We start from the raw sequence: 57,671 nt of genomic DNA on the forward strand, positions 1-57,671 counted from the left end.
TCAGGTGGTCACTTTAAATTGGAATTGGGTGGTCAATATCACCGGAATATGCAGTACTGAGCGATTAAGAATTGATAATAGTGGAAATGTGAATATGACTGGTAAGTTAAACATTGGAGATCCAACAGGGAATGTATCCACGAAACTAGTAGGCCGCGTTACTGCCGGAACTTTTTTAACCTTCGATAATTTGAAATTTTCTGTTACAACATCAGGCCAAAGAGGACTTTCGATAGCAACGGTCTCTGGGACAGTAAATCTTTTTGTTGAGGGAAAATACAATAATACTAGCAATACGATTTATGGCAGTAGAACAGATACCGCAATAACTTATTCAACCAGTCCTAGCGGTTCTCTTTTTGGTTGGGGCTTTAATTCAGCGGGTGATACAATTATATATCATTTAACCGATCCAGATAATAGTAGAATGTACCGAGTTACTTTAATTATAATGCCTTCGTATATTGATAACTTCATTGCAATAGAACGACTTTTATAATAAAAACATTATCTAACCGCAATAGCTGAAATTTCGACATTTACATTTTTTGGTAAACCTGCCACTTGAACGGTTTCTCTTGCAGGTGCAGTTGCTTCATTAAAATAAGCACCATAAATAGTATTTATTTTTGAAAAGTTATTCATGTCGCTAATAAAAATAGACACTTTTATTACGTTTTCAAAAGTCATTTCTGCAGCTTCTAAAACCGTTTTTAAGTTTTCCATAACTTGTTTGGTTTCGGTTTCTATGTCTTCTAAAACCAGTTCGTTTGTTAATGGGTTAATGGCAATTTGTCCTGAAGTATATAACATATTACCTACCAAAACAGCTTGATTATATGGCCCAATTGGTGCTGGCGCTTTTTCTGTAAATATTATTTTTTTCATTTTTTCTACTTTCTACTTTTTACTTTCTACTTTTTACTTGAATTTACTTATCTCAATCTTGGATCAGGTAAATTTCGTTTATCCCATTTGATATCACTTAACATTGAAGATTTAATTCCAATAAAGAAATTCCACGATTGATATACACCAATTGGCACAATGCTAAAACTCATTCGCCAGCTTTCTAAATCTCTTTCAAATCGAAGTTGAGTAAAAGAAATTCCTTTTTGTGCAAAATCATAACCTGATGAGAATCCCATTTTCCATTTTACAGCCATATCAATATTACCAGAAACCATTACAGAATTTGTAGTTATTTCACGTTGACTTGCATTATTACTATACGTTAAAGAATAGGCTATTTGTAAATCCCAAGGAAATTTATAATTAAACAATTCTGATTGTTCATTTTTTGCATCATCCTTTTTAAACAAACTTTCATCTTGATTACTTAAATCTGAAGCGGCTCCAAATAAATCATCTTTACGACCTCCATTTTGAACTGTTTGTTTAGATTCTTTTTTGCCACCAAGTTCATTGCTACTAACAGTATAATTTAAGGTAATGTTAGAACTAGTCATTCTAGCTAAACCATTTCCATTGTTTATACTAAATTCATTTATTCTTTGGTTATTACTGTCTAAATCATAGGGGTCAAAACGCGCTCCGAAATTTACGCCTAATTTATTATCCAATAAAGTAGTTCCTCCAATAAAGTTAATGGGCTCTAATTTAAATTCTTCAGCGGTTAAATTATAACTTGTTGAAAAATTAAACTGATTAAATAAGGATATTTTCTTAGTTTCTCCTTTTTTACTCGCCGCATCTAATACTTTTGCTTCTAATGAATTGGAAATACCAATACCAATTGAATTTGAAATACCTAATCCGGGTGCACCCAACAAAGTATTTTCAAATCTACTATAACTTATATAATTTCCTAAATTATCCTGATATTGGTCGTAGTAGCGCTCAAAGCTTGGCGTGTAACCATAAGAAATACTTGGTCGAATTAAATGTCTTATGGCTTGAATTTTATTTGTTTCTTTAAACGTATACGTTCCATAAATAGTAGTCCCTATACTTGTAGAAAAATTGTATGTTCGATACGAATCAAAACCATTTTTTCTAACTATTTCTACTTTATTAGTGGTAGTATTAAATATTTTTTCATTGGTATTAAATACCCAATTTTCAGCAAATGCAGTACCTGCTGAAACACTAAAATGCTTAAAAATTTTAAAATTTGTAGTAATTGGAATAGTATGTGCTATTCCAGCTAATGCAGTATCAAACATTTGAGATTTAAACAGAAATTCTTCTTTAGTTGAAATTCTATTATCACCTCTTAATCCATATTGAAAATTAATATTCTGAAAAATTCCTTTTTTTATTCCATCTTGAGTGGCAAATGGAAAAATTCTATCTAAACTAGCATTAAATGATGGTAACGTTAAATTTACAATTTCCGTATTGGTGTTTTGATTGTGCGTTACGGCTACAGAAAAATTTACTAATGGCACAATTGGCACTGTTTTAGAATAACTTATGGAAGAACTTAACGTGTTATTCAAATTAGAACCTACATTTACTAAATTAATAGATTGCCGAAAATATTTACTACTTCCGAAATTTACGGAAGACGAAAATCTAGAATTTGCAGAAGCTTTTGCATCTTGACTATGCGACCATTGTATATTATATTGATTGGTTCTAGCATATCCTGGAAATCCTTTTTCGCCCAATACCTGATTTTCATACCTTACTTGAAAGTTCCCGTTAAATTTGTATTTTTTGGCATAGGTTGTTTCAGAACGAAGCGCATAACTTCCGTTAGTGTAATAATCTCCTAAAAGGGCCAAATCATAATAATCGCTTAATGCAAAATAATAGCCTCCGTTTTGTAAAAAATATCCACGATCATTATTTTGTCCAGGTGTAGGCATAATTACTCCCGAGGTATTTTTATCAGTCATTGGAAAAAAGGAAAAAGGAACACCAATAGGAGTTGGCACATCTGCTATGTACATATGCGTTAAACCGGTTACAAATTTCTTTTTTGGTACCAATTTAGCTTTGTAAGCTAAAAAATAAAATTCTGGTTTTTCAACGTTTGTTGAAGTGGTAAATCGTGCTTTTTTAAAAAAGATAACGGAATCATTTTCTCTTTTTGAAACTTCAGATTTCAGAAACATTTCTCCTTGTTTGCTTCGAGTATTCCAAATTTGTGCTTTTCCAGTTTTTGTATTAAATCGTATCGAATCGGGTTCGATTATGTTTTCACCTTGTTTGAAATATGGAAATTGAGAATAAACACCAGCACTATCTTTTAATCTTCCAGCATACACTTCGTTTTTTTCGTAGTCTAAAACAATAATTCCAGATTTTAAAATGAAATCTTGGTAATGAAGTTCTGCTTCGTTATATAATGTTAGTCTTTTTTTTCTTTGGTCTAATCGTTCATAATCTTTAGCTTTACGATTTACAATACCTTCTAATAATGGTTTTTTTGTTGTGTCTTTTTTAATAGCTGTTTTTGTTGCAACTAATTCATTTACATTGAGTTGCACGCTATCTTTTGGAAAGGTGGTTTGACTATAAATTTCTAAATTACTAACAATTAGAAAAAAAAATAAAAAAACGATATGATTAATCTTTGTACTCAAATCTATAAATACTATTTTTGTAAAAAATGGTTCGGTTTTTGAACGGTCAAACTTACGTATATTTTTTGTTAAAATTTAGTATTTAATAAAATTATAACGTATTTGAAACAACTGAAAATAATTTATCAAATATGAAGAAAATACTCGTAATTATATTTATCTGCATCTCTTTCTTTTCTATAGCACAAGAAAAGAAATTTAAAGTAGTTTTAGACGCTGGCCATGGTGGCAAAGACCCTGGTGCAGCAAAAAATGGGTGTATTGAAAAACTGATTGCTTTGGATGTGGTTTTAAGAATTGGCAAAATCTTAGAAGCTTATCCAGATTTTAATATAAAATATACCCGATCTACAGATGTTTTTATTCCTTTAAAAGATAGAGCAAAAATTGCTAATGATTTTGAGGCAGACTTATTTGTTTCAGTACACTGTAATTCATCTGTATCACCAAAACCATATGGTGCGATGACTTTAGTTATGGGATTGTCTCGTGCTGGTATGAATTTTGAAATTGCAAAAGCTGAAAATGCTGTAATTTCTTTAGAAGATAATTTTAAAGAAAAATATGAAGGTTTTGATCCGAATAATCCAAATACACAAATTGGCTTGCGTATTATGCAAGAAGAAACGTTAATGCAAAGTATCAATTTTGCAAGTGGAGTTCAAAGTTATTTTAAAAATTCATTAAACAGAAAAGATTTGGGTATGCACCAGCAGCCACTTTGGGTGCTAGATGCCACTGTAATGCCCGGTGTTTTAATAGAGTTAGGATTTTTAAGTAATCTACAAGAATCCAAATATATGAAATCAGAAGAAGGTAAATCAAATTACTCTCAAATTATTGCACGCTCAATTATTGAATATAAAAATAATCTTAAAGGATCAAATACAATTCCTAACGTATTGCAAATTAAAGAACCAGTATTTGTTGAAGAATTGCCTGTTGTGGAAACTGTTGTGGATTCATTAAAAGTTGATGATTTAGCTCCAGAACCATTTATACCTGCTGAGTCAGCATATAAAGTACAAATTAGTTTTAGTACTAAAAAATTAGATTTAACACCTGAAAACTTTAATGGGTTAACCAATGTTACTGTCGCAGAAGTTAATGGAGGATTTAAATATTATTATGGACAAGGAAGCTTAGAATCTTGTAAAAAATTATTAGCAGAAGCCAAGTTAAAAGGATATAAATCAGCTTTTATTGTTGCACCAAATTAACAAAATGAAAAAAAACATACAAATATTATTTTTACTTTTATTCACAATTTCATTTCAAGCACAAACTAAAAAATTCAAAGTAGTTTTAGATGCAGGACATGGAGGTAAAGATTACGGCGCCACCTATCATGGAAATATAGAAAAGAAAATTTCGCTTAATATAGTTCTTAAAGTAGGAGATATTTTAGCTAAAGAATCAAATATAGAAGTAGTTTATACCAGAAAAACCGATGTTTTTATCGAATTAAACGAACGAGCCAATATTGCTAATCGATCAAAAGGACATTTATTTGTTTCTATGCATTGTAATGCAAATGACAATCAAGAAGCATCAGGAAATGAAACCTATGTAATGGGGGTTACCCGAAATGCCGCCAATTTAGAAGTTGCCAAAAAGGAAAATGCCGTAGTAACATTAGAAAGCGATTATAAAATTAAATATGATGGTTTTGATCCAAAATCGCCCGAATCGGTGATGGGAATTTCTATAATGCAAGAAGAAAATATTCAACAAAGTATTGATATTGCAGGGAAAGTTCAACAAGCGTTTACAAAATTTACAACTAGTAAAAATAGAGGCGTAAAACAAGCCGGCTTTTTAGTCTTACGAAAAATAATTATGCCGCGTGTACTTATTGAAATGGGATTTGTATCTAACAAACCTGAAGGTGCTTTTTTAAACTCGGAAGAGGGACAAAATAAATTGGCAGAAGCCATTTCGAAAGCTATTTTAGGATATCGAGATGATTTTTTTAAAACAGAAACAGCAACTACTGTTAAAAAGGAGGAATCTAAAAAGCCAATTGCTAAAAAAGAAGATCCTAAAAAAGCAGACCCGAAGAAATTAGATCCAAAGCAAACAACTGAAAATAAATCGGCTATTGAAGGTGTAACTTTTAAAATTCAAATATCGGCAAGTGCTAAAAATTTAGAAACATTACCTAAAAATTTTAAAGGATTAAGTGCTATTTCCGTTGAAAAAGAAAATACCATTTATAAATATTTTTATGGTAATACAACATCGTATACAAAGGCAAAACAATTGCTAGAAGAAGCAAAAGAAAAAGGCTACTCATCTTCATTTATTGTACCTTTAAGAAATGGTAAAAAAATTAAATTAAGCGAGGCAATCAAATAAATAATGTTATTTTTGTATCATTAAAAAATGTATTTCATTTTTTAAAAAACAGTAGTAAAAAGAAATGTAGCCCTTATGAAAATTACAAAAGAAATTAAAGTTGCCGTATTAGTTATTTTATCTATAGTTCTATTTTACTGGGGTTTTGCGTTTCTAAAAGGTAAAAATTTATTTGATACGAGTACTAAATTATATGCTGTATATGATAATGTGGCAGGTTTAGTTGAAGCGGCACCAGTAACCATAAACGGATTGATTATAGGGAAAGTAAATGCTATTGAAATATTACCAGATGGTAAAATGAAAGTAGAATTAGTAATTACAAACGAACAAATTCAAATTGCAAAATCTAGTGTGGCTCAAATTATGGATTCTGGTTTAATTGGAGGAAGAGAAATAGCCATTATAAATAATTTTTCAGATACAAATTATACGCAATCTGGTAATACGCTTAAAGCATCAAATAAATTAGCATTAACTGACGAATTAGCAAATCAAATCGGACCAGTAAAAGATAAAGTGGTAGTTTTATTAGAAAATGCGAATAAATTAATCGAAAATTTAAATGCCACTTTAGACGCTTCGACGCAACAAAAATTAAAAGCTTCTATTGCTTCTTTAGAATTGACAATGTCGGAATTTAGTCAAATTTCAAAAAATGCGAATGAAATTTTATCAGAAAACAAATCGAAACTAAATACGACTTTATCTAATTTTGAAAAAACATCTGGTAATTTAAAAACTATGACTACTTCCTTAGAAGAAGCCAATTTAGGCGAAACAGTCAAAAAACTAGAAGCTACTTTAACCAATGTTAACGGAATTATGGCTAATTTAGAACAAGGCAAAGGTTCAATGGGAAAATTATTAAACGATGATGCCATGTATACCAATCTAATCAAAACCTCAAAAGAATTGGAATTACTTTTGCAAGATTTACGATTAAATCCTACTCGATATGTAAATGTTAGTGTTTTCGGAAAGAAAAACAAACCATACGTTAAACCTGCATCAGAACCAAATATAGAACAACCTAAAAACTAAATTTATGAGTTTTTTACCTAATGTTATTTTTGCAATTACCCTTTTTGTAGGCGTTGGCTTTTTTGTAAAAAATGTAAAAAAAATAATACGAAATATTAAATTAGGTCAGAATATAAACCGAACTGATAATGTTTCAGCACGTTGGAAAAATATGGCATTGATTGCCTTAGGACAGAAAAAAATGTTCACAAGACCTATTCCTGCTATACTGCATTTTACCTTATATGCGGCATTTATTATCACTCAAATTGAATTATTAGAAATTATTGTTGACGGACTTTTCGGAACACACCGTTTTTTTAAAACAGGTTTAGGTGGATTTTATACGTTTTTAATCAGCTTTATTGAAATTCTTACTTTATTGGCTTTAGTGGCTACTTTAGCTTTTTTATCCAGAAGAAATTTATTAAAGTTACCACGATTCAATAAAGCAGAAATGTTAGGTTGGCCAACCAAAGACGCCAACTTAATATTAATTATGGAAATAGTTTTAGTAACTTGTATTTTCACAATGAATGGAACAGATGAAGTATTATATTCGTTAGGAAAATCTCATTATGAAGGAATTGGTTCATTTAACTTTTCAATTTCGAAATATTTAGGTCCTGCTTTATTTGGTGGGATGAGTGAAAGTGCTTTACATATTTTAGAACGAGTAGGATGGTGGGGTCATTTATTGATGGTACTAGCTTTCTTAAATTATTTATATTTTTCTAAACATTTACATATTTTATTAGCGTTTCCTAATACTTATTTTTCCGATTTAAATGCAAAAGGAAAATTCGATAACTTAGAAAGTGTAACAAACGAAGTAAAATTAATGATGGATCCAAATGCCGATCCGTTTACTGCTCCTGCTAATCCAGATTCGGTTCCAGCAAAATTTGGTGCATCTGATGTTCAAGATTTAAATTGGGTTCAATTATTAAATGCCTATACATGTACAGAATGTGGGCGTTGTACTTCAGCTTGTCCAGCAAATACTACTGGTAAAAAATTATCACCTCGTAAAATCATGATGGATACGCGTGATAGATTAGAAGAAGTTGGAAAAAATATTGATGCCAATAAAGGTATTTTTATTCCAGATAATAAATCGTTATTAAACGACTATATTACAACTGAAGAACTTTGGGCGTGCACATCTTGTAACGCTTGCGTGGAAGAATGTCCAATCAATATTAGTCCATTATCTATTATTATGGATATGAGACGTTATTTAGTTATGGAACAAAGTGCCGCACCAATGGAATTAAATGCCGTAATGACCAACATTGAAAATAACGGCGCACCATGGCAATACAACCAACAAGATAGGGTGAACTGGAGAAACGAAGCGTAAGAATTTCGATAACAATAACAATATCAAATACAAATTGAACAACAACACCAAAGCATGAAAAAAGAAGAAATAGACGGAAAATTACAAGAATTAAAAGTTAATGGGGAACATTTAAGTCCTGTTTTACCTGAAGGAATAAAAAATTACCTTATTGATATCGATGGAACCGTTTGCGATGATATTCCAAATGAAGAACCAGAAAGAATGGCAACGGCAAATGTATATCCTGATGCGTTGGTAACATTAAATAAATGGTATGATGAAGGTCATGTTATATTCTTTTTCACGTCTCGTACCCAATCACATAGAGACGTTACTGAAGCTTGGTTAAAGCAACACGGCTTTAAATATCATGGAATGGTAATGGGTAAGCCTCGTGGCGGAAATTACCACTGGATTGATAATCATTTAGTAAAAGCCACACGATACAATGGAAAGTTTACAGATTTAATTGATAAGGATGTAACCATTCAGGTTTTTGATGATGAATTGAGTAATTAATTTACTTTGTATATAATAATTTTGTTAGAAAATAGCGTAAACCATAAATAATATGTCAGAAAATTTAGTAGTACCTACAATGGCCGAAATGATGGCACAAGGACAAACTCCTGAAGTTTTATTTTGGGTAGGTTGTTCGGGAAGTTTTGATGATAGAGCCAAAAAAATAACAAAAGCGTTTGTTAAAATATTAAATAGAGCCAACGTTCCTTTTGCCGTTTTAGGTACAGAAGAAAGTTGTACAGGTGATCCTGCAAAACGTGCTGGAAATGAATTTTTATTTCAAATGCAAGCCATGATGAATATTGAAGTCATGAATGCGTATGAAGTAAAAAAAATAGTTACCGCTTGTCCACATTGTTTCAATACGATTAAAAATGAGTATCCAGAATTAGGTGGAAAATATGAAGTCGTACATCACACAGAATTTCTAAAATCATTATTAGATTCAGGACGATTAACTATTGAAGGCGGACAATTTAAAGGAAAACGCATTACGTTTCACGACCCTTGTTATTTAGGTCGTGCTAACAATATCTACGAAGCGCCAAGGGATTTAATCCAAAAATTAGATGCGGAATTAGTTGAGATGAAACGTTCTCGAGCCAACGGTTTATGTTGTGGGGCTGGTGGTGCACAAATGTTTAAAGAACCGGAAAAAGGTAATAAAGACATCAATATCGAGAGAACAGAAGATGCTTTAGAAACGCAACCTGAAATTATTGCGGCTGGTTGTCCATTTTGTAACACCATGCTAACTGATGGTATCAAAAATAAAGAAAAAGAAGGCTCCGTTCAGGTAATGGATATTGCAGAATTAATTGCTAATGCTCAGGATTTATAACTTTAATTGAAATGAAAAGAATCCTTTTGCCTTTGATGTTTTTTATTTACACTACATTTTTTTTAGGGCAACAAGTAAATACTAATGTTATTTCTGATTCTATAAATTTTAATTCTAAAAAGGATATGAAATTTAATCCAAAAGCCTTAATTATTCCTGCAATACTAATCAGTTATGGCGTTTTAGCTACAGATAACGGACAACTAAAGTTTTACAATACGGAGTTAAAAGCAGAAGTTAAAGAACATATTAAATTTAAAACCACAATTGATGATTTTTCTCAATACGCACCATTAGCATCAATATTTATTCTAGATATTGTTGGCGTTTCAGGTAAGAATAAGATGAGAGATAAAGCTATTATTGTCTCAACTGCTTCCTTAATAATGGGGATTTCTGTAGCTTCAATAAAAAAAATATCACATATTGAAAGACCCGATGGAAGTAGTTTCCATTCTTTTCCATCAGGGCATACAGCTACTGCTTTTATGGGTGCAGAGTTATTATATCAAGAATACAAAGATGTTTCCTACTGGTATGGAATATCTGGCTATTTTGTAGCCGCTGGAACAGGTGCTTATAGAATGATTAATAACCGTCATTGGTTGTCAGATGTTGCCGCTGGTGCAGGAATAGGAATTTTAAGCGCAAAACTTGCTTATTGGTTATTCCCAAGAATTGATAAAATATTAACAAAAAATAGTGAAACAAGTAATAAAAAAATCTCATTTTTACCCTATTACAATGAGAAAAATGTAGGTTTTGGATTTGTTTCCACTTTTTAAAATCAAATTATGTACACACCATTCGAAAATTTACCAGAAGATTCAAAAATTTGGATTTACCAATCGAACAGAAAATTAACTGACGATGAAGTAACTTCTATAACTACCAAATGTCAAGAATTTGTTGAGAATTGGGCTGCTCACGGCACAAGTTTAGAAGCTTCTTTTCTTTTAAAATATAACCGATTTATTATTTTTGCTGTCAATCAAGAAGTGCAAAACGCCACGGGTTGTTCTATAGATGCTTCAGTACATTTTATTCAACAATTGGAACAAGAATTTCAAATAGAATTACTTGACAAAATGAATGTTACCTACAAAATGGGAGAACACATCGCACATAAAACACTTATCGATTTCAAAAAAATGGCAAAGGAAAAAGCCGTTACTTCAAAAACTATTGTTTTCAATAATTTGATAAATACGAAAGGTGAATTTGAAGAATTTTGGGAAGTTCCTGCTGAAGAAAGTTGGCATAGTAGATTTTTCTAAAAAAATAACTAACTTTGAAAATCATCAGAAAATAGAAATTTTGATGGTTTTTTTATTTATTTACATTTCATGAAGCATTATATATATATCACTTTATTTCTCACTACGTTAGGTTTTGCGCAAAACAAAATAAACACGCAATCCCAACAAGTTTGGGTAGATAGTACATACAATTCTCTTTCTTTTGAAGAAAAAGTTGGGCAATTGTTTATGATTGCAGCCTACTCCAATAAGAATGAAGCACATGCTCAAGATTTAGATAAATTAATTACCAAATATAAAATTGGAGGATTAATATTTTTTCAAGGAGGTCCAAATAGACAAGCTAAATTAACGAATCGTTTTCAAGCAAAATCTAAAATCCTAATGCTTATTGGAATTGATGCAGAATGGGGTTTGAGTATGCGAATAGATTCGACACATACTTATCCGTGGAATATGACTTTAGGTGCTATTAAAGATAATTCTTTACTTGAAAAAATGGGTATGCAAATGGCGGATCAATCCAAACGAATGGGTATTCATTTTACTTTTGGTCCCGTTGTGGATATTAATACCAATCCTAAAAATCCAATTATAGGAAATCGTTCTTTTGGTGAAACTAAAGAAAATGTGACTGCAAAAGCAGTGGCTTATATGCGTGGGTTGCAATCTTATGGTGTTTTTGCTACGGCTAAACATTTTCCTGGTCATGGTGACACTTCAACAGATTCGCATCACGCCTTGCCTACTGTTGATTTTTCCAGAGATAGGATAGAGGAAGTAGAGTTATATCCGTATAAAGAACTTATTAAAAATGGATTAGCGAGTGTGATGGTAGCGCATTTAAACGTGCCAAGTATCGAACCTCGAGAAAACTTTCCTTCTTCGTTATCTGAAAAAGTAGTAACGGATATATTAAAAAATCAATTAAAATTTGAAGGACTAATTTTTACAGATGCCTTAAATATGAAAGGGGCAAGTAATTTTAAACAACCGGGAGACATAGATTTAGCTGCCTTTTTAGCTGGGAATGATGTATTACTATTTGCAGAAAATGTACCTGTAGCCATTGAAAAGTTTAAACAAGCGTTTGCAGATAGTTTATTTACAGAAGCACGATTGGCGTATTCTGTAAAGAAAATATTAAAATACAAATACAAAGCCGGATTAAATAATTATTGTCCAATTGAATTTGAAAATTTATATGCCGATTTAAATAAAAAAGAATATAAAGCATTAAATTTAGAAATGTTTGAAAGTGCAGTAACAGTTCTAAAAAATGAAGATGATATTATTCCAATCAAAAGACTTGATAAAGAGAAAATAGCCTACGTAAAAATTGGTGATGGTGATGCCACAACGTACATAGAAAAACTTAAAGAATACGCCCAAATTGATGTCATTACGACTAAAAATTTAGATTCGCTTTTAGTTGAAATTGATGGGTATTCTAAAGTTATTGTTGGCTACCACAAACCAGAAGGCATTTGGAAGAAAAACGAAATGACGTTTAACGAAATCAATTGGATTGATAAAATTTCGAAACATAGTAAAACCATTGTTACCTTTTTTACCAAACCGTATTCGTTATTAAGAATTCCAACTTTTGAAGAAACGGAAGGCTTAATTGAGGCATATCAAAACAACTCATTTTCTCAACTTGTAGCTGCAGAAATTTTGTTTGGCGCCAATGAAGCAAAAGGTGTTTTACCTGTTTCAATAAAGAAAAATTTTAGTGCTTTAGATGGAATGTCAACCAAAAATCTAAACAGATTAGGCTTTGCATTCCCTGAACAAGTACAAATGAATTCTGAGATTTTGGAAAAAATTGATGAAATGGCCACTTCGGCAATTAAAAATAAAGTAACGCCAGGAATGCAAATATTGGTAGCAAGAAAAGGAAAAGTGGTGTACAGAAAAGCGTTTGGTTCACCTACTTATGAAACCATTCAGAAGGTAAAAAATACCGATTTGTATGATTTGGCCTCACTAACAAAAGTCTTAAGTACACTACCTAATTTAATGAAAGATTACGAAAAAGGGAATTTTTCATTCAACAGTACGTTATCGCAATTACTTCCTGATTTTAAAAATTCTAATAAAGCGGATATTACGGTTTTAGATATGTTAACACATCAAGCTAAATTACCAGCTTGGACGCCTTTTTATTTAAATACGTTAGATTCTTTAAAAAAACCAAGTCAAAAATACTATCAAGCTTCACCTTCTGAAAGTTTTCCGTTAAAAGTAGCTACTAATTTATATTTGCGAAAAGATTATACAGATACGATTATGAATATCATTAAAGAAGCACCTTTATTGCCTACTAAACAATACAAATACAGCGATTATGCTTTTATTTTATTTAAAGAATATTTAGAGAAATTTCATCATAAAACCTTGGATAAACTTTCTGATGATAATTTTTATAAGCTATTAGGAGCAAATTCTACAACCTATAATCCATTAGATAAATTTGAGTTGCCAACCATTATGCCTTCCGAAATTGATTCGTATTATCGATACGATACCATTCAAGGGTATGTGCATGATATGGCTGCGGCTATGCAGGGCGGTGTTGGTGGGCATGCTGGATTGTTTTCTAATTCGTTAGATGTGGCAAAAATTATGCAAATGTATTTACAAAAAGGAACGTACGGAGGGCATACTTATTTTTCAAAAGATACGTTTGATGCATTTAATACTTGTTACTTTTGTTCAACTGGAAATAGGCGAGGTGCTGGTTTTGACAAACCTCAAATTAGTGGCGAAGGTCCTACTTGTGGATGTGCTTCAAAAGCAAGTTTTGGACATACGGGATTTACTGGAACAATGGTTTGGGCAGATCCTGAAAAGGATTTAATTTATATTTTTCTATCAAATAGGAGTTATCCCGATGGAAATATTAATAAATTATCAAAATTAAATATTAGAGAAAATATACAGAAAGTAATTTACGAATCGATAACGGATTAATTATGACTTCAGCTGCAAAAACTGTGGAAGAATATATGAATAATCTTCCAGAAGATAGAAAAAAGCCTATGGAATTGCTTCGAACTACACTGCTTAAAAACATACCAAATGGTTTCGAAGAAGGTATGAATTATGGTATGATTGGGTATTATGTTCCACATACAATTTATCCAAAAGGATATCATTGTAAACCAGCTGATCCATTGCCTTTTATCACATTTGCATCACAAAAAAATAGTATTAATTTCTATCATATGGGAATGTATGCCAATAAAGACCTTTACGATTGGTTTGTTGCGGAATACCCAAAACACAGCACTCGCAAATTAGATATGGGTAAAAGTTGTATTCGATTTAATAAATTCGATGAAATTCCGTTTGAATTGTTGGGTGAATTGGTTACAAAAATTTCAGTTCAAGATTGGATTGAAACTTATGAAGTTGCATTTGTAAATAAAAAATAATAATAAAATAAATGTCAAGTCACATTTAAAATGATTTGGCGTTTCAACAACATAAATAAATGAAAATAGCAATGGTTTGTTATCCTACCTTTGGTGGGAGTGGCGTAGTGGCCACAGAGTTAGGCTTAGAACTAGCAAAAAAAGGACATGAAATTCATTTCATCACCTATAAGCAGCCTGTGCGATTATCATTATTAAATCCGAATATTTATTTTCATGAAGTAAATGTTCCTAACTATCCATTGTTTCACTATCAGCCTTATGAATTGGCCTTGTCTAGTAAATTGGTCGACATGGTGAAACTTCATAAAATAGATGTATTGCACGTGCATTATGCCATTCCTCATGCGTACGCAGGCTATATGGCAAAAAAAATGCTAGCCGAAGAAGGTATTTCTCTTCCCATGATTACTACACTTCATGGTACCGACATTACTTTAGTTGGAAATCATCCGTTTTATAAAAGTGCGGTGACATTTAGTATCAACAAATCCGACTTTGTAACCAGTGTTTCCAGTAGTTTACGAGAAGCTACGTATCGTTTGTTTGATATTAATAAAGAAATTCATGTCATACCGAATTTTATTGAAATTCAAGAAACATTGTTAGATAATAAATCCATTTGTCAGCGTTCTGTTTTAGCTTCGACTGATGAAAAAATAATTACACATATATCTAACTTTAGAAAAGTAAAAAATATTCCTGATGTAGTAAAGGTTTTTTATAACATTCAGAAAGAAATTCCTTCTAAATTAATGATGGTAGGCGAAGGACCTGAGAAAATTGTTGCCGAGAAACTATGTGAAGATTTAGGCATTTCAGATAAAGTAATTTTCTTTGGAAACAGTAACGACATTAATCAAATTTTAAAGTATTCTGATTTGTTTTTATTGCCTTCTGAAACAGAAAGTTTTGGTTTGGCAGCATTGGAAGCTATGGCGTTTAGTGTGCCAGTAATATCAAGTAACTCTGGCGGTATTCCTGAAGTAAATGAAGAAGGTGTTTCAGGTTATTTAAGTGCTGTTGGCGATGTGGAAAGCATGAGTAAAAATGCCATTTCTATTTTACAATCAGAAGACACGTTACTTCAGTTTAAAAAAGCGGCATTTGAAGTAGCTAAAAAATTCGACATCAAAAATATTCTTCCTTTGTATGAAGAGTTGTATAATAAAGCTATTAATTTAGATTCTTAATTATGAAAATGTTTAAAAATATAGTGTCACTTATTGGTGTTTGTTTGCTGTTTTTGTCTTGTAAACCAGCTCAGCAAGTTGTTGCGAAAGAAAAAGACAAGTACGAAGTGGTATTTAAAAGTCAAATAGGTGGGAAGAAGGAAAAATCTACCCAAATAATTAAAAACTATGAAGAATTTAATGCGTTAATCACCACTTTAAATGTAGAAGAAGAGTCTTTTGGTAAATTGTTAGCAATTGATTTAGAAAAGTACGATTTAGTGGCTTGTTTTTTAGGTGAAAAAACCACAGGTGGCTATGATATTGATATAGCAGACGTTCTTTTTACAGCCACTACCGCACAAATTATCTTAAAAGAAATTGGTCCTGAAAAAAATGAAATTGTAACCGATGCATTTACGTCGCCTTATCTTTTCGTATTAGTACCAAAAAACAAAACGATTTTAGTTAATTAACATTATACGTATCTAAAAATTCTTCTTGCACTTGCGAGTTGGTCACAGGCAGTCCAATTTGAGCCGCTATTGTAGCGTTTAAACTAAAATTGGTATTTGTTTTTGTATACACTATACCAATGTTTTTGGAAAGGTATTGCGTGGAAACCACCACATCTTGTTGCGGTAAAATATTTAAAGTAATAGGAAATCCTGCAACAGTTTGCGTAGACGTTATTTTTAAATTTACCACTATTTTAGTAGATTTCACATTTGGATACACATCATTATTTGGTGAGGTGTACGAGGCAAAACTTTCTCCACCAATAGATCTTAATCGGTATTCAATTGTAATGGGTAAACTGCTAATAGTTTGTTGAAAAGTACCTGTTTTTTCAGATAAAATTTCACCATTTGTTGCACTTTCTTTAAATATAATAAAATCGGTTACACTTAAATCTACTCCGGTTGGTAGCGTTATACCTTGTAATACACTTAAATTTCCAGTTAAAAGTAATTTTCCAGCTTCTTTTCTTACGTTGTTGTTATTTAATGAAGTGCAATAAAAACCAGTTGCAATATTGTTTCTGTTTTTAAATTTTTTATAGGTGTGTGCCCCAACTGTTTCGTTGCCAAAAATATATAAAGAATCTCTTGTATTGGTTGCACCTACCACATCATACGTCCAATAGTTTCCAGTATTTAATGGTAAGGCATCTGTAAATGTAGTAGAATTGTTTGAGTTGTTTGGGTTGTTTGAGTTGTCACCAATTGTACTTTCTAGACCTTCTACCGCACAAGAAACCAAACTTAAACTTAAGATTGCAAATACTATTTTTTTCATTTTATAAATTTTTTGCTAATATAAAAAAAACATTCGATATTTTTGTAACTATTAATGATTGCTAAAAACATTTTAAATGGCAAATTCAATAGGAACACGTTTTACATTAACAACTTTTGGCGAGTCGCACGGCTTGGCTTATGGTGGTATTATTGATGGTTGTCCATCTAATATTGCTATTGATTTGAATTTTGTTCAATCAGAATTAGATCGAAGAAAGCCAGGGCAATCTAAACTGGTTTCTCAGCGAAAAGAAAGCGATACGGTACAATTTTTGTCTGGTATTTTTGAAGGAAAAACCACAGGAACGCCTATTGGATTTATGATTGATAATGAAAATCAGAAGTCCCAAGATTATGATCAGTTAAAAGATACGTTTCGTCCTAGTCACGCTGATTTTACCTACGATAAAAAATACGGAAATAGAGATTATCGAGGCGGTGGAAGAAGTTCGGCACGCGAAACGGTGAATTGGGTAGTGGCTGGTGCCATTGCCAAACAAATTATACCTAAGATTAAAATCACTGCCTTTGTTTCTTCTGTTGGAACTATTTATATTGACAAACCTTACCAAGATTTAGATTTTACCAAAATTGAGAGCAATGCAGTTCGATGTCCGGATGAAGCTACAGCAGCTAAAATGGAAGACTACATCACCGAAATAAAAAAGCAAGGCGATACCGTTGGTGGCACCATTACTTGTGTAATACAAAATGTACCCATTGGTTTGGGCGAACCTGTTTTTGATAAATTACAAGCCCAACTGGGCAAAGCCATGCTATCTATAAACGCGGTAAAAGGGTTTGAGTATGGCTCAGGATTTTGTGCTGCTGAAATGAAAGGCAGTGCGCACAACGATTTATTTAACGAAGACGGCAGTACCAAAACCAATTTGTCTGGTGGCATACAAGGCGGGATAAGTAACGGTATGGATATTTATTTTCGAGTGGCTTTTAAACCTGTTGCTACACTATTACAACAACAAGAAGTTCTAACCCAAGACGGAAAACTTAAAGACCAACAAGGCAAAGGAAGACATGATGCTTGTGTAGTGCCAAGAGCAGTGCCCATAGTAGAAGCATTAGCCGCTATGGTTTTGGCTGATTTCACTTTGTTACACCAATCGTCATAGATTTTATTTAATAGAAATGATTTTTTTTATCTAAGATTCACAATTTTTTAACATGAATATCAAAATAAAATATTAATTTTATAAAAATAATTAAAATAAAAATAAAATGAAGGCATTTGTTCTAAAATGGTATCCGGTAATATTAGCATTTATTTGTATGTTATATTCAATTACATTAGGTTTGTTAGGTAGAAGCGAAGAAGCGCTATATTCCGCGCATTGGCCAGGTACGATATTATTATTTGCATTAGTAATCCGACAAAGAAGATCATCATGAGTATAGGATTTTTTATTACAGGTGGTATAATTTTTATAGTTTACGTTTTTTTTACAATGTGGAATATTTTTTATTCTGGTAAAAAACAAAGAGAAGAAAATTATCCCACACTAAAAGATATGAAGAATAAGGAAGAAAAATAATTTTTATTTTATTCCTCCACTTCCGCTACGCAAAGTATCCTGACTTTGTAGCAAGGCAACTTAAAGACTAATAAGTTTTAAGGTTGCCATAATGCTTGTGCACTTCAAAGAACAGTATCTTTTTTATATTTTTATACCAATCTTCTTACATTTTATCTACAAATACCGATTTTTTGGTTTTCAGCCACGCTTCATATACTTTACATACACTATCCATACACTATCTATGGAGTATCTACGGAGTATCTATACACCATCTCTTTTAAATTGTTCCCTCTGCTCGTACTCAATTCCTTTCGCTTTTGATAGAAGAACCAAACGCTAAATTTTGGCGTTTCTTTTCTAACAAAAAACCTAACAAATTCTAATTCTGAAAATCCTATTCAGGGATTTTTTGGGAAAAATATACGTTTCGCATTAAAAAAAAATCAGCAGAAATAAATCTCCCAAAGCAGTATAATCGGAACTTCAGAATTGTCAAGTCATTATATTTTTTTTGTTTTTAGCTGTTAATGTGTTACATTTGAATTTTATTAAATTAACGGTAGCTAAACCAAACCAAAAATTTAATTAACAGCCTGGTTTTTAATTATAAAAAAATATATTTCTTGTTTGTGCGCAATTTATTGAACCACTTTTCTAAAGTTGAGAAGCTACTTTTTATAATTATCTTGATCATTTATATCAATAATCTTTTTATTGATATAATGAAAATAGATGCGGCTCAATATGCATCAATTGCGTTTGAAATGCTAACTAATAATTCGTATTTGCAAGTTACTGATATGCAAACGGATTATCTAGACAAACCACCACTTTTATTTTGGATTTCCAGTGTAAGTATGGGTCTTTTTGGGGTATGCAATTTTGCATATAAAATGGGTACATTTTTGATGTTACTTCTTTCTTTATTTGCTGTTTATAAAGTATCCATTCGGTATTATAATCACGAAATTGCTAAAAATGCAACACTAATTTTCGCAACTTGTCAAGCTTTTTATCAAATGACAAACGACGTAAGAACAGATGGATTACTAACTTCAAGCGTCATCATATCTATTTGGTTATTGGTAGAATACTTTTTTACCAATAAAATTAAATATTTAGTATTTGGTGCTGTCTTTACAGCGTTTGCGATGCTTTCCAAAGGACCAATTGGTATCATAGCCGTTTTAATGCCTATTGGATTGCAATTACTTTATAAAAAAGATTGGAAACAAATTTTTAATATAAATTGGATAGTTTTTTTAGTAGTTGTGGCTTTGTTGTTACTTCCCATGTCTTATGGATTATACCAACAATTTGATTTACATCCTGAAAAAATTATTAATGGAAAACAAAATCAAAGTGGCTTATATTTTTATTATTGGTTGCAAAGTTTTGGTCGTATCACAGGTGAAAGTGTATGGGACAATGGTTTGCCTTGGCACTTTTTTATTGGATCTATAAGTTGGGATTTTTTCCCTTGGATTCTGGTTTTATATGCCGGATTATTTCTTAAAATCAAAAATAGTATTCTCAAAAAAACCGAAAATCTTCCTGAAATTATAACGCTTAGTGGTTTTTTAGTACTTTTTATATTATTGTCTTTGTCAAAATATAAATTGCCACATTATATTTTTGTTACCTTGCCATTTGCAAGTATCATTTGTGCTAGCTATTTTGATAAAATTACAAGTATTCAATATAAAATTTGGAATAAAATTTATGTTGCATTTGGTTGTTTGGTATTCGTTATTTTATTTGTGTATCCGCTACTGTTTTTCAAAGAATTTAATAGTATTATTATTTTTTTAATAGTGTTGCAGTTGTTATTATTGTATTTTAGGAATACAATTAAAATGTCTGGAACACTAAAATTAATAAGTTATGTTATAGTTTTAAATTTGTTTTTAAGTTTTGTTTTTTATCCGAAATTACTATCATTTCAAGCCGATTCTATGGCAGGAAAATGGGTAACAAATAATAAGGCTACTGCTTCTGTTTATTTAATAGATGAACAATCACACGCCTTTAATTTTTATTCGAAAAACACAAAAAATAAAACCATCAGTATTGATGCAATTGAAACAGTAAATCAATCAAGTTGGTTTTATATAAATGAAGAACGACTTCAATTGGTCAAGCAAAAATATGATATTGTAAAAAAAATAAAATTCGCTGACTATCCAATAACCAGACTAAAATTATCTTTTTTATTAGAAGAGACGCGTCCCGAAACTTTAAACTATTATTATTTAATTCAATTAAAAAAAAAATATAATTGTGAAAAAATTATCCATAATTATTCCTGCATATAATGAAGGAAAAACCATCCATTTGATTTTAGATAAAATCAAACAAGTTAATTTGTTACAAGAAATTGAAAAAGAAATTATTATTGTAAACGATTTTTCTAACGACAATACAGAAGAAGCGATAACTAATTACATCGAACAAAATCCTACTGTAACTATTCAATATTTTAAGCATAGTTACAATCAAGGAAAAGGTGCGGCGCTACATACTGGAATAAAAGAAGCAACTGGTGATTTTACCATTATTCAAGACGCAGATTTAGAATACGATCCAAATGAATATAATTTATTATTACAACCCATAATCGACGGTTATGCAGATGTGGTTTACGGTTCCAGATTTATGGGTGGCAATCCACATAGAATATTGTTTTTTTGGCATACCCTTGGAAATAAGTTTTTAACCACGCTATCAAATATTTTTACAAATTTGAACTTAACGGATATGGAAACGTGTTACAAAATGTTTCGTACAGAAAGTATTCAAAAATTAGTACTAAAAGAAAAAAGATTTGGTTTTGAACCAGAAATAACCGCTAAAATATCTAGAATACCAAAAATCAGAATCTATGAAGTAGGCATATCCTATTATGGAAGAACCTACGAAGAAGGAAAGAAAATTGGCTGGAAAGACGGATTTAGAGCCTTATATTGTATAGTAAAATACGGACTTTTTAAGTTTTAAATTATTTAAAAAAAAACAGATTCAAGAAATTGAATCTGTTTTTTTTGTGGGCAATGAGGGGTTCGAACCCCCGACCCCCTCGGTGTAAACGAGGTGCTCTGAACCAACTGAGCTAATTGCCCTATTTTTGTTTTATTTTCTCGATAGGATTGCAAATATACACTCAAATATTACATTTGCAAGAAAAAAAATATAAATAATTAATTAAATTGTATATCCTCTAAAATAACTTTATTTGTTTCATTTATAATTGTAAGAGTAACTTTTTTATTTTCAGCCAATTGAGATTCAATGATGTATTTTTTTCCACTTTTGTATGGAATATTGCTTTTTGAAAAATCTACATCACCATTAGAAATCGCTTCATCTATGGCTTTCATAGTGGTTGTGTTTTTAGCAAAAATGCTATCCACTGCTGCAGATGTTTTAAAAGGTTTGCTTCTTATGTCTTTTATAACCCTGCAATTTGGAAAATAACAAAAGGTTACGCCTCTTGAAGTCGCTTTTGCAGATAAAAATTCACCAACAAAGTAAAATCCAATTAATAATCCGAATAAATAAAATGCTAATCTGTATCGTAATGACATCTGTAATATATTTTAATACAGCAAAGATAGTACTATAAATAGGATTGTCAAAAAACTATTTTTGAGGTTGATTATTTTTGTTTTTAGTATGTTTTATAATTAAATTAAATCATTTACAAAGTAAATACGAGAATAGTATGATAATGCATTTATGTTTTGCTTAATAACGTTTATAATTAATTTATTATTCATTTTTTTTAGAACTTTTGTAACTTTTTTCTTTTTTCAGAGTATAACTACTATAAAACAAATTATTTAACAAAAATTAAGCTAATTAACAATTACTATATTTTTACAACAATATTTTAACATTTTATTCGTTTTTATATTATCTAACTAAGAAAAGTCCTTCTATGAATTAAAAAATTACTTAATAATAATATACTGAATCATCCTTTCTTATTAGATATCAGTTACACGGAAATGCAAAACCAAACTATTATTAACCTAATTTTTTAATTATGAAAACCCAAACGAAGATTATTGTATTAGCTAGCGCGTTATTACTACTATTTCTAAGTATTAGAAGTTGTGCTAAAAAAGATGCAGTTGCATCAAAAACAACTGAAAAAGTTAAAACCTCTGTTTTGATTCAACCGCCCTTACCAGAATTGGATATTCCATTTCAAAAATTTGAAATTAATCCAAGTCAGTCGAATGTTCTAGTTTCGAAAGGAGGAGCAAAAATTAACATTCCTGCAAATGCTTTTTTAGATAAAGACGGAAAAGTAGTACAGAGTAAAGTTACAGTTTCTTTTAGAGAATTTTATAATCCTTTGGATTTTTATCTTGCTGGTTTTCCTATGAACTATACTGAAAATGGAATTGAAAAAGCATTTGAATCAGGTGGAATGGTTGAAATAAACGCTTCAAATAATGGTTTACAAGTATTTGTTAATAAAGAAAATAAAATAAAAGTTGATGTATTGAGTTGGACTAAATCAAAAGACTTTAATTTATATGATTTGGATGCTAAAACAGGTACATGGATTGACAAAGGAAAAGATAAGATTGAAGTTGTTTCTGAAGCTTCTGAACTTGAATCGCTTCCTGAAATTCCACCAATGCCAAAAGTAGCTACAGTAGCTTCTTTTAAAATTAAAGACGACACAAGATTATTTCCTGAAATTGAGGAATATAATAATATTTTATTTGAGCCTGTAAATGTAGCCACTTGTAAAATATCAAATGCACAGAAAATGATTGTAAGACCTTTGAAAAATGGAATTTATGAAGTGGTTTCAATTTTAAAATTGGGCAGTTTTATAAAAGAAAATAAATGTGAATGTTATTTAGCTTTTGAAGAGGGTAAAGATTACAATGCTGCATTAAGATTGTATAAAATTAAATATGATAAATTATTAAAACAACGCGATTTATTAAAAAAGCCCTGGACAGATTATTATGCTCTTGTTACTGAATATAGAAAAAATGACATTAAAAAATTAAACGGTGCTGAAAAAATAATCAGAACTCTAGAAATTAATGAATTTGGATTTGTTAATTGTGACTATCCTACTAGTTATCCAACAGGAGGCACAGTGATTCCATCATATATTGATGACAATGGTACGAGAGTTACTTTACCAAGTGTAGTTTTAGTTGATAAGGGTAGTAATGCGTTATTTCGATACACTAAAAATGTCACCTATAATCCAAATGGCAAAAATGTTTTATGGGGTTTAACTAAAGAAAACAAACTTGTTTATTTCAAAGAATCCGATTTTGCCCAATTACCTAAAACAAACAAAAAACAAAAAATCACAATGTATATTCATGATGGAGAATTAAAATCGTATACAGATATTATGAAAGTGTTGTTTTAATTTTTAAAGCACTATATTCATATACAAAGTAAATACGAGAGCATATTGATAATATACACAAAATAATATATTATTTTATAAAAAACAGCTGTTAACCCTAATAAATAATGATTATGATAACTTTTAAAAATTACCTTATAAGGTATTTAAATGATGACGAACAAGGTAAGGTAATTAGAAATGTAAAGCGATTTAAATCATTTTACAGGCAAAACAAAAATAAGCCTGCTGTTTTTATATTATTAAAAGCTTTTGACTTTAATCTAACTGAGGAGGGAGATGCTTTTTGGCAAGAAAAGTTAGAACGAATAAATGATGTTGTAGTTATGTATCATTCAGTCGGAACGATAAAAAGTATAATTCCAGTATTTAAAGGCAATGTAATCGGAAATTGTTACTTTTTTGATGTTAATGGTTTATTAATTAGAATTGTACATCATAGTCGTTAAATTTATTATATTTGAAAACATAAAGAAATTACAAAATAATTTTATGAGTAAAAAAGACATACAGAGCAAAAGTAAAAGTGAGAATTTTGAATATGGCTCATTGGTTTTTAATAAAGTTAATAATAGAAATGATTTTTTAAGAACTATAGAACATTATTTGAAAAACTATAGCATAAGTAGTTTTGATATTCGCTTAGGATTTAAAAAAAATTCAGTTTCAATTCCATTTGTTTTTGATGGTACTTATAAAAATTATCAATTTAGTGGCGTATTAAGTGCTTATTGTAAATGGGTTGATTATGAAATTGAGTATGTTTCTATTGAATCTTTTTTTGAAGATGTAAAATCATCTGAAAATAAAGAAATTAATAATATCATTAATAATCTTAATATTTCAATTGACTTTCCAATAGAAGGTTATCAATTAGTAGAGTTAATATGGAACGATAAAAACACCCCAAGCGAAATCGTTCAGCATATAGAAAATGAATTAGAACAAATTCAACATGAAAATGAGTTATTTGAATTTTGTTCAAATGTCAATAACCAAGGTCCAAATACACCAGAACTTGAAGAAATAGAATTATCTTTAATAAGTGAGATTGACAAAAAATCCTTATCAATAATATGGATAAAAAAATAATACTAACTAAAACTTAAAATAATAACTAAAGAATCAATAATAAACAAGATAATTAATAAATTATGATAAACATTTTTAAAACCAATTTAATTTTCATGGCTTCGTTATGTCAATTAACTTTCGGACAATCATATACTGTAACACCAAAAAGCACAAATGCTAATGGAACTACTTATGAAGTAAAAAAGAAAGATGATGCCTATACTAACCCAAAAACTGCAATAGATACTCAGTCAGCTCAGCACCTTCAAAATACACAAAATAATATTAGTTCTTCTGTAAATAATGTTGCAAACTCTTTATCTGCAAGTATGTCAGCTCAAATGAATCAAGCTGGATTTATTTATTTAGGAAAGGGTGCTTACAAAGTTACTGAAGTAGGTTCTTCAGGTTTTGTTGGTACAAAAAGGTTAGTTGAAAGAGCCAATGAAGGTATTTCAAATTTCACAACTAAAATTGGTAAAAAGTATTTGATTAATTCTACAGAAACATTTAAACAAAGTTTTGGGGTTTTGCCTAAAGCAGTTATAGTATTTACGTTAGTAGATGAAAATAATAATCCAATATTAACAGTTGAGGAAAATATAAAAAGAAGCAATGAATTAAGCGATAAATTTAAAAAGATAAAAACAGATATATTAATGAACAATGATTCTAAATATAAATCAATTGTAATAGATAACATTATTGGTTGGATGCCCGAAGAAAATAAAAATGAAATAATTAAAATCCTTGAAAAAAGTAATAAATTTAAAGTAATTACTGATAAAACTAATATGCTTGAATCTGACAATAATGCTACTGAATATTTATTTTTAAATATGAATAGGGAAGCTATTGGAGAATATTCAAGGTTAACTTATTTGACAATAAAAGACAACGACAACCAAATTATTTATGATGGAGAGTTTAAAAATATTTCATCTGAAGATATTTTACTACCGCTTACAATTCCAGAATATAAATATACAAAGGAAGCTGCGATTGAAAAAGTAAAAGAAATGAAGCAACTATTAGATTTAGGTGTTATAACTAAAGAAGAGTATGACTTAAAAGTTTTAGAGTTAAAGCCTATTTTAATGGGTAACAATTAGAATTAATAAAATAATGAAAACTATTAATTTTTCAGATTTAATACATTATTAAAAATAAATCATAAAAAATATGAAATCATTCCACCTTATTTTTGAACAAGAAAACATAAATTTAATTCTAATATTATGTATAATTATTATACTTTTTTTGTTGTTTCGAATTAATATTTATTGTAAAAAAAATGGTTTGCAAATTACTTCATTAAAAAAACAAATCGATAGTCAATATAAACAAATTGAAGCTTTACAAAATACTAAAAAAAATATTAATCTTAAAGTTAAAAATGAAAAGCAAAATGAAGATTTTGAAGCAATTAGTCAAATAGTAAATGCTAGAACCCCAAATTTAAATTCAAATTTGTCTTCAGACAGTTTTGATAAAATATATGATTTGATATTTAATGATTTAAAGCAAGGTAAAATTAATCACGTTTTAGGCACAAAGATATCTTTGAGACATGATAAAATAGTCTTTGGTAACAAAAACAAAAGCGAGAGTAAAGAAAATATGAAATTATTATTTAGTTATTTTAATAATTCAAAAAAAACTAATGTTATGAATCTAGATAGAGATGATTGGTTTGCTTTAATTTCAAAACTAACTAAAAGTAAAACTAATACTATAGACTATATTTATTACAGGGACTTTTTACAGGAAACTTTAAATAGGTATAAAAAATTACAATAATTATTATTCTAACAAAATTCATTTAAAATGTTATTTTTACTACTTTTGAAGAAAATTTGACACCTACAACCTATGATTTTTGATAGACAAGATATTAGCAACGAAACGTTACTTACTTTATATAAAAAATTAGTTAAACCCCGACTAATCGAGGAAAAAATGCTCATTTTGTTACGACAGGGTAAAGTGTCAAAATGGTTTTCAGGTATCGGACAAGAAGCTATTTCTGTAGGAATTACGTGTGCTTTAGATGCAGACGAATACATTTTGCCAATGCATAGAAATTTAGGCGTATTCACCTCGCGTGATATTCCTTTACACCGATTATTTTCACAGTGGCAAGGAAAGAAAACCGGCTTTACCAAGGGTAGAGATAGAAGTTTTCATTTCGGCACTCAAGAATATAAAATTATTGGAATGATTTCGCATTTGGGTCCGCAATTAGGTGTAGCTGACGGAATTGCCTTGGCGAATAAATTAAAGAAAAATGGTAAAGTAACTGCTGTTTTTACTGGTGAAGGCGCTACTTCTGAAGGTGATTTTCATGAAGCGTTAAATATTGCAGCGGTTTGGGATTTACCTGTGTTGTTCGTTATTGAAAATAACGGTTACGGACTTTCTACACCAACTAACGAACAGTATCGTTGTGAAAACTTAGCGGATAAAGGCATAGGTTACGGTATGGAAAGCCATAGTATTGATGGTAATAATATTTTAGAAGTTTACCATAAAATTTCAGAATTAAAAGCATCAATGATTTCCAATCCTCGTCCTGTTTTGTTAGAGTTTTTAACTTTCAGAATGCGTGGACATGAAGAGGCGAGTGGTACGAAATATGTACCTCAAGAATTAATGGATATTTGGGCAGAAAAAGATCCAATTGAAAATTATAGAAAATATTTAATCGCCACCGATGTTTTGTATGAAAGAGAAGATACTCAAATTCGAGAAGCTATTAAAGCAGAAATAGACGAACATTGGGCAATTACTCAAGCTGCAGAAGAAGTAGTCGCTAATTTAGAAGAAGAGTTAAACGATGTTTATGCACCTTATATTCATCAAGAAATCAACCCATCGGAAGCAACCGAAAACATTCGATTTATCGATGCGATTTCACAATCGTTACGACAATCCATGCAACGTTACCCGAATTCAGTAATTATGGGCCAGGACATAGCAGAATATGGAGGTGCTTTTAAAATTACAGATGGTTTTGTGGCTGAATTTGGTAAAGAACGTGTGCGAAATACCCCAATTTGCGAAAGTGCTGTAGTCTCAACCGGAATGGGTTTATCCATAAACGGATGTAAAGCTATTGTTGAAATGCAATTTGCTGATTTCGTTTCAACAGGATTTAATCCGATAGTCAATTTATTAGCCAAACAACATTACCGATGGAATGAAAAAGCAGATGTGGTGGTGCGTATGCCTTGTGGAGGCGGTACGCAAGCAGGACCTTTTCATTCACAAACCAATGAAGCTTGGTTTACCAAAACACCTGGATTAAAAGTGGTGTATCCTGCTTTTCCGTATGATGTTAAAGGGCTTTTAAATACAGCAATTAACGATCCAAATCCGGTTTTGTTTTTTGAACACAAACAATTATATAGAAGTATTCATCAAGACGTTCCGACAGATTATTATACGATTCCTTTAGGTAAGGCGGCTTTATTAAGAGAAGGTAAGGATGTTACTGTTATTTCATTTGGAGCAGGCGTGCACTGGGCATTAGAAACGTTAGCTAAGAACCCAGAAGTAGCTGCAGATGTAATTGACTTAAGAACGCTTCAACCTATAGATTTAGATACTATTTATACTTCGGTTAAGAAAACTGGAAAATGTATTATACTGCAAGAAGACACCTTGTTTGGTGGAATTTCAAGCGATATTTCGGCTTTAATAATGGAAAATTGTTTCGAATATTTAGACGCACCTGTAAGACGAGTTGGAAGTTTAGAAACCCCAATTCCGTTTGTGAAAGCTATTGAAGATCAATATTTACCAAAAACTCGTTTTGAAATAGCTTTAAAAGAATTGATAGCTTTTTAATAAAATATAGTACATTTGAAAAATGTAAAAGCGTACTTGTTACGCTTTTTTTATGTTTTATATAATTATTTCTCTTGTTTTTTAGGGGAAATGAAAAAATAATATAAAAAAAATAGGAATTCTATTTTATTATATTGCTAATTTAGTATATTTATGCAAAATTTATATATATGGAAATTTTAGCCTGTCCAAAATGTCAAAATAATCAGATCGTAAAGAGCGGAATTGTTAAAAACAGACAACGTTATTTGTGTAAACCATGCAATTATTTTTTCAGCGTCAATAAATTAGGTAAAAAAATTGACGATTATTACGTAACGAAAGCCTTACAATTATATCTCGAAGGATTAAGTTTTAGAGAGATTGAACGCATTATTGGCGTATCTCACGTTTCAATTAGCAATTGGGTTAAAGAATTTAAAATAAAAAAACCTGAAAATTCTAATTACCATCCTACTTACAAAATTTTTAATCATTTAGAATTGGTAGAATTTCTTAAAAATAAAGAAATGTTATCCGGTGCAGGAATGATAATTACCGAACTTGGTGACAAGTTTATGCTAATTAAATGGGAACGATTTAAAGATTAACTATACTGCTTTACAATTATATATATTAAAATTTTTTTGTTTTACTATTTTTTAGAATTTGGCACCACTAATCAAATACAAACTATATTAAATTATGAAAAAATTAATTACCTTATGTTGTGTGGCGGCTACCTATTGCGGGTTTTCACAAACAACATCTGCTCCAGCAGCATCAACTGCTCCAGCAGAAAAAGAGTGGGATGTAAGCTGGTATGGCTTTATTAGAACTGATTACATTTGGGATTCCCGAAAATCAGCTCAAGTAAGAGAGTATAATCTGAACTTATATCCATTAGATGAAGCTTTAGATGTTAATGGTGCCGATTTAAACGACACAGGTGCATCAAACTTTCTTTCAGTAGTTTCTCGTTTGGGAACTAAAGTAAAAGGTCCAAATGTTTGGGGCGCTAAAATTTCAGGAACATTAGAAGGTGATTTCTTCGGAAATACAGAAGCATCTGTTGGATTGTTACGTTTACGTCATGCATACATCAACATGGATTGGTCTAAAACGTCATTAACAATGGGACAAACTTGGTACCCAACGTTTATTCCAGAAGTTTTCCCAGGTGTAGCTAATTTTAGTACAGGTATTATGTTTAATCCTTTTGGATGGGCATCTCAAGTTAGAGTAAAACAAAATTTCACAAAAAAATTCTCAGGAGCACTTACCGCTTATAAAGAAAGAGAATTTACAACTGCTGCTGCTACTGGTGCAACACAAAATGCAGCATCAATAAATTCTGCCATTCCTACATTACATGGTCAATTACAATTTAAAAACAAAAATTGGATTGCTGGTTTAGGTGCAGAATACAAATCGTTACAACCACTTACGGAATATAATGTTACTCCTACTACTAAAGCTGTAACTACAGAAACTGTAAATAGTACTTCTATTGTAGGATATTTTAAATATTCAAATGATAAGTTTTCTGTAAAAGCATATGGAATTAGGGGTAAAAACATGTATAATTTAGTGATGTTAGGTGGTTTTACAGGATATGCATCAGCAGGACAACCTATGAAATTTGAAGGTAACAAAACGACTTCATACTGGATTGATATTGCAAGTAATAACAAAAAAGTTGCACCAGGATTATTCTTCGGAATGACAACTAACGATGGAACTTCTAAAACATCAGATGCTGGTGAAATACCTTCATATTTTGTAAGAGGCGTTTCTGGTAGTAGAGTAGTAGATCAGGTAATGCGTATTTCTGGAAGAGTTGATTTCAAACAAAACAAGTTCAGAGTAACACCAGAAATTGAATATACTGGAGCTACTTGGGGTGATTTAAATGCTAACGGAAATGGAACTGCTAACTTAAACAAAAAAGATGTATCTAATATGAGATTTATGATTTCTTGTGTATATGCATTCTAAATTTTAAAATTAATTAAATACAATAAAATATGAGCGATAAAAAGACAACTGGAATTTGGAAAGTGATTTCCGCTTCCTCAATGGGTACAATGATTGAATGGTACGATTTCTATATCTTTGGAAGTTTAGCAACATTACTTTCTACAAAATTTTTCCCACCAGATAATCCAACTGCAGCATTCTTATCTACGTTAGCAACATTTGCTGCAGGATTTGTAGTACGTCCATTCGGAGCGTTATTTTTTGGAAGATTAGGTGATTTAATTGGACGTAAATATACGTTCATGGTGACACTTTTATTAATGGGTGGTGCTACTTTTTTAATTGGTTGTGTGCCTTCTTATGAAACAATCGGATTTTTCGCACCTTTATTAGTTCTTGTTTTAAGATTATTACAAGGTTTAGCTTTAGGTGGAGAATATGGTGGTGCGGCCACTTATGTTGCAGAGCATTCGCCAACAGACCGAAGAGGTTTCTTTACGTCTTGGATTCAAACTACAGCTACATTAGGATTATTTATATCTTTAATTGTAATTTACATCACAAGACACTCTTTGTCTAAAGAAGACTTTGTTGATTGGGGTTGGAGAATTCCGTTTTGGGTTTCTATCTTAATGATTTTGATCTCTTACGTGATTAGAAAAAACATGCATGAATCGCCAGTATTTACTAAAGTAAAAGAGGAAGGTAAGGTATCTACAAATCCATTAAAGGAAAGTTTTGGAAATAAATTAAACTTCAAATTTGTATTATTAGCTTTATTTGGAGCTACAATGGGGCAAGGAGTTGTTTGGTATACAGGTCAGTTTTACGCCATGAGTTTCATTGAAAAAACAATGAGTATTGATAAAGATATTGCCGATAACATTATGTTGGTTTCATTAGCATTAGGAACACCTTTCTTTGTATTATTTGGATGGTTATCTGATAAAATGAGCAGAAAATGGATTATGATGGCAGGTATGTTAATTGCTATTTTAGCTTATCGACCAATTTATACTTCAATGTATGAATCTGCAAGTGAAAAATCAATGAAAGCAAATGGTAACACATTAGTTATCGATAGCTGTAAAGTAATTGGTGCACCATTAGCAGAAATTAAAACAGCTGCAGACAAAAAAGATCCAACAGTTAAGAATACAAAAATTCTTGTTGCCACAAAATCAGATTCGTTATATAATACAGGAGCAAAATTCCATTATACTACAATTGATACGGTTTATGCTGCAAAAGCAATAGAATTTGACGCGAAAGCAAATGCTAAAAATGAAGTTTGGATTAAATTTAATACTACTAAAGATTCTGTTGTAACTGTAAATACTATTAAACTTAAAAACAGTTTAAAACCAGATGAAAAACCTGCAAAAGTTGATACATTAGCTGCTGTAGAATTAAAATCGTTCACAGAAGGTTCAGGTGCTAAATGTCATCCGGCAGGTGTGAGTTTAAAACATGGTACAGAAGTATCTAAAAATATTACAGATGACATCAAATGGCATTTAATTTGGATGGTTTTCATTCAAGTATTGTTTGTAACAATGGTTTACGGACCTATTGCGGCATTCTTAGTAGAAATGTTCCCAGCAAAAATTAGATATACTTCTATGAGTTTACCTTACCACGTTGGAAACGGTATATTTGGTGGACTGTTACCAGCAGTAGCTACTTTCTTAGCGTTAAATGCTAAAAAAGCAAATGACATTGCAAAAGAAGCAGGAGATGCGTTACCATTTGACAAGCCATACTTAGAAGGACTTTGGTACCCAATTATTGTAGCAGGAGTTTGTTTAATTATTGGAGTGGTTTACTTAAAATCAAACGATAAAAACGCACACGATTAATAACTTTAAAAACATAACAAAATGAATAAAATAAAAAGAATTTTAGGGATTGTATGGATAGCTATTGGTGCTGTTGCAGTATATTACTTATTTATCAATCAAGCGTTAGGTATGTGGAAAGAAGGCGGAGAAAAATTAGTTCCAGCTATCATATATACTTTTGTATTGTGTCCACTTATTGCATACGGATTATTTACTTTCGGTAAATATTGTTTATCAGGTGAATACGATAACTAATCGGATCTACTTAATTTTAATAATAAATGTTAAAAACCATCTCTATTTTTAGGGATGGTTTTTTTAATTGTAAAATATTACATCTAAATATTTGACTATTTTCAAATTAATCTGTATTTTTAAAACTTTTAACAATGCCAATACATGAAAAAAAGACACCAACAAAAATTAGTAATTGTTTCGATGGTATTACTCATTTGTCTCAATATGCCAATTATTTTATTGTTTGATTCTTCTAAAAGTATATTTGGATTTCCAAGTAGTTATATTTTTATTTTTTCTACTTGGCTGCTTTCTATATTAATTTCATTAGTTATAATGATTCGTTACAATGAATAGTATTTTTTTACTTATAATATTATCCCTTTATTTGGCCATTTTGTTTTATATCGCACATTGGGCAGAAAAAAACAATGATAGCAAATGGACAAACAATCCGTATGTTTATTCTTTGTCTTTAGCAGTCTATTGTACTGCCTGGACGTATTATGGTAGCGTTGGAGTAGCGGCTGATTATGGATTGAGTTTTTTGCCAATTTACTTAGGACCCATTATTATTGCGCCATCTTGGATTTTAATTCTTAAAAAAATTATTCGAATTTCCCGTGTAAATAAAATTGCAAGTATTGCCGATTTTATTTCATTACGATATGGAAATAGTCGTTTCTTAGGGGCTATTGTAACTGTAATATGTTTAACCGGTATCATTCCTTATATTTCTTTGCAGTTAAAAGCCATCACAGAAACCTTTCATGTGGTTTCAAACACACCCGTAAATTCTTTTATTTTTGATGATATCACTACTTATGTGGCTATTGCATTGGCTTTATTCGCTTCTTATTACGGAACGCGTTACGCAGATGCTTCGGTAAAAAGAAAAGGAATTGTAACCGCTGTTGCAATGGAAAGCATACTGAAATTAGTATTTTTTGTAATTATTGGTGTGTATGTTACGTTTTTTGTTTTTGATGGTTTTGATGACATTTATCAAAAAGCCAGTCTTTTAAAAGATTTTCAAGCGAAAAATACCATTGGAGGATTGCCTCAAGCCATTAATTGGTTTTTACTTTGCCTACTATCTATGTTTGCCATCTTTTTATTGCCGCGACAATTTCATGTTTCTGTAGTAGAAAACAATCGCGAAGGTCACGTAAATACTGCTGTTTGGTTATTTCCTTTGTATTTATTACTATTTAATATTTTTGTATATCCAATTGCATGGGGTGGTAATATTTTATTTGATGGACAAGAAGTAAACTCCGATACCTATTCCTTGTTAATTCCTCAATTGTTTGATAATAAAATATTGACTGTTTTGGTATTCCTTGGCGGATTTTCTGCTGCTATTTCAATGATTGTTGTTTCGTCTATCGGATTATCAACAATGGTAACTAACAATATTTTAATTCCGTATAGTTTACTTGGAAAGTTAAAAAATGCCGAAACCATTAGTAGTAAAAGTATTTTGAATAGTAGAAGAATTAGTATTTTTTTACTAATTATACTTTCGTATTTTATTTATAGGTATTTTGGTTTAAACTATAATTTGGTTTCCATTGGTTTGGTCGCATTTGTAATCATTTCACAATTGGCTCCTGCATTTTTTGGTGCTTTGTTTTGGAGAAGAGGTTCCAGATTAGGCGCTATTTACGGAATTTTAATTGGATTTATTATTTGTGTATTTACGTTATTAATTCCGTATAGCATTGGTGCTTCAAATAGTGGAAGTACTTTTATTACAGATGGTTTTTTAAATGTAGAACTTCTAAAACCGTTTCAATTATTTGGTTTGGATTATTTAGATCCGATTCCGCATGCTTTATTTTGGAGTTTATTGTTTAATTGGGTGACTTATTTTGCTGTATCTGTCAGCTTTAAAGGAAATTATCGCGAACGCAATTATGCCGAAATGTTTGTAGATATAAATAAATACAGTTCCAATCATGAAAATGCATTTATTTGGAAAGGAACGGCTTATCGTAATGATATCGAAAAAGTTTTGGTTCGATTTTTAGGTGAAGAACGTACCAAACGAGCCATGAATATTTTTAATGTCAAATACAACGTAGACCAAGATGTAGAATTAGCAGATGCACGTTTAATTAAGTTTTCAGAGAATTTACTAACAGGTCATATTGGAACGGCTTCTGCCAGAATTTTAATATCCAGCGTAGTAAAAGAAGAAAAAATATCGCTTCCTGAAGTATTAAAAATTTTAGAAGAATCGAAAGAAAATATCATTGTCAACAAAAAACTGACTGAAACCTCTAATGAACTTAAAATTATTACGGCTAAACTTCAAGATGCAAATGCCTCATTAATTAGCAAAGACCTACAGAAAGATGAATTTTTGGATACGGTAACGCACGAATTAAGAACGCCAATTACCGCTATTAGAGCCGCAAGCGAAATTTTACATGATGATAACGAAATCCCAGATGAATTAAAAAAGCAGTTTTTACAAAATATTATTTCTGAATCCGATAGATTGAACCGATTAATTGATAAAATTCTTGATTTAGAAAAATTTGAAACTGGAAAGCAAATTATTCATCCTACACAGAACAATTTAGTAAAAACGATTGAAAAATCTATAGAATCATTACAGCAACTCATTAAAAATAAACACATTGCAATTCATATTGAAAGCAAACAAGTAGTTACTGCTTTTTATGACGAAGACAGAATCGTGCAAGTAATTACCAATTTAGTATCCAATGCCATTAAATTTTGTCCAGAAACAAATGGCTTAATTACGATTCAAATTAAGGAAAAGAATAATTTTATTCATACTTTCGTTCAAGACAACGGAAAAGGGATACAACCGAATGATTTTGATGCTATTTTTGATAAATTTTATCAATCTACCAATCAAAACATAAAAAAACCTGTTGGAAGTGGTTTAGGATTGGCGATTTGTAAACAAATTATGGAATATCATAAAGGTAAAATATGGGCAGAACCAAGCGCAAATGGCGCAAATATAGTTTTTACTTTATCTATAAATAATACTATAGAAAATATATAGAATGAAAAAAATATTAATTGTAGATGACGAACCGAATATTGTAATGTCATTAGAATATACTTTTAAGAAAAATGATTTTGAAGTTTTTATTGCTCGAGATGGAATAGAGGCATTAGAAATTGTAAAATCTAATTTTCCAGATGTCATCATTTTAGATGTTATGATGCCACTTGTAGATGGTTATGCTACCTTAGAACATATTAGAAAAGACAGCAATTTATCCCATACTAAAGTCATCTTTTTATCTGCAAAAAATAAAGCAAGCGATATTGAGAAAGGTATGGCATTAGGTGCCGATGCGTATTTAACAAAGCCCTTTTCTATTAAAAAAGTAGTGGAACAAGTACTTGAATTAATTCAATAATTTTTTAAATAATGTATAAAGGCGAAAGTTGTTTTTACCTTTTTTTTTGCAATAAAATATATACTTATTTAGCAATATTATTTCATTTGGTGTGTTTTAATTTAGTATTTTTACTTTAATAAAACAGAACAAATTAACAGAAATAATGACATATCAAGAATTATATGAACAAAGTATTCAATCTCCAGAGAAATTTTGGTCAGAACAAGCAAATGCAATAAAATGGTTTAAAAAACCAACTACTATTTTGTCTAAAGATCAAAATGAGTATCCTCTTTGGTTTGCAGATGGAGAATTAAACGCTTGTTATTTAGCATTAGACAAACACATTGAAGATGGATTTGGAGATAATGTAGCTATAATTTATGATTCGCCAGTAACACAAACTGTTAAAAAGTATACATATAATGAAGTAAAAGCTGAAGTGGCTAAATTAGCAGGTGGAATGTTGTCTTTAGGCTTAAAAAAAGGGAACACAGCTGTAATTTATATGCCAATGATTCCTCAGGCTGCCTTCGCAATGTTGGCTTGTGCTCGAATAGGAGTAATTCATTCCGTAGTTTTTGGTGGTTTCGCGCCACACGAATTGGCAATTCGAATAGATGATTGCAAACCAAAAATTATAATTACAGCGTCTTCTGGAATAGAAATAGACCGATTAATCGCCTACAAACCTTTAGTAGATGAAGCCATTGCGTTAGCTTCGCATAAGCCAAAAAAAGTAATTATTTTAAACAGAAAATTAGGCGCAAGAATACCGTTTAAAAAATACGATGTCGATTATGATGCTTTAGTTTATGGTTCAGAAGAAGTGCCTTGTGTTCCAGTAGAAGCGACACATCCGTTATATATTTTATATACGTCTGGAACAACAGGAAAGCCAAAAGGAATCGTCAGAGATACAGGAGGTTACGCTACTTCAATTAAATATTCAATGGAACATATTTATGGTGCTAAACCAGATGAAGTGTTTTGGGCAGCTTCCGATGTGGGTTGGGTAGTAGGACATAGTTATATTGTTTACGGACCCTTATTAAATAGAAATACAACAATTATTTTTGAAGGAAAACCTATTCGTACTCCAGATGCAAGTACTTTTTGGCGTGTAATTGAAGAACATAAAGTAAATGTGATGTTTACAGCGCCAACTGCAATTAGAGCCATCAAAAAAGAAGACCCAAATGGAGACTTCATTAAAAAATACGATTTATCAAGTTTAAAAACCCAGTTTTTAGCAGGTGAACGCTGTGATGTGGCTACTTTAGAATGGTATCAAGCACATATTCCTGTACCCGCAATTGACCATTGGTGGCAAACAGAATCTGGTTGGCCAATGATTGCCAATATGATGGGAGTAGAGTTTTTACATATAAAACCAGGTTCGGCAGGAAAAGCCGTTACGGGTTATAATATTCAAATCTTTAACGAAGAAGGCGAAGAATTGTCTGCAAACGAAGAAGGATATGTAGTCATAAAATTACCATTGCCTCCAGGAACGATGATGGATTTATGGAATGAAAATGCCCGATTTAAAGAAGGATATTTAGAAAAATTTCCAGGTTATTATTTTTCTGGAGATGGCGGTTTTAAAGATAAAGACGGTTATATATTTATTACAGGTAGGGTAGATGATGTAATTAATGTAGCAGGTCATCGCTTATCTACAGCTGAGATGGAAGAAATTGTTTCTTCACATCACTCGGTTGCAGAGTGTGCTGTTATTGGTATAAATGACGAATTAAAAGGACAAGTTCCATTGGCATTAGTTGTAAATAAATCTGGTGAAAGTATTGAGCATTTTCAACTGCAACACGAAGTCGTTCAGTTGGTTCGAGAGCAAATTGGTGCTGTAGCTTCTTTGCGAGATGTTGTAATTGTACCTCGCCTTCCAAAAACCAGATCGGGTAAAATTTTACGTAAATTATTACGAAGTATTGCGGATGGTACTGATTTTCAAATTCCATCTACTATTGATGATGAAGCTATTATTGACGAAGTTAGAACCGAATGTAAAAATGCAAAAATAGGTTCATTTAGACAATAGTTTATCGAACGAAAGTTAGCTATACTTATTTAGCAAATTATTTCTTTTCCGAAGGAATAGATTTATTATATTTACATTACGAAACAAAAAAACCAAACGAATAATGAGTTATTATAAAATTACTGATTTAGAAAATTATTTTAAAATGTACAAAAAATCTGTACGCGAACCAAGAAAATTTTGGGATCGTATTGCTGATGAAAACTTTACTTGGTATCAAAAATGGGATAAAGTTTTTGAAGTAGATATGCAAGAAGCCAATTTCAAATGGTTTTTAAATGCAAAAGTCAACATTACTAAAAACTGTATCGACAGACATTTAGCCAAACGTGGCGATAAAACAGCCATTATTTTTGAACCAAACGATCCAAAAGAAGCCGCATTACATATTTCATATAAAGAATTGTATGAGCGCGTTTCTAAAATGGCCAATGTATTACGTGAACAAGGCATAAAAAAAGGCGATAGAGTTTGTATTTACTTACCAATGATTCCAGAATTGGCTGTAGCTGTTTTAGCTTGTGCACGAATTGGAGCCATTCACTCGGTAGTATTTGCAGGATTTTCAGCTTCTGCTGTAGCGGCAAGAATTAATGATTCAGAATGTAAAATGGTAATTACTTCTGATGGTGGATTTAGAGGTAATAAATCGGTTGATTTAAAAGGAATTGTAGATGAAGCATTGGAAAAATGTCCGTGTGTAGAAATTGTTTTAGTAGCAAAAAGAACACACACTTCTGTAAACATGAAAGAAGGTCGTGACATTTGGTTACAACCACTTTTAGATGCTGCTTTAGGAAATAATGTAGCTGAAATTATGGATGCCGAAGATCCGTTGTTTATTTTATATACTTCAGGTTCTACTGGAAAACCAAAAGGAATGTTACATACCACCGCTGGCTATATGGTATATACAGCTTATACATTTAAAAATGTTTTTAATTATGAAGAAAATGATGTGTTTTGGTGTACCGCTGATATTGGATGGATAACAGGGCATTCGTATATATTATACGGTCCGTTATTAAATGGAGCAACTACAGTACTTTTCGAAGGTATACCTTCTTATCCTGATTTTAGTCGTTTTTGGGAAGTAATTGAAAAACATCAAGTCAATCAGTTTTATACAGCACCCACTGCTATACGTGCTTTAGCCAAAGAAAATTTAGATTATGTTCAAAAATTTCCATTACGTTCTTTAAAAGTTATTGGATCTGTTGGAGAACCTATTAACGAAGAGGCTTGGCATTGGTATAACGACCACGTAGGAGGGAAGCGTTGCCCATTAGTAGATACTTGGTGGCAAACCGAAACGGGTGGAATTATGATATCGCCAATTCCTTTCGTAACACCAACAAAACCAACATATGCCTCTTTACCATTACCAGGAATTCAACTGGTTTTAATGGACGAATTACGAAACGAAATTGAAGGAAATCAAGTTACGGGTAATTTATGTATTAAATTTCCTTGGCCGTCAATGGCAAGAACCATTTGGGGTGATCACCAACGTTATAAAGAAACTTATTTCACGGCATTTCCAGGTAAATATTTCACTGGAGACGGTGCTTTACGAGATGAAGTAGGATATTACCGAATTACGGGTAGAGTAGATGATGTGATTATTGTTTCTGGACATAATTTAGGAACAGCTCCAATTGAAGATTCTATTAATGAGCATCCAGCAGTTGCAGAAAGTGCTATTGTAGGTTTTCCTCACGACATTAAAGGAAATGCGTTATATGGTTTTGTAATTTTGAAAGAAACAGGAGAAACCAGAAATCAAGATAATTTAAGAAAAGAAATCAATCAATTAATTTCTGACCAAGTGGGACCGATTGCTAAATTAGATAAAATTCAGTTTGTCTCTGGTTTACCAAAAACACGTTCCGGAAAAATTATGAGACGTATTTTAAGAAAAATTGCTGAAGGTGATTTTTCTAATTTTGGAGATATTTCTACGTTGTTAAACCCTGAAATTGTTGAAGAAATTAAAAACGAAAAGTTATAATTCTTCAATTTTATAAAATAAAAGAGGCACTATGTAGTGCCTCTTTTTGTATTTAAATAGGTAGGATTTCTTTTTATTTTATCCCTAATTTACTTTTCAATTTCAAAAATAAAATAGCTATCGAATAGGCGTCATCTGCCACAGAATTTCTTTCACTTATAGAAATATTTAGAAATTTACTCATTTCTTCCATTGCATATTTTTTATCATTGGTGTCTGATAATTTATTAAACATGGCTTCAATGTCGTACGCCTCATTTTTAAGTTTTTCTAATTTAAGTCGACTTAACATTTGGTTTAGCATTTCAATATCAAAATCTATACGGTGCCCAATAAATATTGAATTTCCAAGATATTCAATTAAGGTTTCAATCGCCACTTCTTCAGAAACTTTTTCTACTTTACTCACCGTAATAAATTCGTTATCTAAACTAATATCTAATGGAGTAGTGTGTTTAATATAAATTTCAAAAGAGTCTTTCAATATAATTCTATTTTCAACAATAGATGTAGCTGCGATAGACATAATCACATCTTTTTCTGTATCTAAACCAGAAGTTTCCATACTAATAACAACGTATTTAGTAGCTGGACTTTTAAAAGATTCAGTATATTTTTTCCAATATTCAGGATATTCTTTATGAAATAATTTTGATAACATATGCTTTATGAAAATTGGGTTAATTTATATTTTGATTTAATTAAATCTGTAACATCTTCAATTTCTAACAAGGCTTTTTTCATTTCCTCTTTATCAATTTTAGACAGTTTTTTTGGATCTAAAAAAGCACCGTTATTATCATTAATGATTCCTTCTTGAGCCCTTAATTCTTGCAATTTTATATAATTTTCAGCAAAATCCAAGTATTTTTCAGCATTTTTAGTGTCAATTATGGCCATTTGCTTAAAACGCAAATAGGTATTATTAATACCTTTTAAGTTATTACTTAAAGCAAAAATTCGCGCTGCATCAATATAAAATTGTAACCCTTTTTCTTTTAAATCAAATAATTCTTTGTGTTTTCCGTTTTCTTCAATAGCAAATTTTTTGAAAAAAGTCAAAGCAGGAGGAAGTTTAAGTAATTGATTACCAATATAGTCAAAAAACAAAGTATTATTGGCTAAACTTTGATGTATGGCTATTTCTAAAGAATCTTTAATTTTCGTTTCACCGTAAATATATTCAAAATCAAAGAAAATACCATTAAAATCCGACATGTTTTCTCCTGGCGATTTTATACAATTGGTATAAATTGCTGTAAAATCAGATAACGATTTACACCATTTAATATTACTTGCTAAATGTTCATTAGGACAAGGTGTATAACCTAAAACTTCCATATTTGAAATGACTAATTTTGCCAATTGCACAAAGTAAAATTTCACATCACGGTGTTTTTCAGCAGCCACATCTTCGAAAACAATTAAATTGTCTTGATCACTTAAAACCAGTTGTTCTTTTCGTGCCTGACTTCCCAATGATAGCCAAACAAAACGAGCAGGAGGTGAGCCCATTTTCTCAATAGACAATTTTATGCATTGTTGAATAATAGCATGTAAAACCCCACCGACAGTATTGTTTATATGGAAAATAGGGATGTTTTTGGTAAACGAATTCTGTATTACAAATAAGTACTTAGAGTGTACGTATTTTAGTTCCTCAAAATTTTTAGAATTTCTAATTTCATCAAGTAAAACTCCTGGATTGTTTGATTGCGATTTTATAATATCTCGCTCCGAAATGATACCTTTTATACGGGTGTTTTCTGTACCATCTTCGGTAACACACAGATAATTGGTTTCATTTTTCAAAAGTAATAATTGTGCTTCGGCTACTGATATAGTTTCTTCTACAATAGATACGTTTTGTTGCATCAGAGTAGTGCAATCGGCATCTAAATTTATATTTCCAAAAGCTATTTTTTTTCTAAAATCGGCATCTGTTATTAAACCCGTAATTCGTGCGTTATTTGTAACAATAGCATATGATTTATTAGAGTCAATCATCTTTTTTGCTACTGTAGAAATACTTGTGTGGTTTGGAACAACAAGCGGATTTTTATCATAATCTAATTCCTGAAAATATGAAAAATCAGTCAACTCTGTTTCAGAACTTGCTTCAGAAATGGCCTTTAAATTTTGGTAATTTTCTCCAGTTGATTTGGTTTGCTCAGAGAAACTCTCCAAAAAGTAATCCATTACAGTAGAATATTTTGCTAAAAGAGGTTTAAATAAAACAATAGGAATAGCGTAAACTACAGCATCTTCGTTAGCAATTGAATTTAAGGAATAATTATTCTTCGCAAAAAACGGACGCAATCCAAAAATGGAACCCACATAACATTTAGAAATTAAAGTTTCTTGTGCATCAATTATTTTTGTTAAATGAATAATTCCAGAATGTACAATATAAAAATTCTGATGTAATTCGTCATTAATTTTAAATAATCGTTTCGATTTTTCTAAATAAATAATTTCACTTTGTGAGGCAATATCATATAAGTCGGCGTAAGCTACTGTTTTAAAAGGCTCGTAAAGTTTTAAAAAATCTACAATATTTTCTGCAAAAGTATTCTTCATGATAGGAGTAGTAAATACATTCCAAATTTAAACAAATTATTCTATAATTATATACCTAATTCAAATTATTCTATTTTACATAATGTATATTATAATTCATTAATATTATGTAAAATTATCTTAAATAGTGTATTTATTGCTAAACATTATTTAATTTTGTAAAATATAAAATATAAAATATAGATCTATGTTAAACTGGTTTAAAAAAATAGCACTACTTGAAGGAATTTCTTATTTAGTTTTAATTTTTAATATGTTGGTTCTAAAACCAAATTATTTTGATACGTATAAATTAATTCTGAAACCATTCGGAATGCTTCATGGTATTTTATTTATTTTATACATAATACTAGCATTTTTATTAAAAGATGAAAAAAACTGGAAATTAAAAGATTTTAGTGTTATTATATTAGCTTCATTGATACCGTTTGGGACATTTTGGGTAGATAGAAAATATTTAAACCAAAACGCTTAAAAATGGCGTATTCCAAAATAAAAAATAATTTTTTTCATTCATGAAAGTTTTTGACCTATTAGAACCCTTATTAAAAAAGCTTGATTTCGATTCAGATTTTACCTTATACGGAAATTTGTTTGTCAATTTATTAGTATTAATGATATTGGCATACGCTATTGATTATTTAGCTAAAAAAGTATTAATCATTGGTTTGGCTATTGTAGCAACTTACACAAAATCAACATTCGATGATTTTTTAGTAGCTAATAAAACAGCCAAATATATTGCACATTTAGTACCGCTATATTTTATTAGTATAAAAATACCAATTGTTTTAGACGATTTTGTGTATTGGGAAAATTTATTTGGAAAAAGCGTAAAAATTTTTATTATTATTTTATCGCTTTACATTGTCCGAAGTGTCTTTAATTCGTTAAAAGATTATTTAAAAACTCTACCAAAATATAACGATAAACCCATAGATAGCTACATTCAAGTCATTATGATTGTATTGTGGATTTACGCCTTATTATCTATTATATTATTGCTTTTCGATACTAAAAAGAGTTCGTTATTAACTGCTTTTGGATCAATTTCTGCTTTAATAATTTTAGTTTTTAGAGATACCGTTTTAGGTTTTGTCGCCAGTATTCAAGTTACAGTTAACGATATGGTTCGCATTGGCGATTGGATTACTGTTGACAAATTTGGCGCTGATGGCGAAGTTGAAGAAATTAATTTAGCCACGGTTAAAGTCAGAAATTTTGACAATACTACCTCCACTATTCCAACCTATAGTTTAATTTCAGACAGTTTCAGAAATTGGCGAGGCATGATTAATTCTGACGGTAGAAGAATTAAACGTCACATTTTAATTAAAGGTGCCACGGTTCGGTTTGTTACGAATGAAGAATTAGAATCGTTTAAACGTATTCAGTTTGTTACGAGTTATATTGATAAAAGAAAATTGGATATTGATAAGTTTAATATCGCAAACAATATTGATAAATCATTATATGTAAATGGCAGAAATATGACAAACTTAGGTTTGTTTCGAAAATACATTCAAAAATACATTGAAACACATCCTGGAATTAATAAAGATATGCACTTGTTGGTCAGGCATTTACAGCCCACTGAAAAAGGTATTCCTTTAGAAATTTATTGCTTTAGTAAAGATAAAAAATGGGAAAATTACGAATATATTATGGCTGATATTTTTGACCATATCATCGCTTCTGTTCCTTATTTTGATTTAGAATTATTTGAAGTACAACATGTTAAAGCTGAAAAATTAAATTTATTAGATATAGATTAATAAGTAATTTAAAAACAAGTATTATGACATCTAGAAATGAGCTTTTATCTGCAATTAAATCCGAAAAATTAGGTGTTGATTTTTTAGACACATTATCTGAAGAAGCGTTTCAGAATGCTACTTTACGGCCTATTTTAAAATTTCAAAACGATTTGCTTTTGCAAGTCTTTATTAATTATGCCGTAAAACAAAAAGGATTTTTTTTCCCACTTTCTCCAGATAAAAAAGAAAAATATATTGAAAATGTAATTCAAAAAGATATAAAATTCAGAAATGCATTAAAAGGTATTATAATCGGATTATTCACAGTGGAAGAATACTCAATTTATATTCAAAATTCGTCTAGTTTAAACAAACGAATGATGACATTATTAATTGAAAGATATAGAAGTCAAATACAATTACTTACTAACGAGTAATGAATATACCTGATTTACCTAAAGATAAAAAAATCATACTTTTTGATGGTGTTTGTAATTTTTGTAATGATAAAGTAAATTTTATCATAAAAAATGACAAAAACGATAGTTTCAGATTTGTGTCCATTCAAAGCGAAACAGGAAAAAAAATAATCACCTATTTAGGTATTGATCCCGCTCTAGACACTATTATACTTTATGAACCAGGTTATGCTTATTTTATTAAATCAGAAGCGGTTTTTAGAATTATTAAACACTTATCTTCATCAGTAAAATTGTTGTTACTTTTTAATTTTATTCCTACAAGTATTAAGAATCTTATTTATGATTACATCGCAAAAAACAGATACAAATGGTATGGGAAAAATGAGAATTGTTTGCTGCCATCTGAAGATATTAATAGCAAATTTATAGTGTAAATTTTTAATTGTTTTCAAATAAAAAAAACGACCAGTTTTCACTGGTCGTTTTTAAATTATAGAATAAAAGATAATTATTCCTTAATAAATTTCTTAGTTGATTTTCCTTCAGTAGTTTCTATTGTAATAAAATAAACACCTGCATTCAAATCCGAAACGTTTATTGAATTAGTAGCATTCACATTTTTAATAGTTCTACCATTAAGATCCGTTATAGAAATGTTGTTGATTTCAATATTATTTGTACTTGAAATGTTTAATACATTAGATGTTGGATTTGGATAAATTGATATAGAATTTGAATCAAACTTTTCGTTAGATAATACCGCTGTAACTGAAACATCATCCAGTAATAATTGGAATTGATTAGCTGAAGAATAACAATTGAAACCTAAATTATAAACACCAGTAGTTGTAGGAGTAAAATTGCTAGATTGTTGGGTGTAAGTTATGTAGTTTACACCATCCGCCCCAGAATCCCATAAAGTATTAGATTGCGCTACTACAGTAATACCATTTCCAATAGTTGCCTTCATACTTTCTGGATAAGTTACACCTGTATCATCTCTAGCTCTTACTTTAAAAGTTATTAAGTATTGAGTTCCACCAGTTAATTCAATGTCTCTTGAAAATAACCAAGCATTTCCAGCATTTGTTGCGTTAAATGTGTAAGCGGCATAATTAGTTCCAGTTGCTGCTAATCCAGCTCCGTTTCCAATACCCCAACTTCCACCTGTTCCGGCATTAAGTAATCTCCAACCTGGTTGTGATGCATCTTCAAATCCATAGGTGTAAGGAGCAACTGCATTGGTTATAATAACAGGTGCTTGTACCCATATACTCTTATCTGTTGGCGAACAAACAGAACGTATCCATACGTAATAGGTAGATGTGTTAATTAGTGAGGTTAGTGAAATTGTAGTTGCAGTAGTAGTTGCAGTAGCAGTAGTTGATGCAGTTGGAGCGGTTGTACTAGTAGTTAAAAAATATTCATAACCATTTGCTGGAGCAGTTGCTGGAGCAGTAAATGCAATATTTGCTGAAGTTGATGTAATTGTATTTACCAAAACATTTGAAGGTGAAATACATGTCGCAGGAAATGCAAATCTTGTAGAAGGTCTAAAAGCAGAAGCAGTTGCGCCCAACACAGTAGGCATTGCTGTTGCAGAAAATGCATTTCTTAAAGAACCTGCAATTGCAGTATTACAGAGTGCAACATTTCCAGCCGTTGCAACAGTCCCACTAATATTTTCGTATTCAAAAGCTACATACATACCACCTCCAGTGTATGTAAATGATGAACCTCCAGAAAAAGGAATATCCCAAAATCCAGTAGCAGCAGGAATTGTAGAAGATGCGTTGTGTGCAAGAGTCATCCCAGTTATTACATCTGTCCAAGTGGTGGAAGTTTTTAAATAAGTTACATCTGTTGTATTTTGCAAATAAACTTTTAACGTTCCTGTTGTAGCGGCATTTTGTGCTGTTGAGTATTCAAAACTAATAGCATTTAAGACACTAGAATTTGGCAACCCACTAGCTGTAATTTCTGCTGGAGAAATCACATAACAAGTTCTAATGTATCGTTGGGTACCTTGAGGAGCTCTTGCGTTTCCTGAAGTTGAACCCGATGATGGTAAAACAGAAATATATTGCTGTGCATATCCAAAAGCACTAACAATAAATAACAAAATAAGTAAAGATTTTTTCATAAAATATATTTTTAAATTCAATCAAATTTATAAATTCTTTTGTAAAAAAGAAAATTTTTAACTTTTTATTTCAACTTTCTTCTATTTCTTTCCGAAATTATCAAAGTAAGTTCCCTTCCCGTTTGTCCAGCAACCGATGTGTTTTCTTGTGCACGTCTTATTAAATAAGGCATCACGTCTCTTACAGGTCCAAAAGGTAAGTATTTAGCAACGTTATATTTGTTGTCGGCTAAATTATAACTTATATTATCACTCATACCATATAATTGACTAAACCAAATGCGAGAATCGTCATTTGAAATGCCTTTTTCCTGCATCAAATTCATTAATAAATAGGAACTTTCTTCATTATGCGTGCCAGCAAAAATTGCCATTTCAGTAAGATTATCCAGCATGTAATTCAAACCTTCGTTAAAATTATAATCTGTAGCTTGTTTGCTTTCGCAAATTGGGTTTTTAAATCCTTTTTCATCTGCACGTTTGGCTTCTTTTTCCATATAAGCACCACGAACTAGTTTCATACCAATATGATATCCTTTTTCTTTTGCTCTTTGATGAAGTGCTTTTAAATAAGGTACTCTATCCCATCTATATAATTGTAAGGTATTAAAAATTAACGCTTTTTCGGTGTTGAATTGCTCCATCATTTTTTCAACTAAATCATCCGCAGCATCTTGCATCCAAGTTTCCTCGGCATCAACTAATATTTGAACGTCACTATCAAAGGCGTACTCACAAATTTTTTCAAATCGTGCCACTACTCTATTCCATTCATCTTGTTCTGCAGTGCTTAATGTTGCTTTTTTTCCTACTTTTTCATACAAATTAATTCTTCCTAATCCGGTTGGTTTAAAAACAGCAAAAGGGATTGCTTTGTTTTCTTTCGCAAAATCAATTGTTTTTAATGTCATTTTTAAACAAGCGTCAAACTGACCCTCTTCTTCTTTACCTTCTACGGAATAATCTAATACAGAAGAAACGCCTTTAATATACATTTTTGCCACCACTTGCAAACAATCTTGTTCGCTAACACCACCACAAAAATGATCAAATACGGTTTTTCTTATGATGCCTTCAACCGGTAAATGAAATTGTAAAGCAAAATTAGTTAAGGAAGTGCCTATTTTTACTAATGCCGGTTTCCCAATCATTTGAAATAAAAAGTGTGCTCTGTTTAATTCAGAGTTAGATTTAAGCGAAAATGCTTTTTCTGTATTGTTAAATATTTTATCCATTATTATTGAATTCATATTAAGGAATGCAAATATACTTATTGAACGAATGATTTCTCATATTTTTTAATTTATTTTGTGAAAAATTTATAAACTGTACAATGATACCTATTCAATCTGATAATTACACTATTTATTTTAATGAAGCAAGTTTTGTGTATTTAGAAAATCTGCTAAAAACAGAAACCTATTCTAAAATTTTTGTCTTAGTAGACGAAAATACAAATGAATATTGTTTACCTCATTTTTTATCCAATTTGCCAACAGAAATAGAAATAGAAATTATTGAAATTGAAGCTGGTGAAGAACATAAAAACATATACACGTGTATTGATTTATGGCATACTTTAATTGAATTAGATGCAGATAGAAAAAGCATTATGATTAATTTAGGCGGCGGCGTTATTACAGATATTGGCGGTTTTGTAGCAAGTACATATAAAAGAGGTATTGATTTCATTAATATCCCTACTACTCTTTTAGCTATGGTTGATGCTTCTGTTGGCGGAAAAACGGGTGTGGATTTAGGCAGCTTAAAAAATCAAATTGGGGTAATTAACGAACCAAAATCGGTTATTGTAATTTCTAAATTTTTAGAAACTTTGCCAACAAATCAAATGCGTTCTGGATTGGCTGAAATGCTAAAACACGGGTTAATTTATGATAAAGCATATTGGGATAAATTAAAAAACTTAAACGACTTAAATACAGATGATTTAGATGTTTTAATAAAACAATCAATTGAAATAAAAAACGAAATCGTTTCTCAAGATTTAAAAGAAAACGGTATTAGAAAAGCATTAAATTTCGGACATACTTTAGGGCACGCTATTGAAAGTTATTTCTTAGAATCCGAAGAGAAAAAACAATTGCTTCATGGCGAAGCTATTGCTATTGGAATGATATTAGAAAGTTATATATCGTATCAATTAAATTTAATTTTTAAAGAAGATTTTGCTGAAATAAAATATATAATTACAGATGTATTTGAAAAAATATCATTTGATGAATCTGACATCCAAAATATTATGAATTTGTTAGTTTTCGACAAAAAAAATGAGTTTGGAAATGTTCAATTTACTTTATTAAATAAAATTGGAGAAAGTAAAATCAATCAAAAAGTTGATGAATCATTGATTTTATTGGCGTTTGAAGATTATTTGAAGAATTAATTTTTTTTACATTTACTTCTTTTTTTAGTAATATTATTTTTACTTTTGCTCAACAAAAATGGCACGTATTTCAATTAATTAAATTAGTAATAGTCAAATGAATACAAAATATTCCGACCTTATCAATCAAACTTTCTATTTTCCACAGGAAGAATTTACTTTGAACAAAGATAATTTGCAATTTCACGGTATTGATTTGATGAAATTAGTAGAACAATATGGTACGCCATTGAAATTTACCTATTTACCGAAAATTTCTCAAAACATTAATAGAGCCAAAATGTGGTTTAGAAATGCTATGGAAAAGCATGGATATGAAGCGAAATATTTTTATTGCTATTGTACTAAAAGTTCTCATTTTGAATTTATTTTAAATGAAGCTCTAAAAAACAATATTCATATTGAAACGTCTTCCGCTTTTGATATAAATATTGTAGAAAACCTTATGGAACAAGGTAAAATCAATAAAAATTCTTTTATCGTTTGTAATGGTTTTAAACGTGATCAATATGTAACTAACATTGCTCGTTTAGTTAATAATGGGCATAAAAACACCATTCCTGTTATTGATAATTTTGAAGAATTAGATTTACTTCAAGAACAAATTGATGGTAAATTTAAAATCGGAATTAGAATTGCTGCCGAGGAAGAACCAAAATTCGAATTTTACACCTCTCGTTTAGGGATTGGTTATAAAGATATTTTACCATTTTACAGAAAACAAATTGCAGATAACAAAAAAGTAGAACTTAAAATGCTTCACTTTTTTATTAATGCAGGTATTAATGATACGGCATATTACTGGAACGAATTAGTAAAATGTTTAAAAGTTTACATTGCCTTAAAAAAAGAATGTCCTTCTTTGGATAGTTTAAATATTGGTGGTGGTTTCCCTATCAAAAATTCATTAGCTTTTGAATATGATTATCAATACATGGTAGATGAAATATTAAACCAAATAAAAATCGCATGTGATGATGCAGAAGTTGATGTGCCACATATTTTTACAGAATTTGGTTCATTTACAGTTGGTGAAGCTGGTGGTGTGTTGTACCAAGTTTTATATCAAAAAAAACAAAATGATAGAGAAAATTGGAACATGATTGATTCCTCATTTATTACTACTTTACCAGATACTTGGGCAATTAACAAACGTTATGTAATGCTAGCGGTAAATCGTTGGAATGACATTTATGAAAGGGTACTTTTAGGTGGTTTAACTTGTGATGGGGACGATTATTACAATTCAGAACAACACATGAATGCCGTATATTTACCAAAGTATAATAAAGAAAAACCATTATATATTGGCTTTTTCAATACAGGTGCATATCAAGAAAGTATTGGCGGTTATGGCGGTTTAAGTCATTGTATTTTACCACAACCCAAACACATATTAATTGATAAAGACAAAAACGGAATTTTTGCAACCGAAGTTTTTTCTGAACAACAAAATGCCGAACAAGTTTTAGAAATTTTAGGATACAACAAAAACAAAAACGATAATAAATAAACCCCATGAGTAAAGGACCAATTAGTCAGTTTGTAGAAAAACATTATTTACATTTTAACGCGGCTGCTCTAGTAGATGCTGCAAAAGGATATGAAACCCATTTATTAGATAACGGAAAAATGATGGTGACGTTAGCAGGTGCTATGAGTACAGCTGAGTTAGGAAAATCATTAGCAGAGATGATTCGTCAAGATAAAATTCATATTATCTCTTGTACAGGTGCCAATTTAGAAGAAGATATTATGAATTTAGTGGCGCACAATTCATACAAAAGAGTACCAAATTATAGAGATTTATCTCCAGAAGAAGAAAGAGAGCTGTTAGACAATCATTTCAATAGAGTTACAGACACCTGTATTCCTGAAGAAGAAGCATTTCGTCGTTTACAACAACATTTATTTGACATTTGGAATAAAGCAGATAAAAACAACGAAAGATATTTTCCGCACGAATTCATGTACCAAATTATTAATTCAGGGGTTTTAGAGCAATATTACGAAATTGATCCTAAAGATTCTTGGATGGTTGCCGCTGCAGAAAAGAACTTACCTATTGTTGTTCCAGGTTGGGAAGATAGTACTATGGGTAACATTTTCGCATCTTACTGCATCAAAGGGGAATTTAAAGCATCAACTACTAAAAGCGGTATCGAATACATGATGTGGTTGGCAGATTGGTATCCAAAAAATTGTACAGGTAAAGGAATTGGATTTTTCCAAGTTGGTGGTGGAATTGCAGGAGATTTCCCAATTTGTGTAGTGCCTATGCTATACCAAGATATGGAAATGCATGACATACCATTTTGGAGTTATTTCTGTCAGATTTCAGATTCAACTACAAGTTATGGATCATATTCTGGAGCCGTTCCGAATGAAAAAATTACTTGGGGTAAATTAGATATTGATACACCTAAATTTATCGTAGAATCAGACGCAACTATAGTGACACCTCTAATCTTTGCTTACATCTTAGGTTGGTAATAAGAAAAAAAAAGTTTTAAAAAAATTTAAATTTTAAAATTAGAATACTAAATTTGACAATTAAAATTGATTAAGGCAAACAAGAAATGAAGAGAGTAATTGTAGAGTACGCAAAATTAACAAACGAGATTTTAAACTTATTAGTTGAAAAATTTCCTGATGGATATGATGATTCGGATATTATTCGTTTCAAAAATGCTAAAAATGAGGCAATTGAGGCAGTTGAAGTAAAAACAGAAGATACTATTTACTTAGTAAAAGTAAGTATGAAATTGGCCGACAGAATTGAAAATTATGATGAAGAGGAAGACTTTATTACACCTGAAGTAAGTATAGATGCAATTAAAGATTTAGATATTGAGGAGGAGGATGAAGAGGAAGAGGAAGAAAAAATTGAATTAGATGATGAAGAAGATGCCGATGGAAATAAAATTAAAACAAATTCTGAAGAAGATGATTACGAAGATTAAAAAAAAACAAGCATAAAAAAATCCCGTTCTGATTTTATCAGAACGGGATTTTTATTTGAATTTATACGATTACAATTCTTTAAAAATCGTGTGCATCAATCGTTTTTTATCGTTAATGCTTTCTTCTAAAGAAATCATGGTTTCGGTTCTGTAAACTCCATCAATGTCATCGATTTGGAAGATAATATCTTTTGCATGAGCAGTATCTTTTGCTCTAATTTTACAGAAAATATTAAATTTTCCAGTAGTTACCGAAGCTACAGTTACAAATGGAATTTCGTTAATACGCTCTAAAACAAATTTTGTTTGCGAAGTACTATTTAAAAATATACCAACATAAGCTATAAATGAATAGCCCAATTTTTCATAATCTAACGTTAATGAAGAGCCTTTAATAATACCCGCATCTTCCATCTTTTTTACTCTAACATGAACCGTACCTGCAGATATTAATAATTTTTTAGCAATATCTGTAAATGGGATTCTAGTGTTGTCAATTAACATATCTAAAATCTGGTGATCTACTTCATCTAATCTAAACTTACTCATAATCAAACTGTTTTTATCTTTTATATCTTAAACTTTTATAATGTCGCCAATTTTAGGAAAGTTTCGATTTTCATATTCATACAATTTATTTTCAAAATCAATGGTTTGATGTGCGAAAAAAGTGTCTAAATTTTCAATCTGAATAATTTCAGGAATAAATGCAATATTTCCTTCTGTTAAAACTTCCTTATATTGAATTGCAAATTTAATATTTTTTTCTACATTATTATCATTTATTCTCACATTTTTGAAAATAAAATCATAAAAACATTTATTATTTTGATAAATATTCAAATAATTCCCCAAATCGTTGCTAACTATATCGTTTTCGTTAATAAATGAAATTGCAGCTTTTAAAGCGATGAAAACAAATTTTCTAACTTCGTCTCGATTATAATCATTTACATAATGTCCTGCTTCAAATAAAATAGTAGGATATCCCCTATTTGTAAAATAATCTCCGGTACAATTGATATTAAAAGAATCATCAAATCGTCCTACTTGATTGGGAATATATTTCTGTAATTCATTGTTAATACCAACAATTACTGCGGCAGCTTCTTTTCGAACCGAATTAAATGTACGATCTTCGTTATAGGATGCTGTTAGAAACGACATCGTTGCAGGTTTCTGACTCTCTACTAATCCAAATATAGTGCGTTGGTCGTGTAGATTAAAACAATAATCAGGAGTAAAAGTTTCTAAAACTGTTCGCAATACCTTACTTTCTGGTTGCGTGCAATCAAAAGCATCTCTGTTTAAATCTACGCCATTGGCGTTTTCTCTTGTATAAGCTGCTGCGCCGTCTGGATTTAATATCGGTATAATATAAAAGGTAACAAATTTTGAAAGGCTTTCAAACTCATTTTCGTTATGATGTAAAAAGTTTAAATAATCTATCAGACCTTTTGTTGTTGTACTTTCATTACCGTGCATTTGCGACCAAATCAAAATCTTAACCTTTCCTTCTCCAAATTGAATCGCTTTTATAGGCTGCTGTTTTACGGAAAACCCAACGCTTGAAATTTTAAATACAGAAGGTAAGGTTTCTAAAAAAGAATCTAAATGAGTAGCTGTTACGTATCTTCCTTGAATCGATTCGTACAGATATGTGGAGGCTATTTGTAAATTATCTTTCATATTACAAATGTAAATATATTTCGTTTTACATTTGTAAACAATAAAAACCACCAAATGAAACTGAAATATGCGGTTTTTTTCAGGTTAAATTTTACAAGTGTAAACATATTTTTATATTAGATACTAAATTGCTTAATTTCTGTTACTTAAATAGTGTTAAATAAACTATATATTTGTATATTTAATGATTATTTATGCTAAAATAAACGGTATTTCACTGTGTTTTAATAATAATTTGTTACATTTGTAAACAATATTTTAATTTTAATTCGGATGATAAATACAGACCACTTCGTAAAACGATTAGAAACCATTTTTGAATATTATGGTTTAACGGCCTCTCTTTTTGCAGATAAAATTAATGTACAACGATCAAGTATCTCTCACCTACTTTCTGGGAGAAACAAACCGAGTTTAGATTTTATATTAAAAGTAATTGAAAATTTTCCTGAAGTAGAATTATTGTGGTTACTAAATGGAAAAGGAAGTTTTCCAAAAGGAGAAATGGGTACTAACGAAAAATTAACTGTTTCGTCTGAAGAAAAAACAGAACAAGAAATCGATTTGTTTTCTCAAAAAACTTCCATATTTGAAACTCTTCCTGAAAAAAAATCAAATACACCAAAAATTGAAACCGAAGTCAAACCGATACATTCGGATTCAAAAATAGAACGAATTGTAGTATTTTATAACGATGGTACGTTTAAGAATTACACGCCTTAACGGGTATAACTAAAAGCAGGTACTTTACCTTTTATGGTTGTATACAAAGACTCTAAGTAAGCAGAATCTTTCTCAAAATCGTTAGTTATTGTGAAAGCATCAAAAACAATTACTTGTTTGTTTTCATAATCAAACGCAATAGGAATTATTGGCACATTTGCTTTTTGAGCAATATAATAATAACCAGATTTCCATTGTGTTACCTTTTTTCTGGTACCTTCTGGAGATAACGATAAGCGCATTACTTCTTTTGCATCAAATATTTTAGCTATGGAATCTACCTTATTTTCGTTTTTGTCCCTATTTAAAGGAATGCCTCCCATCCATTTTAAATAAGCACCCAACGGAAAACGAAACAATTCTTGTTTGGCTAAAAAATTAATTTCTATAGGATACGTTCCTCTAAAAAAAACACCAATAAAAAAATCAAACCAACTGGTGTGAGGTGCTACAATTAATACACATTTTTTAATTGAGGCATCAAAATTACCCTTGACTTTCCAGCCCATTATTTTAAAAAACAGTAGTCTATATAGAGAATGTTTCATTCTTTTACATTTTGAGAAAAAGCAAAAATAAAGTATATTTACGTAATTTATATGATGATGTTTAAAAAATTACTGAGTTACCTCTATCCTATCACAATTTACAGCAAATACTCTGCCATTAGCAAGACTATTGAAGTGACTTTATATAACGGGAAAACATTGTTAAATACTAAAAACACGAATTATTCTTTCGGAAGTTTGCAGTCAATATTAAAAAAAGGACTTTTAGATATTGGTGCAGCTGAAATTAGTAGAATGGAATCGGTATTAATTCTGGGTGTGGCAGGCGGAAGTGTCGTGCAAACGTTAGTTACTGATTTTTCGTTTTCAAAAAATATCACAGGCGTAGAATTGGATTCAGAAATTATACATATTGCCAATTCGTATTTCGGTTTAGATAAAATTAGCAATTTTAAATGTCTTATTCAAGATGCTGAACAATTTGTTCAAACAGATAAAAACCAATACGATTTACTAATTATTGATATTTTTAAAGATACTGAAATGCCTGAGTTTTTATTTCAAGAAAGCTTTATTACTAATTGTAAACAATTACTTAATAAAAACGGGTATATCTTATTTAATACGATGCATTTAAATAAAAGTAATCTTTCAAAAACAGAAGCCTATCTGTCGCATTTTGATTCGAATTTGTACGAAACAAAAGTGTTAAAGAACATTGAAAAATATAATGATGTTATTATAATTAAAAGTTTATAAAGCAATAAAACGAATTAAAAGATGCTTGATAACCAATTTATTTTTTGTTTGGAAGCTGTTTCTGATATCGAAAAGGTTACTGTTACCGATATTCAGCACCAATTAGAACGCTTGGCTCTGAATTACGAAATAGCCTCTATTTATAAAGCTTGCGATACAATTGAAGGTGTCGAAGAAAGTTTGTCGGCACTACTCTACGACGACCATAATTTCACGAATTATGAAATTATTTATTTGGTAATGCAAGGCGAAGACAATACCATTTGCATATACGATTACTATTATAGTTTAGATGAAATTGCTGAACTTTTTGAAGGAAAAATGAAAGGAAAAATCATCCATTTTGCCAATACCAAAACGCTTGAATTAACTAACGATGAAGCTCAGTTTTTCTTAGATGTAACGGGTGCAAAAGCCATTTCTGGTTATGGTGCAAAATACACCAATTTAAAAAGCTACAACTTAGATTTAGAATTTTTTAAATTGTTTCAAGATAACGAAAATATAGACGAAGTAGTTGAAACCCTTTTTGAAAAAAACTATGCCCTTTGTAAAGTATTAGATTTTAGGTTGTATTATTAAACTGTTCTTGTCCCTCTGGGTTTTTTGTCTTGCTGAACTCGTTTCAGCATCTCTTATTTTTCGCCAATTTTTTCTTTTAAAATTTTCTCAATTCTAAAGTAGATAGTTACATATCCAAGAATAAGGAAGAAAAGCAACAAAAACTCATTTTCATAACTAAAATAATCAAATAAAAAGGACACTATAACTAAAAACGAAAATAAAAAAATCATATAATTTGACGCATATTTATTCGCCATTATCCAATGTTCCGTACTTTTTTTAGCACTACCTAGTTGGTAACCAAAATAATAATTGGGTTGCTTTGGTGTAAAAAACTTCATAAAAACCCCAAGTAATAAAAGTGTTAGATAAATGAAATTCATAATTGTTTTTTAAAATTATTTGTTATAATTTATATTTCACCTACTCTTTGTTATAGTTCTCGTTTGCCTTGTTATTGTATCTGGTTAGCACACGAAAGGCTTTCGTATTTAAACCTGACAGGTTTCAAAAACCTGTCAGGTTTTTAAGCCGTAATCACGCGAAGGGATTCGCGTGGCAGCTGGGCGGGCTTTATATTTTGTTGACATTGACGTATAAATTTACATTCAAATATAAAAAAAGTACACCACTTTTATTGTAGTTTCTGTTTTTCTTTTCACTTTGTGGGCACGGATTGCAAATCCGCGCTATCCGTTACGAGACATATCCGAGCCATCGGGAGTTCACGTTTTTTTAATTCACGTTTCAAAATAATTCCAGGATGTATTCCTTTAAATTTTTCTATATAGGTTTTCATAGCACAAATGTAAACAAATTTGTTTACATGTTGCAAAAATATTAACTTCGTTTTGACATTCAATATAAACCAGCTTCGCAAAATCAGCAGACTTTTCAAAGTGGGTGATAATTCTAAGTTATCTACTAATCGAACGCGAAAGGATTCGCACACGAGCGGGGTTTTACAAAGCTT

Annotated in this window: 56 protein-coding genes and 1 tRNA gene (1 of these 57 running past the window's edge); 43 read left to right on the forward strand and 14 right to left on the reverse strand. The window is 30.6% G+C overall.

All coding sequences use genetic code 11. The features are described from left to right. The first annotated feature begins 94 nt into the window (after window positions 1–94). A complete protein-coding gene (locus ABWP78_RS05045; protein ID WP_353169693.1) occupies window positions 95–499 on the forward strand; it encodes a hypothetical protein in 405 nt (134 codons plus the stop codon). 8 nt (window positions 500–507) lie between these two features. Here ABWP78_RS05045 and ABWP78_RS05050 read toward each other — a convergent pair whose 3' ends face one another. Together ABWP78_RS05050 and ABWP78_RS05055 are read right to left on the reverse strand one after the other, a co-directional pair. Beyond that, entirely contained in the window at window positions 508–888 is a 381-nt protein-coding gene (locus tag ABWP78_RS05050) for a RidA family protein (protein ID WP_353169694.1), read from the reverse strand. 47 nt (window positions 889–935) lie between these two features. Then, a complete protein-coding gene (locus ABWP78_RS05055; RefSeq protein ID WP_353169695.1) occupies window positions 936–3,554 on the reverse strand; it encodes a putative LPS assembly protein LptD in 2,619 nt (872 codons plus the stop codon). Between the two features lie 131 nt (window positions 3,555–3,685). Here ABWP78_RS05055 and ABWP78_RS05060 point away from each other — a divergent pair, with 131 nt between their 5' ends. The 12 genes from ABWP78_RS05060 to ABWP78_RS05115 all read left to right on the forward strand — a co-directional run bounded on the left by ABWP78_RS05060 (window position 3,686) and on the right by ABWP78_RS05115 (window position 15,990). Next, window positions 3,686–4,774 (forward strand): N-acetylmuramoyl-L-alanine amidase family protein, encoded by a 1,089-nt coding sequence (locus tag ABWP78_RS05060; protein ID WP_353169696.1) that lies wholly within the window; start codon window positions 3,686–3,688, stop codon window positions 4,772–4,774. Window positions 4,775–4,778: 4 nt separating this feature from the next. Next, window positions 4,779–5,912: an N-acetylmuramoyl-L-alanine amidase family protein gene (locus ABWP78_RS05065; protein ID WP_353169697.1), complete on the forward strand. Its 1,134-nt coding sequence runs from the start codon at window positions 4,779–4,781 to the stop codon at window positions 5,910–5,912. Window positions 5,913–5,987: 75 nt separating this feature from the next. Then, entirely contained in the window at window positions 5,988–6,956 is a 969-nt protein-coding gene (locus ABWP78_RS05070) for an MlaD family protein (protein ID WP_353169698.1), read from the forward strand. A gap of 4 nt (window positions 6,957–6,960) precedes the next feature. Then, window positions 6,961–8,298, forward strand: a complete 1,338-nt coding sequence (locus ABWP78_RS05075; RefSeq protein ID WP_353169699.1) for a 4Fe-4S dicluster domain-containing protein — start codon at window positions 6,961–6,963, stop codon at window positions 8,296–8,298. Window positions 8,299–8,352: 54 nt separating this feature from the next. Beyond that, entirely contained in the window at window positions 8,353–8,799 is a 447-nt protein-coding gene (locus ABWP78_RS05080; RefSeq protein ID WP_353169700.1) for an LNS2 domain-containing protein, read from the forward strand. Between the two features lie 52 nt (window positions 8,800–8,851). After that, window positions 8,852–9,643 (forward strand): (Fe-S)-binding protein, encoded by a 792-nt coding sequence (locus ABWP78_RS05085; RefSeq protein WP_353169701.1) that lies wholly within the window; start codon window positions 8,852–8,854, stop codon window positions 9,641–9,643. Between the two features lie 11 nt (window positions 9,644–9,654). After that, window positions 9,655–10,428 carry a phosphatase PAP2 family protein gene (locus tag ABWP78_RS05090; RefSeq protein WP_353169702.1) on the forward strand — a complete coding sequence of 258 codons (774 nt, stop codon included), beginning with the start codon at window positions 9,655–9,657 and terminating at the stop codon, window positions 10,426–10,428. Window positions 10,429–10,437: 9 nt separating this feature from the next. Continuing rightward, window positions 10,438–10,920 carry an ABC transporter ATPase gene (locus tag ABWP78_RS05095; RefSeq protein ID WP_353169703.1) on the forward strand — a complete coding sequence of 161 codons (483 nt, stop codon included), beginning with the start codon at window positions 10,438–10,440 and terminating at the stop codon, window positions 10,918–10,920. 69 nt (window positions 10,921–10,989) lie between these two features. Next, window positions 10,990–13,878, forward strand: coding sequence for a serine hydrolase domain-containing protein (locus ABWP78_RS05100; protein WP_353169704.1), 2,889 nt, complete (start codon window positions 10,990–10,992; stop codon window positions 13,876–13,878). Between the two features lie 2 nt (window positions 13,879–13,880). Then, the gene (locus tag ABWP78_RS05105) at window positions 13,881–14,342 is read left to right on the forward strand and encodes a DUF1801 domain-containing protein (RefSeq protein ID WP_353169705.1); all 462 of its coding nucleotides are present in this window, start codon (window positions 13,881–13,883) and stop codon (window positions 14,340–14,342) included. Between the two features lie 59 nt (window positions 14,343–14,401). Further along, complete coding sequence (bshA, locus tag ABWP78_RS05110) at window positions 14,402–15,535, forward strand: N-acetyl-alpha-D-glucosaminyl L-malate synthase BshA (protein ID WP_353169706.1); 1,134 nt, start codon at window positions 14,402–14,404, stop codon at window positions 15,533–15,535. 8 nt (window positions 15,536–15,543) lie between these two features. After that, window positions 15,544–15,990, forward strand: coding sequence for a protease complex subunit PrcB family protein (locus ABWP78_RS05115; RefSeq protein WP_353169707.1), 447 nt, complete (start codon window positions 15,544–15,546; stop codon window positions 15,988–15,990). Here the strand turns inward: ABWP78_RS05115 and ABWP78_RS05120 are convergent. Next, window positions 15,983–16,813: a hypothetical protein gene (locus ABWP78_RS05120; RefSeq protein ID WP_353169708.1), complete on the reverse strand. Its 831-nt coding sequence runs from the start codon at window positions 16,811–16,813 to the stop codon at window positions 15,983–15,985. The two genes, ABWP78_RS05115 and ABWP78_RS05120, sit on opposite strands and share 8 nt — an antisense overlap. A 76-nt stretch (window positions 16,814–16,889) precedes the next feature. Here ABWP78_RS05120 and aroC point away from each other — a divergent pair, with 76 nt between their 5' ends. The 4 genes from aroC (at window position 16,890) to ABWP78_RS05140 (ending at window position 21,347) form a co-directional block, all read left to right on the forward strand. Continuing rightward, a complete protein-coding gene (aroC, locus tag ABWP78_RS05125; protein ID WP_353169709.1) occupies window positions 16,890–17,945 on the forward strand; it encodes a chorismate synthase in 1,056 nt (351 codons plus the stop codon). Between the two features lie 106 nt (window positions 17,946–18,051). Next, window positions 18,052–18,222, forward strand: a complete 171-nt coding sequence (locus tag ABWP78_RS05130; protein ID WP_353169710.1) for a hypothetical protein — start codon at window positions 18,052–18,054, stop codon at window positions 18,220–18,222. Window positions 18,223–19,072: 850 nt separating this feature from the next. After that, window positions 19,073–20,665: an ArnT family glycosyltransferase gene (locus ABWP78_RS05135; protein WP_353169711.1), complete on the forward strand. Its 1,593-nt coding sequence runs from the start codon at window positions 19,073–19,075 to the stop codon at window positions 20,663–20,665. Beyond that, window positions 20,628–21,347, forward strand: coding sequence for a glycosyltransferase family 2 protein (locus ABWP78_RS05140; protein ID WP_353169774.1), 720 nt, complete (start codon window positions 20,628–20,630; stop codon window positions 21,345–21,347). The genes ABWP78_RS05135 and ABWP78_RS05140 overlap by 38 nt, the downstream gene beginning before the upstream one ends. 47 nt (window positions 21,348–21,394) lie before the next feature. On the opposite strand, the gene ABWP78_RS05145 is transcribed toward ABWP78_RS05140, so the two are convergent. Together ABWP78_RS05145 and ABWP78_RS05150 are read right to left on the reverse strand one after the other, a co-directional pair. Beyond that, a tRNA-Val gene (locus ABWP78_RS05145) sits at window positions 21,395–21,469 on the reverse strand. A gap of 78 nt (window positions 21,470–21,547) precedes the next feature. After that, entirely contained in the window at window positions 21,548–21,934 is a 387-nt protein-coding gene (locus ABWP78_RS05150; RefSeq protein ID WP_353169712.1) for a DUF4258 domain-containing protein, read from the reverse strand. Between the two features lie 461 nt (window positions 21,935–22,395). Here ABWP78_RS05150 and ABWP78_RS05155 point away from each other — a divergent pair, with 461 nt between their 5' ends. From ABWP78_RS05155 to acs, 15 genes are all read left to right on the forward strand, one after another. Then, window positions 22,396–23,760, forward strand: a complete 1,365-nt coding sequence (locus ABWP78_RS05155) for a hypothetical protein (protein WP_353169713.1) — start codon at window positions 22,396–22,398, stop codon at window positions 23,758–23,760. Between the two features lie 113 nt (window positions 23,761–23,873). Beyond that, the gene (locus ABWP78_RS05160) at window positions 23,874–24,209 is read left to right on the forward strand and encodes a hypothetical protein (protein WP_353169714.1); all 336 of its coding nucleotides are present in this window, start codon (window positions 23,874–23,876) and stop codon (window positions 24,207–24,209) included. Window positions 24,210–24,252: 43 nt separating this feature from the next. Further along, window positions 24,253–24,852, forward strand: a complete 600-nt coding sequence (locus ABWP78_RS05165) for a hypothetical protein (RefSeq protein WP_353169715.1) — start codon at window positions 24,253–24,255, stop codon at window positions 24,850–24,852. Window positions 24,853–24,914: 62 nt separating this feature from the next. Further along, window positions 24,915–25,946, forward strand: coding sequence for a hypothetical protein (locus tag ABWP78_RS05170; RefSeq protein ID WP_353169716.1), 1,032 nt, complete (start codon window positions 24,915–24,917; stop codon window positions 25,944–25,946). A gap of 70 nt (window positions 25,947–26,016) precedes the next feature. After that, window positions 26,017–26,634, forward strand: coding sequence for a hypothetical protein (locus ABWP78_RS05175; RefSeq protein ID WP_353169717.1), 618 nt, complete (start codon window positions 26,017–26,019; stop codon window positions 26,632–26,634). A 72-nt stretch (window positions 26,635–26,706) separates the two neighbouring features. Next, window positions 26,707–28,683 carry an alpha-ketoacid dehydrogenase subunit alpha/beta gene (locus ABWP78_RS05180; RefSeq protein ID WP_353169718.1) on the forward strand — a complete coding sequence of 659 codons (1,977 nt, stop codon included), beginning with the start codon at window positions 26,707–26,709 and terminating at the stop codon, window positions 28,681–28,683. 170 nt (window positions 28,684–28,853) lie between these two features. Further along, complete coding sequence (locus ABWP78_RS05185; protein WP_353079916.1) at window positions 28,854–29,273, forward strand: transposase-like zinc-binding domain-containing protein; 420 nt, start codon at window positions 28,854–28,856, stop codon at window positions 29,271–29,273. Between the two features lie 94 nt (window positions 29,274–29,367). Further along, entirely contained in the window at window positions 29,368–30,660 is a 1,293-nt protein-coding gene (locus ABWP78_RS05190; RefSeq protein ID WP_353169719.1) for a DcaP family trimeric outer membrane transporter, read from the forward strand. Window positions 30,661–30,689: 29 nt separating this feature from the next. Next, window positions 30,690–32,501 carry an MFS transporter gene (locus ABWP78_RS05195; protein ID WP_353169720.1) on the forward strand — a complete coding sequence of 604 codons (1,812 nt, stop codon included), beginning with the start codon at window positions 30,690–30,692 and terminating at the stop codon, window positions 32,499–32,501. A 21-nt stretch (window positions 32,502–32,522) separates the two neighbouring features. Further along, window positions 32,523–32,738, forward strand: coding sequence for a DUF6814 family protein (locus tag ABWP78_RS05200; RefSeq protein ID WP_291242863.1), 216 nt, complete (start codon window positions 32,523–32,525; stop codon window positions 32,736–32,738). Between the two features lie 144 nt (window positions 32,739–32,882). After that, window positions 32,883–33,077, forward strand: coding sequence for a hypothetical protein (locus ABWP78_RS05205; RefSeq protein ID WP_291242862.1), 195 nt, complete (start codon window positions 32,883–32,885; stop codon window positions 33,075–33,077). After that, entirely contained in the window at window positions 33,070–35,766 is a 2,697-nt protein-coding gene (locus ABWP78_RS05210) for an ATP-binding protein (RefSeq protein WP_353169721.1), read from the forward strand. Before ABWP78_RS05205 ends, ABWP78_RS05210 begins: the two co-directional genes overlap by 8 nt. Window position 35,767: 1 nt before the next feature. Beyond that, the gene (locus tag ABWP78_RS05215; RefSeq protein ID WP_353169722.1) at window positions 35,768–36,130 is read left to right on the forward strand and encodes a response regulator transcription factor; all 363 of its coding nucleotides are present in this window, start codon (window positions 35,768–35,770) and stop codon (window positions 36,128–36,130) included. Between the two features lie 145 nt (window positions 36,131–36,275). Continuing rightward, complete coding sequence (locus ABWP78_RS05220) at window positions 36,276–38,174, forward strand: propionyl-CoA synthetase (RefSeq protein ID WP_502905463.1); 1,899 nt, start codon at window positions 36,276–36,278, stop codon at window positions 38,172–38,174. Between the two features lie 103 nt (window positions 38,175–38,277). After that, entirely contained in the window at window positions 38,278–40,185 is a 1,908-nt protein-coding gene (gene acs / locus ABWP78_RS05225) for an acetate--CoA ligase (RefSeq protein ID WP_353169723.1), read from the forward strand. Window positions 40,186–40,258: 73 nt separating this feature from the next. Here the strand turns inward: acs and ABWP78_RS05230 are convergent, their stop codons facing one another. Continuing rightward, window positions 40,259–40,846, reverse strand: coding sequence for a 3'-5' exonuclease (locus tag ABWP78_RS05230; RefSeq protein ID WP_353169724.1), 588 nt, complete (start codon window positions 40,844–40,846; stop codon window positions 40,259–40,261). Between the two features lie 5 nt (window positions 40,847–40,851). Beyond that, a complete protein-coding gene (locus ABWP78_RS05235) occupies window positions 40,852–42,765 on the reverse strand; it encodes a DUF294 nucleotidyltransferase-like domain-containing protein (protein ID WP_353169725.1) in 1,914 nt (637 codons plus the stop codon). Window positions 42,766–42,952: 187 nt separating this feature from the next. Here ABWP78_RS05235 and ABWP78_RS05240 point away from each other — a divergent pair, with 187 nt between their 5' ends. The 4 genes from ABWP78_RS05240 to ABWP78_RS05255 are packed head-to-tail and all read left to right on the forward strand — an operon-like array spanning window position 42,953 to window position 45,378. Next, on the forward strand, window positions 42,953–43,240 hold the full coding sequence (locus ABWP78_RS05240; RefSeq protein WP_353169726.1) for a DUF3817 domain-containing protein: 288 nt from the start codon (window positions 42,953–42,955) through the stop codon (window positions 43,238–43,240). A gap of 40 nt (window positions 43,241–43,280) precedes the next feature. Next, the gene (locus ABWP78_RS05245; RefSeq protein ID WP_353169727.1) at window positions 43,281–44,540 is read left to right on the forward strand and encodes a mechanosensitive ion channel family protein; all 1,260 of its coding nucleotides are present in this window, start codon (window positions 43,281–43,283) and stop codon (window positions 44,538–44,540) included. A 23-nt stretch (window positions 44,541–44,563) separates the two neighbouring features. Beyond that, a complete protein-coding gene (locus tag ABWP78_RS05250; RefSeq protein ID WP_353169728.1) occupies window positions 44,564–44,959 on the forward strand; it encodes a glyoxalase in 396 nt (131 codons plus the stop codon). 5 nt (window positions 44,960–44,964) lie between these two features. Further along, window positions 44,965–45,378, forward strand: coding sequence for a thiol-disulfide oxidoreductase DCC family protein (locus tag ABWP78_RS05255; RefSeq protein ID WP_353169776.1), 414 nt, complete (start codon window positions 44,965–44,967; stop codon window positions 45,376–45,378). 74 nt (window positions 45,379–45,452) lie between these two features. Here the strand turns inward: ABWP78_RS05255 and ABWP78_RS05260 are convergent, their stop codons facing one another. Both ABWP78_RS05260 and ABWP78_RS05265 read right to left on the reverse strand, forming a co-directional pair. Beyond that, window positions 45,453–47,087, reverse strand: a complete 1,635-nt coding sequence (locus tag ABWP78_RS05260; RefSeq protein WP_353169729.1) for a T9SS type A sorting domain-containing protein — start codon at window positions 47,085–47,087, stop codon at window positions 45,453–45,455. A 65-nt stretch (window positions 47,088–47,152) separates the two neighbouring features. After that, window positions 47,153–48,322: a proline dehydrogenase family protein gene (locus ABWP78_RS05265; RefSeq protein WP_353169777.1), complete on the reverse strand. Its 1,170-nt coding sequence runs from the start codon at window positions 48,320–48,322 to the stop codon at window positions 47,153–47,155. 98 nt (window positions 48,323–48,420) lie between these two features. On the opposite strand from ABWP78_RS05265, the gene aroB reads away from it, so the two are divergent. From aroB to ABWP78_RS05285, 4 genes are all read left to right on the forward strand, one after another. Next, window positions 48,421–49,491: a 3-dehydroquinate synthase gene (gene aroB, locus ABWP78_RS05270; protein WP_353169730.1), complete on the forward strand. Its 1,071-nt coding sequence runs from the start codon at window positions 48,421–48,423 to the stop codon at window positions 49,489–49,491. Between the two features lie 97 nt (window positions 49,492–49,588). Next, complete coding sequence (locus ABWP78_RS05275) at window positions 49,589–51,004, forward strand: type III PLP-dependent enzyme domain-containing protein (RefSeq protein WP_353169731.1); 1,416 nt, start codon at window positions 49,589–49,591, stop codon at window positions 51,002–51,004. Between the two features lie 5 nt (window positions 51,005–51,009). Continuing rightward, on the forward strand, window positions 51,010–51,984 hold the full coding sequence (locus ABWP78_RS05280) for a deoxyhypusine synthase family protein (RefSeq protein ID WP_353169732.1): 975 nt from the start codon (window positions 51,010–51,012) through the stop codon (window positions 51,982–51,984). 86 nt (window positions 51,985–52,070) lie between these two features. Beyond that, on the forward strand, window positions 52,071–52,454 hold the full coding sequence (locus ABWP78_RS05285; protein WP_353169733.1) for a DNA primase: 384 nt from the start codon (window positions 52,071–52,073) through the stop codon (window positions 52,452–52,454). A 69-nt stretch (window positions 52,455–52,523) separates the two neighbouring features. On the opposite strand, the gene ABWP78_RS05290 is transcribed toward ABWP78_RS05285, so the two are convergent. Next, window positions 52,524–53,003, reverse strand: a complete 480-nt coding sequence (locus ABWP78_RS05290; RefSeq protein ID WP_353169734.1) for an Lrp/AsnC family transcriptional regulator — start codon at window positions 53,001–53,003, stop codon at window positions 52,524–52,526. 27 nt (window positions 53,004–53,030) lie between these two features. Next, window positions 53,031–54,143 (reverse strand): M14 family zinc carboxypeptidase, encoded by a 1,113-nt coding sequence (locus tag ABWP78_RS05295; protein WP_353169735.1) that lies wholly within the window; start codon window positions 54,141–54,143, stop codon window positions 53,031–53,033. A gap of 273 nt (window positions 54,144–54,416) precedes the next feature. On the opposite strand from ABWP78_RS05295, the gene ABWP78_RS05300 reads away from it, so the two are divergent. Continuing rightward, window positions 54,417–54,866: a helix-turn-helix domain-containing protein gene (locus ABWP78_RS05300; protein ID WP_353169736.1), complete on the forward strand. Its 450-nt coding sequence runs from the start codon at window positions 54,417–54,419 to the stop codon at window positions 54,864–54,866. Here the strand turns inward: ABWP78_RS05300 and ABWP78_RS05305 are convergent. Continuing rightward, complete coding sequence (locus ABWP78_RS05305) at window positions 54,863–55,414, reverse strand: 1-acyl-sn-glycerol-3-phosphate acyltransferase (protein ID WP_353169737.1); 552 nt, start codon at window positions 55,412–55,414, stop codon at window positions 54,863–54,865. The genes ABWP78_RS05300 and ABWP78_RS05305 overlap by 4 nt on opposite strands. A 159-nt stretch (window positions 55,415–55,573) precedes the next feature. On the opposite strand from ABWP78_RS05305, the gene ABWP78_RS05310 reads away from it, so the two are divergent. Both ABWP78_RS05310 and ABWP78_RS05315 read left to right on the forward strand, forming a co-directional pair. Next, window positions 55,574–56,134, forward strand: a complete 561-nt coding sequence (locus ABWP78_RS05310; protein ID WP_353169738.1) for a spermidine synthase — start codon at window positions 55,574–55,576, stop codon at window positions 56,132–56,134. A gap of 21 nt (window positions 56,135–56,155) precedes the next feature. Then, on the forward strand, window positions 56,156–56,716 hold the full coding sequence (locus tag ABWP78_RS05315) for a DUF6642 family protein (RefSeq protein ID WP_353169739.1): 561 nt from the start codon (window positions 56,156–56,158) through the stop codon (window positions 56,714–56,716). Window positions 56,717–56,769: 53 nt separating this feature from the next. Here the strand turns inward: ABWP78_RS05315 and ABWP78_RS05320 are convergent, their stop codons facing one another. Both ABWP78_RS05320 and ABWP78_RS05325 read right to left on the reverse strand, forming a co-directional pair. After that, on the reverse strand, window positions 56,770–57,081 hold the full coding sequence (locus ABWP78_RS05320; protein ID WP_353169740.1) for an SdpI family protein: 312 nt from the start codon (window positions 57,079–57,081) through the stop codon (window positions 56,770–56,772). Window positions 57,082–57,660: 579 nt separating this feature from the next. Next, window positions 57,661–57,671, reverse strand: the final stretch of a protein-coding gene (locus ABWP78_RS05325; protein ID WP_353169741.1) for an AbiH family protein. Its footprint extends 1,051 nt past the window's final position; only the last 11 of its 1,062 coding nucleotides appear in the window; its start codon lies off the right edge, out of view — the gene reads right to left on this strand; its stop codon occupies window positions 57,661–57,663.

The sequence above is a fragment of the Flavobacterium sp. genome (genome assembly GCF_040402955.1).
GTDB lineage: Bacteria > Bacteroidota > Bacteroidia > Flavobacteriales > Flavobacteriaceae > Flavobacterium.

Coding starts and splice junctions, on each gene's coding strand:
- ABWP78_RS05205 (WP_291242862.1), top strand. CDS start 32,883: ATGAAAAAAAGACACCAACAAAAATTAGTAATTGTTTCGATGGTATTA.
- ABWP78_RS05065 (WP_353169697.1), top strand. CDS start 4,779: ATGAAAAAAAACATACAAATATTATTTTTACTTTTATTCACAATTTCA.
- ABWP78_RS05175 (WP_353169717.1), top strand. CDS start 26,017: ATGAAATCATTCCACCTTATTTTTGAACAAGAAAACATAAATTTAATT.
- ABWP78_RS05295 (WP_353169735.1), bottom strand. CDS start 54,143: ATGAAAGATAATTTACAAATAGCCTCCACATATCTGTACGAATCGATT.
- ABWP78_RS05155 (WP_353169713.1), top strand. CDS start 22,396: ATGAAAACCCAAACGAAGATTATTGTATTAGCTAGCGCGTTATTACTA.
- ABWP78_RS05215 (WP_353169722.1), top strand. CDS start 35,768: ATGAAAAAAATATTAATTGTAGATGACGAACCGAATATTGTAATGTCA.
- ABWP78_RS05045 (WP_353169693.1), top strand. CDS start 95: ATGACTGGTAAGTTAAACATTGGAGATCCAACAGGGAATGTATCCACG.
- ABWP78_RS05120 (WP_353169708.1), bottom strand. CDS start 16,813: ATGAAAAAAATAGTATTTGCAATCTTAAGTTTAAGTTTGGTTTCTTGT.
- acs (WP_353169723.1), top strand. CDS start 38,278: ATGAGTTATTATAAAATTACTGATTTAGAAAATTATTTTAAAATGTAC.
- ABWP78_RS05070 (WP_353169698.1), top strand. CDS start 5,988: ATGAAAATTACAAAAGAAATTAAAGTTGCCGTATTAGTTATTTTATCT.
- ABWP78_RS05090 (WP_353169702.1), top strand. CDS start 9,655: ATGAAAAGAATCCTTTTGCCTTTGATGTTTTTTATTTACACTACATTT.
- ABWP78_RS05280 (WP_353169732.1), top strand. CDS start 51,010: ATGAGTAAAGGACCAATTAGTCAGTTTGTAGAAAAACATTATTTACAT.
- ABWP78_RS05235 (WP_353169725.1), bottom strand. CDS start 42,765: ATGAAGAATACTTTTGCAGAAAATATTGTAGATTTTTTAAAACTTTAC.
- ABWP78_RS05050 (WP_353169694.1), bottom strand. CDS start 888: ATGAAAAAAATAATATTTACAGAAAAAGCGCCAGCACCAATTGGGCCA.
- ABWP78_RS05085 (WP_353169701.1), top strand. CDS start 8,852: ATGTCAGAAAATTTAGTAGTACCTACAATGGCCGAAATGATGGCACAA.
- ABWP78_RS05075 (WP_353169699.1), top strand. CDS start 6,961: ATGAGTTTTTTACCTAATGTTATTTTTGCAATTACCCTTTTTGTAGGC.
- ABWP78_RS05210 (WP_353169721.1), top strand. CDS start 33,070: ATGAATAGTATTTTTTTACTTATAATATTATCCCTTTATTTGGCCATT.
- ABWP78_RS05300 (WP_353169736.1), top strand. CDS start 54,417: ATGATAAATACAGACCACTTCGTAAAACGATTAGAAACCATTTTTGAA.
- ABWP78_RS05260 (WP_353169729.1), bottom strand. CDS start 47,087: ATGAAAAAATCTTTACTTATTTTGTTATTTATTGTTAGTGCTTTTGGA.
- ABWP78_RS05105 (WP_353169705.1), top strand. CDS start 13,881: ATGACTTCAGCTGCAAAAACTGTGGAAGAATATATGAATAATCTTCCA.
- ABWP78_RS05200 (WP_291242863.1), top strand. CDS start 32,523: ATGAATAAAATAAAAAGAATTTTAGGGATTGTATGGATAGCTATTGGT.
- ABWP78_RS05180 (WP_353169718.1), top strand. CDS start 26,707: ATGATTTTTGATAGACAAGATATTAGCAACGAAACGTTACTTACTTTA.
- ABWP78_RS05290 (WP_353169734.1), bottom strand. CDS start 53,003: ATGAGTAAGTTTAGATTAGATGAAGTAGATCACCAGATTTTAGATATG.
- aroB (WP_353169730.1), top strand. CDS start 48,421: ATGATACCTATTCAATCTGATAATTACACTATTTATTTTAATGAAGCA.
- ABWP78_RS05095 (WP_353169703.1), top strand. CDS start 10,438: ATGTACACACCATTCGAAAATTTACCAGAAGATTCAAAAATTTGGATT.
- ABWP78_RS05150 (WP_353169712.1), bottom strand. CDS start 21,934: ATGTCATTACGATACAGATTAGCATTTTATTTATTCGGATTATTAATT.
- ABWP78_RS05160 (WP_353169714.1), top strand. CDS start 23,874: ATGATAACTTTTAAAAATTACCTTATAAGGTATTTAAATGATGACGAA.
- ABWP78_RS05130 (WP_353169710.1), top strand. CDS start 18,052: ATGAAGGCATTTGTTCTAAAATGGTATCCGGTAATATTAGCATTTATT.
- ABWP78_RS05240 (WP_353169726.1), top strand. CDS start 42,953: ATGTTAAACTGGTTTAAAAAAATAGCACTACTTGAAGGAATTTCTTAT.
- ABWP78_RS05115 (WP_353169707.1), top strand. CDS start 15,544: ATGTTTAAAAATATAGTGTCACTTATTGGTGTTTGTTTGCTGTTTTTG.
- ABWP78_RS05250 (WP_353169728.1), top strand. CDS start 44,564: ATGACATCTAGAAATGAGCTTTTATCTGCAATTAAATCCGAAAAATTA.
- ABWP78_RS05220 (WP_502905463.1), top strand. CDS start 36,276: ATGACATATCAAGAATTATATGAACAAAGTATTCAATCTCCAGAGAAA.
- ABWP78_RS05080 (WP_353169700.1), top strand. CDS start 8,353: ATGAAAAAAGAAGAAATAGACGGAAAATTACAAGAATTAAAAGTTAAT.
- ABWP78_RS05060 (WP_353169696.1), top strand. CDS start 3,686: ATGAAGAAAATACTCGTAATTATATTTATCTGCATCTCTTTCTTTTCT.
- ABWP78_RS05165 (WP_353169715.1), top strand. CDS start 24,253: ATGAGTAAAAAAGACATACAGAGCAAAAGTAAAAGTGAGAATTTTGAA.
- ABWP78_RS05190 (WP_353169719.1), top strand. CDS start 29,368: ATGAAAAAATTAATTACCTTATGTTGTGTGGCGGCTACCTATTGCGGG.
- ABWP78_RS05315 (WP_353169739.1), top strand. CDS start 56,156: ATGCTTGATAACCAATTTATTTTTTGTTTGGAAGCTGTTTCTGATATC.
- ABWP78_RS05170 (WP_353169716.1), top strand. CDS start 24,915: ATGATAAACATTTTTAAAACCAATTTAATTTTCATGGCTTCGTTATGT.
- ABWP78_RS05185 (WP_353079916.1), top strand. CDS start 28,854: ATGGAAATTTTAGCCTGTCCAAAATGTCAAAATAATCAGATCGTAAAG.
- ABWP78_RS05275 (WP_353169731.1), top strand. CDS start 49,589: ATGAATACAAAATATTCCGACCTTATCAATCAAACTTTCTATTTTCCA.
- ABWP78_RS05305 (WP_353169737.1), bottom strand. CDS start 55,414: ATGAAACATTCTCTATATAGACTACTGTTTTTTAAAATAATGGGCTGG.
- ABWP78_RS05195 (WP_353169720.1), top strand. CDS start 30,690: ATGAGCGATAAAAAGACAACTGGAATTTGGAAAGTGATTTCCGCTTCC.
- ABWP78_RS05245 (WP_353169727.1), top strand. CDS start 43,281: ATGAAAGTTTTTGACCTATTAGAACCCTTATTAAAAAAGCTTGATTTC.
- bshA (WP_353169706.1), top strand. CDS start 14,402: ATGAAAATAGCAATGGTTTGTTATCCTACCTTTGGTGGGAGTGGCGTA.
- ABWP78_RS05230 (WP_353169724.1), bottom strand. CDS start 40,846: ATGTTATCAAAATTATTTCATAAAGAATATCCTGAATATTGGAAAAAA.
- ABWP78_RS05265 (WP_353169777.1), bottom strand. CDS start 48,322: ATGGATAAAATATTTAACAATACAGAAAAAGCATTTTCGCTTAAATCT.
- ABWP78_RS05100 (WP_353169704.1), top strand. CDS start 10,990: ATGAAGCATTATATATATATCACTTTATTTCTCACTACGTTAGGTTTT.
- ABWP78_RS05135 (WP_353169711.1), top strand. CDS start 19,073: ATGAAAATAGATGCGGCTCAATATGCATCAATTGCGTTTGAAATGCTA.
- ABWP78_RS05285 (WP_353169733.1), top strand. CDS start 52,071: ATGAAGAGAGTAATTGTAGAGTACGCAAAATTAACAAACGAGATTTTA.
- ABWP78_RS05320 (WP_353169740.1), bottom strand. CDS start 57,081: ATGAATTTCATTTATCTAACACTTTTATTACTTGGGGTTTTTATGAAG.
- aroC (WP_353169709.1), top strand. CDS start 16,890: ATGGCAAATTCAATAGGAACACGTTTTACATTAACAACTTTTGGCGAG.